Source organism: Elusimicrobia bacterium HGW-Elusimicrobia-1 (assembly GCA_002841695.1).
GTDB lineage: Bacteria > Elusimicrobiota > Endomicrobiia > PHAN01 > PHAN01 > PHAN01.
The window spans coordinates 1-44,745 of record PHAN01000013.1 but is presented as its reverse complement, the minus strand read 5'-3'; the positions used below and the strand labels follow the sequence as shown (position 1 = coordinate 44,745).

The window sequence follows — 44,745 nt, the reverse complement described above, 5'->3', positions numbered from 1 at the left end:
AAAACCCCGAAGTTTCGGGCGGCTTCGGGTGTTGGGGTTCGGGGCGTTTTTTGGGGTTAGGGACAGGTCGCGACCTGTCTCTACGGACTATCTCATAAAGACAGCAGATAGATAGATAGATAGATAGATAGATAGATAAGGAGCGCGTTTCATTTTAGGGCCTCTTTGGTGTCTGTCATTGCCGTAGGGGCAGGCCCCCGTGCCTGCCCTGTTTTTGGGCGACCACGGGGGGTCGCCCCTACACAATTCCGCGCGATTGCTTCGTTGAGGGCGGGCAAGCCCGCCCCTACGCGACTCGCAATGACAAGGGGTGATGATGGGCTCGCAATGACATCGGTTTTTCGTCAAACTTCTTTTATCTTTTTCGCGGCTTATTTTATCTTTTCAGTGGACTTCTTCATATATTCAAGCGCTTTTTGGTTTGTGGGGTCTGATTCAAGCGCTCTGTTGAACTCTATGACGGCCTCCGGATAACGCCCCTCTTCGTATAATTTAACGGCTCTCTGGTATATCGCGTCGACCGTGTATCCCGATGACATCGTCGGCGGAAGTCCCACCGCCATCGGCAGCGCCTGCCGCCCGAATCTTACGGTTATGCCGGCTCTGTGCGAAATCCCGAGTTCCCCCGCGTGCGCCGAAGCGTAGTCGAACTCGACACCCATAAGATTCAGCCCGAAACCGAACCTCATACCCACGGCATCTTTTATTTCGCCGCCAGTGGTGTATCCGCCTCTTATGGCAAGAAGACCTCTTATGATATATTCCAGGCCGAGGCCCACGGCTGCCTTGTCGCCCTGAGGCGTTGTTATCTCAATCATTGTATTGAGAGGATTTTGCGCCACGTTTACCGAGTAGAGCGCCCCGAATCTTACAGTCGTGGGAGTAGGAAATCCCGCGGACTCCGGATTATATTTAAGAGAGCCGCCCATATTAAGAAAACTCAAGCCCAGAGCCAGCGGGCGATCCGCCACCATCATAGAGTAAATCATTCCTATGTCGAACGCGATGGTATTGGCGGATTTTTTGTCGAGAGTTTCAGACACGCTTTTGATGGTGAGGCCGCCGCCGAGTTTTGAAAGCGCCCGCGCGTCGCCGTAAAGAAAGTTGGCGTAACTTAATCCTATTACGGACGCTCCGGCGGTTACTTCGCGCGTGGCCTCGCCGAAGACGTTGTAGCCCTGGAATTTTCCGACTCCCAGCGAGCCGAAGGACGCCGCGAAAGTTCCCTGCGACGTGGGATAAGCCGCCGCGACGTAGGAATACGATACATCCTGATAATGAGCCACGTGCATAAATGACGCTTCGCCCTGAATTATGCCCGATAGAGCGCCCGGATTGTAATGAGCGGCGGAAACGTCCAGAGATGTTACGCCCGCGTCTCCCAATGCCGCGGCCCTTGCCGAGGGGCTGAGTTTAAGAAATTCGGCGGCGGTTTCTCCGGCAGCCCAAAGAGAGTGGTTAGTGGTTAGTGGATAGTGAATAGTAAAGGCAAGGACAAGGGCAATCCGCCGCAGGAGTCGTCCCCGCCCGCTTATAGCCGCCGGAACACTAGTCAAAAGACACAATTTTCTCATATATTATCCGTTTTATTTACTCGCCACTAACCACTAACCACTAACCACTTTATCTAATCACCATCAACTTACCGATTTTCTTGACTCCGTCGGAATTCTCGACGATGTAGATATAAACTCCGGGCGCGACGGGCTGCTTAGATTCGGTTTTTACGTCCCACGACCATATGCCGGTTCCGTCGTCGACTTCTTTTTCTTTTACCAGAGAGCCGGTTATCGTGTATATTCTTATTGTGCAGACCGACGGTATGGGCGAGGCCGGGACTTTGCCGAAGCGGATTTGCGTATGACCTTCGGCGGTGTCGAACGGCACAGGGTAGGCGTACGCGGCCGATACGTCCGTGGACGGCGAACCTTTAAGAGCGTATACGCTGAAGTGCATAGTGCGGGCGGTCACGATTCTGCGGGAGGTGTCGACTGCGCTTTCAAGTTCTTCCCACTCCTTGGTCGCCTCGTTGAGGTAAACTATCTTGAGCATTTTTGAGAGTATTCCCGGCGACGTTCCGTCGACCACGCCGTCGCGGTCGGAGTCGTCGTAAGGCATTGTCAGTGTTACGGGCGCGTCGAACTTGCTGAGGCGGTTACCCGCGGCGGTGTAGGCGGTAAACTCTCTTGCGCTGCCTGAAATGATTTTCGTAAAACCTCTGGCGTCCGACGATGCGACCTTGGCCGATGCTTCGGTTATGTCCGACGGCGTTACGTGAATGGGAGACGCCACAGGGTCGATATTTATGACGACGTAGACGGGCTCCGACGTCGCGCCGCGTTCCATCTCCACTTTTGTTTTTTCGTCGGCGGCGACTATCGTGTTGGAAATATTTTCGTCGAGCATAGTGTGGAATACGGCTTCGGACGCTTCGGCAAGGTTGTTGCCCATGGAGTCCTTGGCCGCCACGGTGACGACGATACGATAAGTGTAATTCGTAAGAAGCGGCGCCCCCGGCGTAAACACCGCTTTATAGTTTTGCGTGTTGTATACGGTTGCGCCCGATATGTTGGCAAAGATAGTGTTGCCGTTTTTATCTCTTACGGCGTAGAGCGCCACCGACGCCTCGGTGGATTCCTTGTCCATAGATCTGTCGAAAGTCACGGTTATGTGGCTTGAAACGCTGACTCCGTGCCAGCCGCCGTTTATGAATTGTCCCAGCGGCGTTATGGCCGTCACCGACGGACGATCCTCGCCGGAGTTGAACTTGTAGGTGAACGACACGGCGCTTGACCAGTTGCCGGCGGTGTCTTTTGCGCGCGCTCTGAAATACCAGACGCCGCCGGCGGCGATGGGAGCCGATACGTCGTAGAACGCGTCGGTCGTGTCTATAACCGTGTCCGGCGCGGCTTCCGCGTTCGTCGAGAAAGTTATGCTGTAACCGGCTATGGGGCTCTCGTTGACGCCGCCGGAATATGGCTCCGTCCAGTAGAAATACGGCGTTTCTTCGCGTGTCCACGCATTGGTTTCTATGGGAGTCGCATCCGAGGCCGACATCTGAGAGGATACGGCTCCCATCGACGGAGCGGTGTTGTCGTATCTTACCGGCCCGAAAGTCGTCTGTCCGGTCTTGGACGCAGGGTCTCCCGAGAAGCCCGCCACGTGGAAGTACCACGATCCCTCGGAGTCGATGGAGCCGGTGATTTCAGAGATGCCGTCCCAGAGGTCGCTCGACGAAGCGGATACGACGGAATCGAATATTTTGTTCCAGAGCCAGCGGTAAGAATCAGAGTTTGACGCCCTGAACTTCCATGTCGAAGCGTTCGTCCAGACGGGCGAAGCGGCGCCGGGCGAGGTATTCTCGATGATGGGCTGTCCGCCGAGGGTATAGGCGGTGAGAGTCGGGCTCCAAGCCGTAAGAATGCTCAGGGAATTTTGAGCGCGGCTCTTTACTTTGTACTCGGCCGATTTTACAAGTCCGCCTACGATGATGCCAGCCGCGCCGTTCCAGTCCGAGTAAGTGCGCCACACGGGTGTCGCCGATACCGCGTTGCCGGAGGCGTCCACATAACGCTCCACGGGAACGTCGAAGTAAATCGCGTAAAGCGTATGCGTCGGATTGCCGTTGACGGAGACCGCGATTCTGAGCGTGTCGGACGTGGCCACGACGAGGGCGGGCGCGGACGGAGAGTTGGCCCACGTGACCGTCGAGTCGGCGACGGATGAAACCGCCATAACTTCAGCCAAAGCATTTCTGGATTGCGCCTTGAAGTAATATGTCGTGTTGGGGGTAAGGGAACCGGGAAGCTGGAAGTAGGAAGTGGTCTGCGTCCAACTCACCGACGACGAGAATACCGTCGGGCTGACGGAAGGCGAGGTGGAGCACCAGTAGGATATGGCCGATGACCCTTCCTGAATCCGGCTGAATCCGGCGGGGATGTCGTTTACTATCGAGCGGGCGCGCATCGCTATTTGCGTGGATGATGTAACGTTGAGTTCCACCATTTGGGCGCGTTCTATCTGGGTGTATGTCCATGTGGAAGGAGACCATCCGCCGTAGCCGCTTAAGCCCGCTTGTTTGCCCCTGGCCTTCGCCCAGAATTTTTTATTCGGTTTATCGGGATAGTGACCGGTGTAGTAAGACGTAGTCAATTCCGTCGTTATGCCGGCCATTTGTTCGTAGTAGGCGCCGTCCGTGGAAATCCAGAGTTCGTAATAATTCGCGCCGCCTACGTCGGCCCAATCCCACTTTATCCTGTATAGTTCGCCTTCGGCCACCACGCTTCTTTCCGCCGCCGTTATCCAATCTGCGGCTCCCGGCCCGGTCGTGACCGAGCCCGTTGACGACAGCACGGTCTCGATGGCGGCGATGTTGCGCGCTTTCACGCGATACCGGTAGAGAGTGTTGGCGTTAAGGTTGTAATGGTACCACACCGTCGAGGTTGACCATTGGACGGATGCCTGAATTCCGCCAAGTCCGTTGAGCCACTGGCCATCGTTGATGCTCCATACGGCGAAATCCGTTTTGCCCGATCCGACGGGATTGTCGCCTTCGACTATTACTCTCGTAAAGTGGGTTCCGGATGGCGGCGTGTGGTCCCCGGGATTATCCTGAACCGTCGGAGTCGAGGGCAGGACACAGTGCGTATAGGTCGAAAATCCCGTTACCCAGTCGTTGAGTGTGCCTTGGCGGTTTTTGGTTCTTATCTGGAAGTTATAAAGTTTGTTGGGGCTCAGATCGCTCCACAGACGCCAGGTCGACGTTGATTGTATGTACTCTATGTTGTCGTCCGGGCTCAAACTCATCGTGTTTATGCCCCAGTGTTTTATGCCCGATTGACCAAGCCCAAGATTAGCAGGTCCCGATGCGAAAACAGGCCGCGACTGTATCGTCATTGAAGATACGATGAACTCGACTCCCGTCGGATTTTCTATGCGAGTGGCTGTTGTGGAGGTGTAGGGGAGCCAGTCGTTGGCTATATTATCCCAGTTTTTTGATATCGTGCTGAATGTGTAAGTAGTGTTGGGCGTGAGTCCCGAAATATCCCAATAACTTTGCTGCCCGTAGCCCCTGGCGACTCCCGTAACGGCGTTCGAACTATACATTAAGTTTATCGCGGAGCTGTTGCCGCCGTCGGGATTGTTGAGGTTGTAAAATTCTCCGTCGGCGATTGCTCTTAACGCCGTGGTGGTCACAAATTCCGGCGGAACGGTTATACCCGTCGGAGATTCTATCAAGGTTGCGCGGCCGTCGGCGGGTTGGTTGAGGGCGGAATATTGTGTCCACACGGGTATGTCGGCGTTGTTCCTGGCCGCGACGCGGAAGAAATATCTGCGGTTCGGGGCAAGCGCTCCGTCGTAATAATAATAGGTGTTCTGGACGCTGAGTTCGCTTATATTGCCGCCGAAATCCGACGACGTGGCGCGTTGTATTTTATAGTAGGTGCCCGAAGGATTCGCCGGAGAACCCGCCGTCCAGTTTATCTGCATGGAATCCTGAGAGACGCTCGCCGGTGAGTAGAACGGATTGTATGAAACGGGCGGGCTGGCCTGAGTCCACCCATTGGCTTCGTCGGAGAACTCGCTTTCGACGAACCCGACGTTGCGTGATTTTAGCCAGTAATGGTATTTCTTGTTGGGGCTTAATCCTTCGTGCAGCGTCGAAGTGGATATTGCCCAGTCGGAAAGAAGGTTGCGGTTGGCTTCCGTCGCGGAATAAGTCGCGTACCAGAGTTTATATTGATATGCCGCGCCGGAATAATTGACGAGGAGTTTGGACGAGGGGCCGCCTGAGTCCGGCTCGACGGAGACGATTTGAGGCGTCGCCGCGCGCGTGGCTTTGGAACTCGACGGGCCGAAGGCCGTGACTATTCCGTCGCCGTTTCTGGCGACGGCGCTGAAGTAATAGGTCGTATTGGGCGCAAGACCGTTGACGTTTTTGCCGCCCCATCCCGAAGATATCCAGTCAGGCTCCGGCACGATCGCGCCGCCCGCGTCGACGTAATATGTGGTGGGCCATATCGAGGACGTGGCCACCGCGATGGCGAAATCAGTAAACTCAGTGGGACCGTTGGGGTTGGTGTTCGTGTTCAGAGAGTTTATGACAAGCTGCGATGAAAGCGTAGTCGTGGAAACACTCACGGCGCCGGGCGTGGCCGCCAAAGTATATCTGGTAACCCACGATGTCGACGACGGGCTTGCGCCGAACTGGTTGCGGGAGTTAGCGCGGAAAGTATAAGCGGTGTTCGTGGAAAGTCCCACGAACGTGTGCGTATTCTCAGACGGCACCCACACGTGCGACGAGTAGTCGAGGTCGGCGTTGCGGATTTCGGCGGCTACGGCCGAAAGTCCCGCGCCCAGGTTCGACGGGAAGTTCCCCGCTCCGCGGACATCTACGGTCGTGGCCGAGAAGTTTCCGAACGCGACGCCGGTCGCGGGATTTATCAGTGTGCACGACAGCGGCAGGTTGTAGGCGGTATTCGATACGCCGTCGCCGTTTTTGGTGTTCACGCGGAACTGGTAAGTCGTGTTCTGCGTCAGCGAGCCGAATACGTAACTGATATTGGTTATCCAGGTGGAGTTTACGCCCGTGGTGAGGTTCGTGAATATTATTCCGGAACTCCCTTCGTCGAGATTGGACGGCTGGGGCGAGGCGGTTATGCTTATGCTCGACGGATACACGGCGTAGTTCGCCGAGGTTACCTGCTCTATCAGGGTATACTTCATTCCAAGATCCACCCACTCGGACTCGGCGGCGGCGAAGTTGCGCGATTTGACGCGGAAATAATATTTTACGTTCGGCGAAAGATTGTCGAAGTCGCGGTAAATGCTTGTCTGCCATCCGTTGTGATAATTGTACGGGCCGGCGGGCGATACCGACGACGCTTCGACGTAATATTCGGTATTCTCCGGATTCGCGGGCAGCCCGGCCGTCCAACTCGCTCTTACCGTAGTTGTCGTGATTCCGGTGAATACCGACGCCAGAGGCGAACTTGCCAGTGTGTACGTCGATACGTTGAGTGTTTCCCCGCTTGCGACGCCCGCGCGGTTTCTGGAATCGGCCTTGAATGTGTAAACGGTGTTGGGCGAAAGGCCGGAAATTGTGAAGTACGATGTTGTGCCGCGCCATCCGGAATTGGTGGAAGCGCTCAGCGAATAAGTTATCACGCCCGAACCCGTCGACGAAAGATTGGTGAAATTACCGTCGGGAGCGGCCTGTATCGAGGTGTTGGTTATCGCGCCGAACTTGACTCCGGCGGGGCGTTCGATGAGAGTTATCTTGCTTATCGGAGAACTCAGCGTGCCGACGGATTCGTTTTCATCGCCGTCGCCGGAGCGTGAGTTGGCGGTGAAGTAGTATGTGGTGTTGGCGACAAGATTGACGGGTGTATGAGCGGCGCTCGCGTCGTATGGTTTGGAACTGCGCAATTCGGTGTAATATTCGTCTCTGTATACGCCTATGGAAACTCCGGAGAGGCCCGCGCCGGCCCTGGTGAAAGGGCCGCCCAAAGCGCTCAGCGTGGCGCTTGTGCGGAAAACTCCGTCGAAAGAAATGCCGGTGACGAATTCTATATTGGTCCACGCCGCGCCGAGTTGGGTCCAGGCGGTTTCAATGTTTGAAGCGTTCCTGGCTTTGACTCTGAGGTAATAAGATGTGTTGGGCACAAGATTAAGAAGATAGTAGGTGGTATTGGGCAGCCAGCCGCTGGCGTTGGTGGGCTCGCCGCCGTATGACACCGACGAACCCTCGACGTAATAATAGGTATAAGTGGAATTGTTGTTTTCGTACCAGTTGATTTCTATGAAATTCACGCCTCTGCCCGGAATCGAGGGCGACCCGGGGGCGGGAGGATTGGCTCTTGTGTAAGTCGAGAATGCGTTCGACCAGTCGTTGGCAAGGCCGTCGCGGTTTTTGGATCTGGCGCGATAGTAGTAAATGCGCGAAGCGTCGAGCCCGTTGTTCGTCCACGCCGAGGTGGAGTTCTGATAGCCGCTTGAATCCGCCGAGCCGGTTCTCTGTATCTCGACGCCGGAAAGCCCGACATTAAGAGAGCTGAACTCGTTACGGGGAGCGACCTTCACATACCACGTCGAGGTTTCGATAAACTCAAGACCCGTCGGATTTTCTATGCGCGTGGCTTTGAGAGTCACGGCGCTTTCGGCGTTGGCGAGGCCGTCGCCGTTGAAGGATTGCACGGTGAATCCGTAGGTCGTGTTGGGCGCAAGCGTGCCGTCGCAGGTCCAATTTAAATTCCCGCTCGATGTGTGAGTCGAGGACTGGACGGTTCTGGTTTCGCGTAAAATAATTCTGCTTTCGCCGTCGCCTAAGGAAGTGAAACTGTCCGCCGCGGTCGCGGTGATCGACGTCCAGTGAACTGCGAAACTCATATTTGACGCGGTCTCGATACGGGTGTATTTGGCGCCTAAGGAAGCGTGGTCGCTCCAGATATTGTCGCCGTTTTTCGCTCTCGCCCAGAACCATTGACGGTTGTTGGGGTTAAGCGACGCGAAGGTCCCCGACGTTATATCTACGCCGTCGGCATTTTCGACGGAACCCGTGATCTGCGAATGTGTGGCGCGACGCACCTGATAAAACGTGTTTTGCGGGTTTCCCGCGAAAGCGAAGTTCGCCGTTATCGAGGTCGTCCATACTGCAAACGAGCCCGCCTGAGGAACCGCCGCGTAGGTGAATTTCGCCGACCCTGCGGAGAAAGTCGTAGCGATGCCGTTGTTATTGAGAGCGCTCACATCAACGAAATACGACGTATTCGTCAGAAGGCCGACGACGGTCGAACCGGACACCAACCAATCCGATTTTGTTTTCCAGAAAGGTGTATCACCGAGAGCGCCGTCATTCTGAGCGTAGCGAAGAATCCCGTTCGGCGAACTTATTCTCAGGGCATATTTGCTTGACGGCGGATTTCCCGCGTCGTTTATGCCGACCCAAACAGTGTGCGTCGAAGCCGCTACCATCGACGGGGCGGCGGGAGCGGCGCACAGCGTGGAAGTCGAGCCGAGGACGCGGTCGGTGGACTCTATGTTGTTGCCGTTTCTGGCGCGGGCCCAGAAGTAATAGGTCGTGTTCAAGTCAAGGAATTGGAATAGTTGCGACGCGAGGTCGGGCGTATAACCGTAGGATGTTATCGTCGAGACGCCGACGCCTGCCGACGAGACGAAAACTTTGTACTCGGTAAGATCGGGGTTGCCGCCCGAAGTCCAGCCGGCGCGGATTTCCGACGATGAAACGTCGGCGAATGCCGCCGCCGCCGGAAGCGCGGCAAGCGTGTAGCGGTTGACGTTATTGCCGGCCCAGTTGCTCACGCCGACGTCCCCGTCGTTGCCGGCTCGCGCGCGGTACCAGCGGCGCACGTTGGCGCTCAGGCCTTCGTGGTCGAAAGAAGCGCCCGCGCTCCAATCGGAAATTCTTGTCCAGCCGTTCGTCTGGGGCGCGACCGCCGAGGGCGCGTTCCATGTCGCGCGCTCCACTTGATACTTGGGCCCCGTGCCCGTCCATGTTATTCTTATCGTCGATGAAGACAGCGCCGCGGCCGCAAGATTCTCGGGAGCGCTTGAATTGGTAGAGCGCTGGCCGACGGCGGACCACGGGGATATCGTGTTCTGCGGATTTTTCGCTCTTACTTTGAAGTTGTACATCGTGTTGCCGGAAAGTTCCGCCACATTTTTGCCGCCGCCGTCATTGCGCCATACGTCGTGTATGTTCCATGTCGTATTCGGATTCGTTACAAGTATTCCCAGCGTGGCATCGACGTAATAAGTCGTACCCGACGCGAAGCCCTCGACCGTAGAGACGGCAACTTGATAAAGGGTTTCAATGCCGTTGGTGCCGGACGAAATCATAAGGTGTATGGCCGTATCGGTCGGGTCGCCGGTGGAAAGAGAATTTATTGAGACGGCTTCGGGAGCCGTGTAGAAAGTGGAGCCGTCGGCCAGCGGATTGGATTCGATGAGACCGTCGCGGTTGCGGGTTTTTACGTTGAAGCCGTATTTTGTCGACGGAGAAAGACCCGTCAGAGTCCACGTGGTCTGTTGTATCCAGCCGGAATTCGTGGAGATGTTTATTCCCCAGAAGTATATGCCGGAATCGCCGGACGTAAGATTCGAGAACGCATTTCCGCCCTGGGCGTTTTTGACCTTAAGAGTGATGGACGTTTCCAGAGTTTCAATGGTTTCTATGGAACCCGGCGATTCGATTCTGGTGGCTCTGGGCAGAATATCGCTTGACTCATTGAGAGCGCCGTCGCCGTTTTTGGTGGTTATTGTGTAGTTATAAAGAGTGTTGGTCGAAAGTCCCGAGTTGGGCCACGAATTGGTGGTTAGCCATCCTGAATTGGCGGATGTCGTCTGGTTCTCAAAGAAAATCGCTCCCGTAGTAAGACGGCTCGGCGTCGGCGTTCCGGCCAGCGTTATGGCGGTTTCCGTTACGGGACTGAACACAGCGTTAGTGGAACGCTCGATGAGAGTGAACTTGGACGAGACCAAAGAATACTGCGTTTCGATTCCCGACTGGTTGCGGGCTTTCGTCTTGAAGCGATACTGCCTGTTGGCCTCCAACCCGCCGCTGACAATACCCGATCCGCCGCCCCACTCGGAGCGCGTGCGCCAAGTTTCCGTATCCGCAAAAATTCCGTTCGAGGCGATGAACTTTGTGGTGGCCCAGTTGTCGGAGCTGGCTGCTATGGCGAATATGGTCGCGGCCGGATTCGAGTTTTCGTTTACGACGATATTTATGGATGATACGCTCATTGCCGCAAGCCCCGGCGTCAGAGGAACGTTGGCCAGAGTGTATGTGGAAATCGTCGGCGTCGGAGTGTTGGCCAGCCCCGCTCTGTTTCTGGAGTTGGCGTAAAACGAATACTGCGTGTTGGGCGACAGCGCCGATAGCGTCCAGTAGTCGGTCGTCTTGCGCCATCCGCTCGTCGTCGACAGCGATGTCTCATAGAACGCTATGCCCGAAACGCCCGTTTCTATTTCGGAATAATTCGACGGAGACGGCGCCACCTGTATGGCGTTGGCGCTTTCCACCCTGAATATGGGATAGGCCACGGACTCGATTCTTTGGGCGGTCGCCCCGACTTTATTTGCGGTGTTGAGCGACCCGTCGGGGTTTCGGGTTACTATGCGCCACCAGTAAGTGGTGTTGCCGGCGAGGCCTTCTATCGTCCAGAGATTGTCCTTTATGAAGTTGCTGCTCGATATCAAGGTTGCGTAACTGTCGACGAAAACCTCAAAATTGATGCCGCTCGCATCGCCGGCTTCAAATCCCGATATTTCCGGATTCGCGCCTTTTACCGTAGAACTCGTTACTCCCAGAGACACGAACTCTACCGACGACGGAGTGGTTATCTTGGTGCGGGTGCTGACGACAGAGGAGTAAGCCGTTTCCATCGCGTCGGGATTGCGGGCTTTTACCGCTATGTAGTAAGTCGTGTTCGACGACAGAGAGCCGAGCGTAAAGCCGAGCACCCCGCCCCAGTCGTCGTAACTGCGCCACTGCGGGGCGGTTGCCGTGACGTATCCGGTGCCGGTGTATGAAGCGAACTTGACGGTGTTGAAATTCGCGGCCGTCGATACGCCGACGGCATAAGCGACGTTGGGACTTCCGGCGTTTGCGCCCTCGTTGATTTCAAGCGATAACTGACTTGCGTTTACTCCGGTAAGATTCGGAGCGGGAGGCGCCGCCGGCAGGGTGTAGCGCGTAATCCATCCCGTCGAAGAATTGGCTATGCCGTAACGGTTGCGGGAGTTGGCGCGGAAATTGTAGGCCGTGGCGGGGTCGAGGCCGTCGAAAGTCCATTGGTAATTCGTGGTGTTTTGCCAAAGCTGCGTGCCGTCGCCTTGTCTTACCGCGATTATTCCCGCGTCGCCGGCGGCAAGATTCGTAAACGTTCCCGACGGGCGGGCGTAAATCGAGGACGAATAAATCTCGAACGACATCGACGAGGGCAGCTCTATAAGCGTGGCGTTGTCGACGGGCCCGACCATCGAGTTTTCAAGATTTTCCTTGTTTCTTGTCTGCGCGTAAAAACCGTAAGTGGTATTAGGCGTAAGGCCTGTCCAGTCGTAGACGGCGGCGTCCGTCCAGTTGGCGTAAGTGGAGTTTCTTCTGTATCTTATCCACTGCTCTCCGGGCTCTTTGGTGAAATCGCCCACCGGAGCCACGCTTGCCGAGGTTGTCCCCACCTGGAAATTTATGCCTTCCGGAGTTTCTATTTTTGTGTATTTCTGATTGGCCAAAGACCACGCCGTCATTATTCCGTCTTTATTGCGCGCTATGACTTTGTACGAGAAACCGGTATTGGGACGCCTTGCGCCCAGAGCCCTGCCGGATACTCCGCCCCAGCCGGTTTTGGTTGTCCAATTTTCGTAAGTGATAGTTTCGTAAGTCGACGAAGAAACATAGGCCGAAGTCGCCCACTCGTCGGAGCTTACGGCTATGGCAAACTCCGTCTCCGGAGAATTAAGACCTTCGCTTACGACGACGTTTATCGAATGAGTCGAGAGCACCACCAGTCCCGGCTGACCCGGCACGTCGGCCAGTGTAGACGACGTCGCGTACGCGGAGTATGAAGTAAGGGTACCCTCGGAGTTTTTGGCCCTTACGAATACCGTGTACTGAGTGTTGCCGGTAAGCCCCGTGATGTCAAACGGTGAGTTCCATCCCGCGGTCGTGGCCCATTGCGTTTCGCCTTCGGGGGCGAGTTGTTTGGAAGCGTTGACGTAGTAAGTCGTGTTGCCGGTTACGGTCTTTATGGAATAAAGCGTGTGCGCGGAGTTAGCTCCGGTGTTGATGGTTACGCGCAGAGACGAGCCGGACAGATTGGATATTACGGGTTGAGGCGGCGCCTGAGCAAGCGTGGATTTGGCCCACGACGCGGATTCGGATCCTTCCTGCGCGTCGCCGTTTCTTGTTATGAATCTGAAATAGTAGGTGGTGTTCGGGGTAAGAGACGCAATAGCAGTGGAAGTTTGTTGTATGAAAGTCGTCGACGTAACATTTCCGACGAAGTCGTCGGTCGACCATTTGAATACCATTCCGCTTGCGCCCGCCGTAATATTCGACGGCGCCGAGGCCTGAACCGTTATGGAAGTTACGCCCACCGACGGAAACGCCGCCGATGTTATATTCTGTATGAGGGTGTAGCTCGACGGCAGATAAGTCCAGTCCGTGTCCGACCCGCCGACGTTGGTATTTCTGGATTTTGCGCGGGAATAATATCTTTCGTTGGGATTGAGTCCCGTAAACAGATAATTTATGGCCGCGCCCCAGTTGCGCGTGGCGAAGGCCACCGAGTAATTGTCTTTGGTGGAACACTCGACATAATACTGGGCGTTTTCGTTTTCGTTGACGGTCCAGTTGGCGCGGATTGTTCCCGCGGCTATCTGGCTCAAATTGTCGTATCCCGGCGCCCGCGCGCGCGTCCACGTGGAAACCTGAACGTAGGGAGTGGCTTCCGCCGCGCGGTTTCTGGTGTGCGCGCGGAAGGTGTATTGCTTGGAGGCCTTTAAGTTTTCCGTAAGGTCGCTGTTCGGATCGGCAGCCGAAAGCCAGAAAGCGGGCTCCGTGTTCTGCCACTGGGAACTCGTGCCCGCGATGATGTTTTCGATGAGCCATCCGGAATCGCCCGAAGTAATATAGGTAAAGGAGCCCTCCGCCTTGCCGCGTATGCTTCCCGTCGTAACGTCAACAAACTCTATTCCGGCCGCCGTCTCGATTTTTGTTATCACGTAATTTAAGTCCGTCCAGTTCGTCGGCGTGCCGGCGCGGTTGAGCGCGCGTACTCTCGAATAATAAGTGGAGTTGGCCAGAAGTCCCGCCGCCGTGTAGTCATTTGCCGTGGTTATTGTCGAAGCGGTGACGAAATAATCGGGTCTCGTCGAATGCCACAATTCATATCGCGTGCCGCCCGGATTTCCCCCGTCGCCCCATTTGGCGACAAACGAACCCGACGATATGTCGGCGGGGCTTGCCTGAATCGGTTGGGCGCAGAGCGTTACCGTCGAGCCGAAGCCGGACCAGTCGGATTCCGCTCCGAGTTTATTGCGCGATTTGGCGCGGAAATAATAGGTGGTGTTGGCCGCCAGCAAGGAGAATAGCCCTTGAGTGTTCTGGTCTTGTTTCCATCCGCTCGAAGATACGAAAGAAGTATATGCCGCGTTGGCGTGACATTCTATGGCCAGCCCGCTCTCATCGATGGTAGGTTGCGTATAGCTTCCGGTCGGGCTTACTTGCGCAGATATGCTGTGCGAACTCACGGAGAGTATCGTAACGCCGGTCGGACTTTCCATCGCCGTGGCTATATTGCGCCCTCCGTCGGGAAGCCATCCGCCCGCGCCGCCGATGCCGTCGCCGTTTCTTACACGCACCTGGTAAGAGTAAACCCAGTTGGCGCCAAGTCCGGTATTGTTCGTCCACGAGTTGGTCTGTATCCACTGAGACGAAGTTCCCGTCGAGAGATTTTTGAAATCGATGCCGGTCGAATTATAGTCCACGCCCAGATTGACCGGTTCCGGCACACCCTTGACCTGAATGGAATTAACGGAATTTGAGAGCATAACCACGTCGGTGCAATCGGCGATAAGCGTATACTTGTAGGCCGACACATCGCCCCACGCCGTCGAAACGCCGGCGGGATTTCTGGCCTTGACGCGCGAGTAGTACTTGTTGTTTTGAGCGAGAGATTCTATGACGGTGGATGTCGAGGAAATCCATCCCGACGCCGATGCTCCGGAAAATGTCGTGGAATCTATCGAGACCTCGGCGTAATATTGCGCCGAGGCGGGATTGCCCGAAGCGACCCACTCGATTTTAAGAGAATAAGTCGACGGGTACATCAGGTAAGACGCGCCCGGAGCGGCCGCCCACGTGTAAGTTGAAGTCACGTCCGACCAGTCGGTTTCGGACATATCCGTGTTTCTGGCCATAACGCGGTAGAACACCTGGGACGACGGCGTTACCGAGTAGTGTACCGTCGAAGCCGAGGTCAGCGCCCAAGCCGTGAATACGTCGAGCCATCCGCCTGCGGCCGATGTCGCGTGCTGTACTCTGTACTGCGCGGCGTTGGAATCCCACGATATGGCTATGCGGCTCGTCTCATATCCGCCGGCGGGAACCGCCGTAACGTTTGCGGGTTTTCCGGGCAGCGTTTTTCTCTTTGTCTCAGCGCCCGCTGCGGTAAGATGTCCGTAAGCGTTGCGCGCGACGAGCCGCAGGGCGTATTCCACGTTGCTTTCAAGCGAGCGTATTATCGAACCGGCCTCGGCGCCCCAGTCGGAGCGGGTTTTGTACGCGGCGTCAGACACGTTGTCGCTTATGTAGTAAAGCCCTCCGATATCCCGTATGAACTTTTGATTCACATCCCACGAGCCGCCATCGACTTTTCTTATTTCTATGCGGAAAAGTGTGCTTGAAGGATTGCCCGCGTTGGCGAAATCGTCTATTATGATTTTAAGCCGGTCATCGTAACCCGAAACCGCCTGAACGACCGGACTCGACGGAACATTCGCGTAAGTGTACGTAGAATACCACGCCGACCACGGATTGACAAGCCCCAGCCGGTTTCTGGATTGCCCCGACATGTTATACGGCGCGTTGGGCTTAAGTCCGGAAGACGATATCGCCACAGTGTCGTTTCGCCACTCGGAATAGCTGATTTCATCCGTGCCGCCGTCCTGAATGCGCATGCGCCATCCGGATTGTCCGACGGCAAGGTTACTCATCGCTCCCGCGTTAGAGGGCGCTATCGAAAGTTGCGAGGAAGAATTTACCGTCGCAAGACAAGCCGCCACGCTCTCTATGCGGGTGGCCGTCGCGTTGTCGACGACATAATCGTTGACGGCGTCTAACATCGCGTTTTTCGTGCGGATGCGGAACTGATAAGTCGTGTTGGCCGCCAGATCCGTCCACGCGTACGTCTGAACGCCCGTGCCGTTTAAGTCCGACGTGTCCGTCCACGAAAGGCCGTTGGCCGTGCGGCCGAACTGAATCCATCCGAGCGATTCTACGTTTGTAAGATCGCCGGTGGCAGTCACGGATACCGACGTGCGCCATATTTCGTAGTCGAATCCCTCGGGCATCTGAATCTTGGTGTAGCGCGACGACTCCGAAGAATCCGCCGTCACGGCGCCCTGATAATTTCTCGCGGTAACTTTGAATCTATACTGAGTGTTGGGAGTAAGGCCGGTCACGTCGATGCCGTTGTCGCCGCCCCAGTTGGCTTTTGTGCGCCAGATGGCCGCGTCTCCGACGGAGCCGTTGGCCTGGATGTATTTGGTAATCGCCCAGTTGGTCGAAGATATCAGTATCCGGAACTCGGTGGCGGGCGGGTTGGAGTTTTCGTTGATGAGAACATTCAAAGAATCGGTTGATACTATCGAGACCGTCGGCGCGCTCGGCGCGTTGGCGCGGGTGATGGTGGAAATTATGACTGTTTCGGTGTTGGGCAGTCCGTAGATGTTGCGGGAGTTGGCCTTGAAGTAATAAGTAGTATTCGGCTGAAGTCCCGAAAATTGCCAGAAGTTTGTATTTCTCTGCCAGCCCGAATCCTCGGCGGGCGCGGGAGACGTCTTGTAAACTATAAGGCCGCTGGTGGAAGCCGTTACGTTGGAGAAATCCCCCGCCGCGCGCGCCTCTATAGAGGCGTTGGTTACGGCGCCGAATGCCACGCCCGACGCGGGTTGTATTCTTGTGGCGGTTGAGAGGGATACTCCGCCGGACGCTCCCGATCCGACATCCTCGCCGTTATAGGATTTGGCGTAAAAATTATGCTCGGCGTTGGCCGCCAGAGCGGTGAACTCAAAAACATTCGTGGAGACCACCGTCTCGTAGGGCACTTCGGGGAATGCTCCGACATTGGCGGCCATTCTCAAATGGGACGAGCCGCTTCCGAGATTGGTATATCCCGCCGCGCCCGTCGGATACGCCTGAATTTTTACCGTAGAGGAACCTATTTCTATGGCGGCCGCCGACGAGACGGCTTCTATCAAAGTCCACTTCGCCGAAACGCCTCCGTAATTCGTAATCGACCCTGCCTGATTTTTGGCGGCCACGCTTATGAAATAGGAAGTGTTGGGCGTAAGGCCTTGTGCGGTTTTGTAACCGTCGGCGCCTTCCCATTGGGATTCGGTCTGCCAGAGGGGCGATGCCGCTATGTTTCCGGCGGAGTTAAGCCATCTGTCCGCTCCGCCGGAGGTGGTGATTTTTACGGCGTAAAGTGTGACGCCGGGGTTTTCGGCGGTGAGGATGTTGACGCGCAGGGATCCGGTGGTCATTCCGGATAGTGTCGGAGCGGGCGGAATTTCGGCCAATGTGTAGTACGTCGCAGCCGTCGGGGCGCTCGATGTGCCCCAATAAGACGGCACCGCAAATTTATTTCTGGCCTTGGCGTAAAAAATTATCTCGGCGTTGGGGTTGGCGTCGAATTGACGATAGTCGTCGGTGTTCGTCTTCCAGAGCGCGCCGGCGGCGGCTTCGTCGTCGGGATCCGACTCGCCGGTTTTCCATACTGCGACGGCCGAGGCGGTTGTCCCCGCGCCCAGATTGGAGAAAGTTCCGGCGGGTTTGGCTCTTACATACCAGGTTGTGGCTTCAACGAGCGTAACGCCCGTGGGGTTTTGTATTTTGCTGCACATAACGCTCGACGTTATCCACGGCGTTTCGACTTTGTCTTTATTTCTGACTTTTACCCGGAACTGGTTGGTGGTATTGGCTTGTAATGTCCCGTTGCTTGCGCCGAATATGTCCTGAACTGTCCACGATTGGCCGTCGCGCCAGTAGTCGTCCTGTTCGGTGGGATATTTGATGGAATCGTAAGTGTTTGAATCACTTTCTTTATTGAGTAACCAGCGGCTTCCGTCGCCGCCGGCATCGGATAAATCAAAAGAGTTCTCCCAGTTTATGGTAAGCGTGGCGTTGGTTTGCGCTATGTTCGAGGCGATTACGGAAAGGGGCGTTTCTATGAGGGTGCACGACGAACCCGTCGCGACCCACGCGCCCGGATTTCCGCCGTCATAATTTTTGGCGCGAACGCGGGCGGTATACACGGTGTTTTTCGATAAACCGATAAACTTTTTCTCCGGAATAGTTTCGGAGAAATTCGCTTCCGAATCGGTTATCCATTGGAACGACGCGCTTGAACTTATTTCTACGGAATACTTCGTCGCCGTGCCCGGAGGATTGGAACCTTCCGACCATACTATCGCGGCCGAAGTGTATCCGATGTCGTATTTTATGTTAACGCCGACGGGGATGTCGGGAAGCGTGAAAGCGTATTTGTCGCCGTCGGTGGTCCAGTTGGCTGCAGTGCCGGTGGAACGGTTCACGCCGTCGCGGTTGCGGGATATCGCCCTGACGAAATATTTTTTGTTGACGCCGAGACCCGTGAAAGTGTGGCTGCTTAAACCCATCCAGCCGGAATCGCCGGAAACATAGTCGAAGTTGCCGAAGGTATCGCCGACCGCCGCGCTTACTATCTGAACGCGGTAATTTGCCGCCGCGTCCGCCGGAGACCAGTATGCGTCGAGCCGTCCGCTTACGCCCGATGCCGTCGAAAGAGCGATGGCATAAGGCATTCCGGCGTAGGTCGTCTTGTGCGTCGCCGCGCCCAAAGAAGTTTGCTCTTCCGAAGAATTGCGGGCTTTGACACGCACATAATAACTCGTATTCCACAAAAGATCTTTTACGCCCACTCCCGCGCCGGCGCCCCACAAATCGGTGTTCCAGCCGGATTTCGTCCGCCAAACTGCGGCGACGCCGGTGGAGCGGTCTGTCTGCACCCAATATACGGGAACTCCGGAAGGCATTGTGGAAAGAGCCACCGCATACTGCGTTTCGGCGGGATTCAAAGGCGTCTCATCCGGTATTTCGACGCCGAGACGGTTCAGCGGGTCTCCCGCCGGCATACCTACCGTCGGGGCAAGCGGCGTTGCGGGAAGTGTCACCTTGGTTATGTGGGTTATTGTGGAATTGAGAACACCGTCGTAGTTGCGCGAATTCGATATGAAATAAAAAGTTGTGTTGGACGTTATTGCGTCGTTGGCGCCCGTGTATGCGGTGAAATAAAAATAGTCGCCGCTTTGTATCCACGCGGAACTCGAAACACCGGTATTAGTCCATTGATAAGTGTTTACACATATAGTGTAGTTTATCGCCGAAAGGCCGGATGAGATGTTGCTGAAACTTCCTCCGCCCGACGGAAGCGCGCGCACGCCTATGCTCGATGAGCCGATTATCCATTCCATAGTAAAAACGGGCTCTATCTTCGTGGCCGCGACGATGGTATCCGTATAATCATTTCCCAGCGCGGCGATATTTTGGGAGCGCGCGCGGAATGAGTAGGTGGTGTTGGCAAGAAGCGCCGGCGCGGATGTGGGGTTGTCGGCGCGGCGGGTCCAGATTTTGTTCTTTTCCCACCCGCTCGTCCACGGACCGCCTTCGGAGCCCGACTCCTCGAACTGTATGCCGCTGGAACCGTCGGAGAGTTTTGTGAAACTCTGCGCGCCGAAGTTTACGACCGTCGATGAAACGTACATTGACAGTTGCGAAGAAGTAAGAACAGGGCTTTCTATGCGCGTATATTTGGGGCCGACCGACGTGAGATTCTCGAAAGCCGTCGGCTCGCTTTCAAGGTTAAGGGCGCACACGCGGAAGTAGTAGCCGCTGTTGGCCGAAAGACCGTCGAAGTCCAGATATATGCCCGCGCTGGTGGTCTTTGTGGCGTTTATCACCGAAAAATCGTTGGCCGTCGACATCTGAACGCGGTAAGTCGTGCCGCCGCCGTTGCCGTTGGCGTCCCAGTAACATCTTACCGAATGTGTCGTGATGAAGTTGTCGTTGAACGACTGCGCGACGGGTTTGTTGGCGAGTGTGGATTTTGAATTACCTTCGCCTTCGTTTATTGAACCCGCGTGATTTCTCGCCACGACGCTGAAGTTATAAAGCGTGTTGCCCGAAAGTCCGGAGACGTCCCTTGGGACTCCCCACGCGGCAAGTGTCTGGTAATCCGGCGAGCCGGTCAGTTGAGAGTTGGCCGAGTTTACATAATAGGTCAATTCTCCGACAACGGCTTTTATCGCGTAAAGCGTGCCCGACGGATTGTCGCCGCCGGCAAAGTTTACTCTTATCTGCGAGCCGGACAGCGCCGTAAGAGAATCAACCGGACGCGCCTGCGCGAGTGTGACGCCCGAGATTATTCCCGTATCGCTTGAACCCACCACGTTCCACGCACGGATTAAGCGAAAGTAGGTAGTGTTTGGGCTAAGGCCGGGTTCGTCCCAATAAGTGGCATTGGCCGCCTTCGTGGTTTTGAGCGCGCCCGTCGAAGAATATATCCGGAATTCTTCTTCCTGTTTCTTGCCCGAAGAATTATCCGACCAGTTCCATTGAAGCGCCGTGGATGATATTGCGGTTGCGAAAGAGCCGGTCGAGGCCGTCGGCGTTTCATAATATTTCTGGAAAATAGCGGAGGCGGGATAAGAGGATTCAAAGATGAAAAAGTCGCCGCTGCCGGTGTAAAGGCGCGGTTCTTCGAGAGCATTATAGAGGGTTTTTATTGGCTCCTCGTCGGCTTCGTCGGTCGAGGCGGTAAAGAAATCGCCTCCGCCGGTGTAGGCCTCGGTCGAAATGGCCACGATTTCGTCGAAATAAACTTTTGAGCCGCCGGCTGACGAGAATGATTTTACCGTAAGGTTTATTACGCCCTGTCCGGTCGGTGTTCCGGATACGGTGAGCATTTCCCAGGCGTCGAGAGCGTTGGCGGTGGCCGTGGAAAAGTGGCTTACTCCCAGACCTTCCAGAGACACCACGGGATACCCCGAGCCGGTGTTGTACGATGCGTTGTAGCGGAGCCAGAGAGTGACTGTTACGGGGACGTTGGTGGTGGCCGCAATTTGAAAGACGGCGGCGGTATCGAGTTCCAGACGAAATGCGCCGGAACCTCTTTGGACTATGGAAGTTTCCCGTATGACGTGGGTGTTTACGGCGACGGCCGCCGTCGGCGCGAAGACGGACAGAACCGCCGCAAATACGACGGACGCCGCGCTTGCGCGAAGGATGGATAAGATAGATAACCTTGTAAACACCTTTTCCACGCTCATATTCTTAACAAAAAGATGTTACGAAGTTGTTACGAATGTTATATAATTTCTGCAAATGCCCTCACTGTTCTCAAAACTCGCCGTTTCATCGCCGCGTTCCGACGACGTTCAATATATCGCCCTGACACTTTCCGTTCCTCACCTTTCAAAGCGCAAACGAAAAATACTCGAGAATTATCAAAAAGCGTTCACGAAATGCGTGACTTTCTTTTTGGATAAATCCAGGGAACTCAACACTTCAAGCCCCTACAAGCTTCATATGATGTGCAACGCCGAGGCGCGCGAAAAATTCGACCTCGGTAGCGCCGCGATTCAATCCGCCCGAGACAAAGCCGTTTCTATGCAGCGGATATTCTGGTCGCGCGTGAGACACCGCAAACACACTACCCGTCCTGAAACCGCCGGGCTTGTCCCGATTGTATTAAGGCAGGACGCCTACGTCTGGGGCAGAACGCATCGCGGCAACCGCGTGATAAGATTTCTTATCGAAGCGGGTCGAAAAAAATATCTTGTCGTTCCCGTCTCTCCGCGGCCTTACGCGCTGAAATACCTCGACGCGGATTTTAAGTCCGGCCCCGCAGAGCTTTACCGCAAACCCGATGGCCGGTGGTGTTTGTCCGTATCGCTGAGAATTCTCATACACTATGATAAATTTTCGTCGGTGACGGGTGTCGACCTCGGCGTGCGGCACCCCGCCGTGACTTCGGGCGGAAAATTTTTTCGTTCGGGGGTTTTAAGCGGGATTTTTCACGGATTGACGGCCGGAAAATTCCAAAGCAGATCCGAAAGGCGAAAAAACATGAGGCGGGCCGACAATGTCAACCATCACATAAGCAGGAACCTCGTAAATCTGGTCATTTCGCAGGGAGCGGCCATTGCGCTTGAAAATCTCAACGGTCTCAAAGAGCGTTTGCTCGGACGAGGCGGCCACGACAGGAGCTTGCCGCCTCAGGTCGTATGGCGATGGTCTTACAGGCGACTGGCCGCGATGATAATCTACAAGGCCCGTCTCGCGGGCATAAAGTCGGTTACCGTCGATCCGGGCGGGACGTCGATAACCTGCGCCGTGTGCGGATGGCGAGCCGGCAAAAACAGGCCGTCGCCGGAAAAATTCAGCTGCGTCAACTGCGGCCACACCGTCAGCGCCGACCTAAACGCGGCCAGAAACATAGCATCAAGGGGCGCGGCTATGCTCGGCATTGCGCCGTCGCCGGCCGTCGCGGAGCCAAAAAAATCTTCGCAGGCGTCGCCGAACCCGGCGGATAAAGAAATAAATGAACCACGGGCGGAGGAATACCAAGTGTGAGCATGCTCATACTTGAAGGGCTCAAAAGGACAGAGCCCTATGGCGGCTAAGCGCGCACCGCAAACCTCAAAACCCGCAGAGCGGGAGCTCCGACGTTTGCCGTCCGGTGACAAGGCCGGACGACAGTCGCGGTTTTTTTGGACCGAGGCGCCGGAACTGGATGTCCCCTATCTATACCTCTGAAGTAATCAACCGGTCCGTGGTTCATTTATTTCTTTTCCTTTTTGACGGTGTGTTTGAATTTCAGCACGGCGAAGTTTACCTCGACGGTGAAAATTTCAATGGGCGGAGGCGGTCAAATTTTTTTACCACCTCGGCATTCTCTTCTTTTGTGAGTTCAAAAATATAGCCGTCAGGGAACTTAGCGGGATTGTTTTTGAGGGCTTTGTCATCCCGAGCACTTTTGTGTCACTGAGCTCTTTTATGTCATCCGGAGCACTATTTTTGTCATCCTGAGCGTAGCGAAGGATCCCATTTTTCCGTTACCGTGGATGCTTCGTTTCACTCAGCATGACAAAAGAATAAGCCCTCAGAACGACAACTGTTCGGGCGGCTCAGAATGACGCGTCCTTCAGGGGGTCAGAATGACACGGCAAGAAAGGCGTGTTAATGCAACTTACGGCGTTAACTCCCTCCAGTCCGGATTGACACTTTCAATCAGGGCGACTTTTTTTGCTCTTAACCATCCCTTGATCTTTTTCTCGGCGGATATGGCATCCATCGCCGAACCAAATGCCTCGTAGAAAACTAATTTATCGGCGTTGTACTTCTTGGTGAATCCTTCCACAAGTTTGTTTTTATGTTCGTAAATTCGCCGTTTTAAATCTCCGGTTACGCCCGTGTAGAGAACCTTATTTCTTTTGTTGGTCACTATATACACGTAGTATCGTTTATTCACAAACCGAGGCCTTCAGATTGTCATTCTGAGCAAAGTATTACAGTCATCCTGAGCGTAAAATAGTCATCATGAGCATTAATACGGTCGTCATGAATTTACCTGTCATCCTGAGCGATTTGTCATCCTGAGCGTAGCGAAGGATCTCATTTTTCCGTTACCGGGGATGCTTCGTTTCACTCAGCATGACAAAGAAATAGGCACTCATAAGACACCGCGAAGATATTAGACACCATTCATTAGATTCAAGCTGTTTTTCTTCCCCTCACTGACTCACACTTATATCATCCGCGTAAACGCGCGCTCCGGGAGCCGTGCTTTCGCCCTCGATTTTAAGAAGGAGCGAGCCGTCTCTTGAGGGTGTTCCCGAGAGCGTTAATTCTTCCCAGGTATTTGAACCTACCGTCATTTGCTGGCTTGAACTTACGCCGAGATTGGAAAGTGTGGCACGGGGTTTTTGGGCCGCGCCGTATTCGGCGTTGTAGCGAACCCAAACTTTGACTGTCGCAAGTTGTCCTGATTTTGCGGGGATGTCGTATGTCCAGTTGCCGTCGCCCACAAACCCAAACGATTTTGAGCCGGCGCGGATGGTGACTGACTCGGGATAACTTCCGGGTTTGGTGCGCCAGGATATTGTTGCGGAGTTGGATGAACCGGCGGTGTTATAGGACTGAATGTATCGGGAGTATTCTTTGTTGCGCTTGAGTCCGGTTTCTATCCAAAAAGTCGTGTCGGCGGTGCGCGTTGTGAGCAACCCGCCCGTCGAAGAATAAACTCTGAACTCGTCTTCCTGATAGTTGCCCGACGAGTTGTCCTGCCAAGACCAAGTAATTTTATCGGATGAGTTCGACGATGCGGATGTTATAACCGACGCATTCGGCACGATGGCGGGCGCAAAAAGATTATCAATATAAAAAGTGTTTGAGGCGGCGGCGTTTACTATCTCGATTATTATTCTGTCTATCGCGTCTTTGTTTGCGTTGCTCACGGCGGATATATCCCAATCTACCGTCTGATAATTATTCGCCGAGGTTACATTTGGCGTGATGTAAGTCGTCGTGCCACCGGAATCTCTGATGCCGATTTTGATATTGCTTCCGGTTCTTGTGGAACGGATGTCGAATTTGATTTGTGTGTAATTGGAGAGGTTTATCGTCGGAGAAACTGTTCTGGTGAGGGTTTTGTTGAGGCATATGTTTACTGGTGCTGAGGACTTTATCGCGTAAGAACCTTGAGTTCTAATGGTGGGTTCGGAGTATGCTATGAATGGCGCATATCTCACTATGACGATGCCGGAGCCGCCGTTACCTGAAGTGCCACTACCACCTGCGGAACCACCTCCGCCTCCTCCTGTATTTGCTACTGCGTGAGAAGCAGCTTGTTCAAGAGTGTTACCATTACCCCCTCCCCCTAATCCGCCAGAACCTGCTGGTGCACCAGATTGGCGACCACCACCTCCACCACCGGCGTAATAGATAGAGGTTCCCGAAATTGAATAGGCAAGACCGTTACCACCATTCATTCCTGAAGCAGCAACACCAGCACCTCCACCACCACCGTAATTACCACTTGCACCAGCGGTTGCTGCCGCCCCATTATTACCCTGCCCAGATATACCTGCCCCCCCAGCATAGTCTGAGTATCCACCACCACCACCAGAGCCACCATTTTGACCAACCCCCTGACTACCGCCACGACCACCACCTGTTGAGGTAATTAAGCCAAACACAGAATTTCCACCATTTGTACCTGCGGTTGGATATAAACCACCAGTACCACCAGCTCCAACCGTTACAGTAATCGCTCCTGTGGTAACAGCATAAGAAGAGTTGTAAGTCAAACCGCCAGCACCACTTCCACCGCCGTTTGTACCGCCAGAACCACCACCCGCAACCACAAGAACTTCAATATTACCACTACCGTTGGTAACTGTAAAGGTTCCATTCGAGGTAAAAGTATGAATCGTATATCCTCCTGAATAAGTTATAGTTCCGCCCGTCGCTGTAACGGAAGAATTGCTGACGTAGGCGGCTTGCGCGGCGGCGGTGGTAGTGTATTCCATATAGTCGAGTTCGAGGGGGGCAGCGGAAAGAGAGTGTTTAGTAAATAGTGAATAGAGAATAGTCAAAGCAAGTGCGGCGGCGAGGCGGCGGGCGAAACCATTATTGTCATTGCGGTCACCCGCAGGGTGGCGTGGCAATCTCTCCATACGCGAGATTGCTTCGTCATCAAGGGCAAGCCCTTGACTCCTCGCAATGACAATGGGCGAGAGCAGGGCTATGTGATTAAGAGTGGGTTCTTCACAATGACAATGGGTGAGGGCGGGGGCAGCAAGAAATCCCCCTGTATCTCCACATTTGTCATTCCCGAATGTTTTTATCGGGAATCCATTATTTTCTCTGGATTCCCGCTTCCGCGGGAATGACAGAACGTTTCTGTCACCCCGAGGGAGGATGTTGTGGATTTCGGAAAACAAAAACCCCGAAGCTTCGGGTTTCCTCGAACTTTCAGGTTTGCGGCTCAGGGGGCGTATCATAATTTGCTCCGGTGTGCGGAAGTGTCTCATCAAAGGGCGTATCATTAATGATTTCGAGAGCGCTATTTAACGGCGAATCCTATTTTCTTTCCGGGCACACGCGGCGCGGTCAAAAGTTTTTTAATGGCGTCAAACAGATATTTTATCTGCCCGTCGTGCTCTTCGACTTTTTTTTGAATATCTTTGTGCGTAGCGAGTATTTCTCTTAACTTAACGAAAACCCGAACTATCCGTATGTTTACTTGAACGGCTCTTTTGCTTCTCAATACTGACGAAAGCATTGCCACGCCTTGTTCGGTGAAAGCGAATGGCAACTTACGTGTGCCACCCCAACTTGATGTGCCATTTTGGCATATCAAGTTTTGCAGTTCTTCTTTCGTTAACTGAAACATAAAATCAATCGGAAACCTTTCAATATTTCGTCTTACCTGCCTGGTTAACTGACCGGTATCTACTTCATAAAGCTTTGCAAGATCTCTGTCAAGCATTACCTTTTGTCCGCGGATGATGAATACTTGCTCAACAATAACTTCTATCGGCGCCAAATCGCTCATAAATCCCCCCTTTTTCAAGAGCGCTCAATTTGTCATCCTGAGCGAAGCGAAGGATCCCGCCTTTCCGTCATCGGAGATGCTTCGTTTCACTCAGCATGACAGAAAACTACTCAGCATAACAAAAGAATAAGCCCTCAGAATGACGACTGCTCGGGGGGCAGAATGACACGTCCTTCGGGCGGCTCAGAATGACTTGGTCGGCGCCAAAGCTGGCATAAAACACCGGCAATCTATCCGGTCAACATGAAAATTGTAACGAAAACTTGTTACGAAGTTGTTACGAAATCTTTTTTGTTGTATTGTCCTTGCCACAATACCCAAAGAAAACACGACAAAAAAATAGGCCCCGCAAGGCGGGGCGGCTGCAAAGAACGAAAAAATTGTATCTATAAATTACCGACGGCAGGAAGCCGGAATCTCGGCGCGGGATGTTTCGACGCGGCGGCCGGCCCGGGAGCCGCTCTCTCTTCCGAGCCGCGTGCGCCGACGCTCGGAAGAGTTGCAGCGTCCGGATGGCTTCCCCGCTGCGAAGCCACGATGTCCTCGTCGCGCGACGGCGCCGCGCCGACTACGCCGGCGGATATCAGAACGTCGCGGAGCGATTCTCTTGCCCGCCAGAGGCGCGACATTACCGTGCCTCTGGAGACGTCGAGAATCACGGCGATTTCCTCGTAGGAGTAGTCCATCAAATCCCTCAAAATCACTATGCGGCGGTATTTTTTTGGAAGGGATAGTATCGCGCGTCTTACGGTTTTGCGCACCCGCGACACTTCTATACCGCGGAAAAAATCTTTCCGGGCGGAATCGGCGATGACGAACCGCGCGAGGTCTTTTGAGGCGCCCTCGTCGCCGTCGGCCGTCATTTCGTCGATGGAAAACGCCGCCACGCGCTTTTTATGAAGATGGTGCCAGCAGATGTTGAAGCATATCCGCCAGAGCCACGTATAGACGCTCGATGCCCCGCGGAATTTGGCGCGTTCTTTGTAGGCCGCGGCAAAAGCGGCCGCTACGGCGTCCTCGGCGTCTTCCTTGCATCTGAGCATTTTAAGCGCCGAGAAAAACAGCCGGTCTTTATGCTCGTCGACGAGACGCCCGAAGGCCGATTCCTCGCCGCGCCGGAACGCGTCCGGAAAATTATCGGCCTTAATTTCCCCGCCCGTATTGTTGGGGCCGTTTCCGGCGGATAATCCGGCCGCGCCGTTTATTTTATTCATCGCCGTTGTCCATTGAATAGCCCACGCCGAAAACGGACTTTATCAGGCCGCCGTACTTGCCGAGTTTTTTGCGTATGCCGACAATGTGCTTGTCTATGACGCGCGACATTATGTCCTCGGAAGGCGCGCCGATGTAGTCGTAAATCTCGTCGCGCGTGCAGGGCTTTCCGCACCTTTTCATCAGATAGAACAATATGTTGAATTCCGTCTGAGTAAGATCCACTTTGCTGCCGCCGTTGACGAAAACCTCGGAACTTTCGGTATTTATCCGGATTCCGGCGAATTTGAGCTCGCTTTCGGGCGAGGATTTTTTGACGGCTCTGTCGGATAACAGTCGTCTCCGGAGCAGCGCCTTTATCCGGGCCAGAAGGACATTCGGAGAAAAGGGTTTGAGCACGTAATCGTCGGCGCAGAAGTCGCCGAGACCGTTTACGATATCCTGCGTCGCGCGATAATGACCGGTTATCATTATCACCGGAATATTCCCGAAAGTTTTGTCCTGACGGAGAATTTTTATGACGTCCCAGCCGGAGACGGAAGGCAGGTTGAGATCCAGAATGATGAGGTCGGGCTTATGTTCGCGGATTTTTTCAAGAGGCCTGTCGGAATCGTCATAGTCCACCAGTTCAAAAGAGGCGTCCTGCTCAAGTATGGCGGCGATAAGATGCGTAATACCCGCGTCGTCCTCGAAGAGAAGAATTTTCTTTGCGGGTTCTTTCATCTTGCAGGGTGGTTCCAATTTCATGGCCATGTTATGACGAGTCCGTTTGCGTCGCGGTGTTGTACGGGGATGAGATTTTTTGCGCCCGCAACGAACGCGCCTCCTATTTGGATTTTTTCCCGCGAGAGTTTGATTCTCGACGGACGGAAGCCCATCTGTGTTATATGCTCGCCTTCGGGAGACGTCATAAGTTCAATGTCCAGGCATTCTTCGGCGGCAAGCATATAAAATCCTTCGCGCCCGCCTCCGCCTGCGCGCCTGTTAAAATCGCCACGGTCTATCTCTATCATCGCCCCGCCGGAAGAGATGTTGCGTATAAGACCGTCGAGTCCGCGTTTTTGGCCGAACCCTCCCATAATAGCGCCCGCAAGACGTCTCCACCCGCCTCTGGTCGAGCCGAAAACATCTTCGGCGTTTGCGATGCGGCATGAAACGCTCATTTCCGTGCGGTCGTGTGTTCTCTTGTTCATTGCCATATGCTCCCGTAATGTTTCGCGGTGGATTCGCGCGGCGCGCGCGCGACATACAACTGATTATGGCGGGAATTATACAGGCGCGACAATTACGGGCGCAATAGGCCGTGGGGACAATTGATTACCTATGGCCGATAGGAATAGGCAATAGGAAAGCAGACCGCCTCAAAGGAAAAAATTGAAACCGGTTATACGTTTATATCAGTTTGGAATCACTGCGAGTTTGCGACGGAAAGTCCCCCCGATGGACATCCCCCGTTTTAGATATGCGGCATCCCCCCGTTATTTGCTATATGAGACCTTTTTTGGACGCTTCGTTGACCGCGGCCGAACGACTTTGGACTTTGAGTTTGGCAAAGATTGAGCTAATCTGGTTCTTTACGGTGCTTGCGCTCGACAAAAGTTTTTTGGCTATGGCTTTGTTTGAAAGACCCTGCGCTATGAATTTTATGACTTCGGTTTCTTTGGGAGAGAGGAGTTTCGGCTGGTTCTTGTGGACAGCGCTCACGAGTTTGGCGGTAAGTTCTCTGGGCAGAACGACTTCGCCGTCCTGTACGAGACGAACGGATTTAATGAGCGATTCCGACGGAGCCGATTTCACCAGATATCCGGAGCATCCCGCGCGAACCGCCTCCATGACGTGTTCTTCGTCGTCGAGCATGGAGAGCATTATGATGTTCGTTCCGCCGAGCGCGTCGTCGGATTTGACAGCCGCGCACACTTTGTGTCCCGTCATGTCGGGCAGGTTAATGTCAAGAAGAATGACGTCGGGCATAAGCCGGCGGGCCAGGCATATCGCTTCGGCCCCCGTGCCGGTTTCTCCGACGACCTTGAAATCTTTTTCGAGCGAAAGTATTTTTCTTAATCCCTCTCTTACGAGTTCGTGGTCTTCGACTATGAGTATTTTTATAATAGCGGGTTTCATTTATTCAGTTCGCCGGTATTTCAAGAAAAATCGACGTTCCTTCCCCCTCGGCGCTTGTTATGATAAGTTTCCAGTTGTTGGCTTCTGCGCGGCTGGTCATATTTTTTATACCATATTTATCAAGGCGCTTCAAAGCGGTGTCCACATCGAAGCCCTTGCCGTTGTCGGAAATATTAAGCGTCAGCCCTGATCGCGCGCGGTTGAAATCCACTTTAAATTTTGACGCCGCGCTGTTGAATTTTATGTTATTGAGCGCTTCAAGATATATTTTTATGAGTTCTTCTTCGACGGGGGACGAGAAATCGTCCGGCAGATTGGTTTCAAATGCATAATCCATTCCGCCACCCTCTTTGACTTTTTGAGCGTAATGCCGCATAGCCGGTATCAGACCTTTTTCTATGAGTTTGGCCGGTGTGAGTTCCAGTATGATTTTGCGAATTTCTTCGATGGCAGTGTCCAGATATTTCTTGAGTTTAGGCAGTTCCTCGTGGCAGGAATCGGGTTTTTTGGCTATATACTCCGCCTGGAATATCGCGGCTCTTATTATCTGGATAAGACCGTCGTGAAGGTCTCTGGCTATTCGCTCGCGGTCGGTAAAAACCTTGTTGCGCATATTGTTGAAACTTTTTACGAGTATGCCGAGTTCGGCGGGGCCGGTCATTTTGATTTCGCGGGAGTAATTGCCCTCCGCGATGCGCCGCGCGGTAAGTTCCATTTCTTTTAGAGGACGTGTCACGAAAACGGCCAAAGCCAGAGCGAAAAGAAATCCCCCTACTCCCGCCGCGGCGAAGGATGCGCTCAATATTAATCTGGTGGCTTGTTTCCGCTGGGCGGTAAACTCGCCCACGGCGACATCGGCGGCCAGGATGGCCTCGACTTTTCCGTCGGGGCCGTGCAGAGGCGCGGCGGCCGAGATCCACTCGCCCCATTTATCCCGCACAAAATTTAAATTTACGGCCGCATGGCCGCCCATGGCCGACATGCACTCCGCGTATTTTTCCGGCGGCTCGTCGTAAAGAGATCCTATGGGCTGTCTCATTTCTTCCGGAGATATTTTTCCGTCGCCGTCGATATCTCTGTTTTCTTCGGGGTCGACGATAAAATACATTCTGTTGTCTTTTGCTATGCGCGCGGTATAGATATACCGCACGAACGGCGTGCGCGCTCCCAACCGATGCAGAATTTCGATTATATTTTTGTATTCGGGCAGAGCGGTGTCGGAAGGATTTTTTATTTTGTGATGTCCGAGCCGCTCTATATGGATGGACGCCGTGTTGACGACGGCAAGCGCCTTGTTGCCGAGTTGTTTTTTTACCAGACCGTTGGTGAACAAAGCCCACGACCCTATGCCCGCAAGAAATACCGTCCACAGCGCGAGCGTGGCGAAAAGCACTATGCGGAATTTCAGCCCGATTTGTTCTTTGTAACGAAGAATTCTTGCTATCGCGTTGGTCATTGTGTGCGGGATTTTTCGACGGGAGTTATGATTATCTCGACTTCGTCGGCTTCGTCAAAATACTTGCGCGCGGCGGCTTGTATGGAATCTTTGCCCAATGCGTCTATGTCGGACGAAAGTTTTTCATCGTAAGAAGGGTCCTTGCCCATTATTGTCCAGAATCCGTCGTAGAAAGCCCTGCGCGCGGCAGTTTGTCTCTGCAGTTTCCGGATGCCCGCCAGATAACGCTTCGTTTCGGCGATTTCATCGTCGAACAAACCGTTTTCTTTGACTTCGGAGATTATACGGCGCAGTTGCCGTCGGGCGGTTTCAACGTTGGCCGCATCAAGGCCTATGTAGAACGTGAACTTAGCGTCGGAAGCGCGGGTCGGATAAAGCGCGTTGACTTCATAGGCCAGAGATAATTTTTCGCGCAGTTCCCTGAAAAGTCGTCCGCTCATGCGCGATCCCAGGGCGCCCGCGATAAGCTTGAGCTCGGCGTAGCCCGCCTCTCCCACGCGCGGGGCCGGATAGGACAGCATAAGGAATGCCTGACGGAAGTCGTGTTTTTCCGATAACGCGGACTTCTTTTTGGCCGCCGCGGATTTCGAGGGCTTCATAACCCTTCCCGACGGCGCTCCGCCGAAACTGCGCTCCATCGCGGCACGGGCGTCGTCGGCCGATATATCGCCCGCCACGGTTATTACCATATTGTCCGAGGTATAAGTGCGCGCGTGCCACTTTATCACGTCGCCGCGCGATATTTTGACGATGGATTTTTCCGTGCCGGTTTCCGGCGCCGAGTACGGGTGGGCGTCTCCGTAGAATATTTCGTCCGAGAGATCGTCGGCTACGGTAAAAATACGGTCTTTGCGCGATCGCGCGGCCGCGATGGCGGCGGTTTTTTCTTTATCGAACTCTTCTTTCGGAAAAATCGGATTTATTATGACATCGGCCATAAGCGCGGCGGTTTCGGCGGCCTGCTCCGAGGACGACGCCGAGTCGACCATGGCATAGTCCTTGTCGGCGGAGGCCGATATGCTTATCCCTATTTTTTCGCAATCGTCGGCGATTTGCGCGGCGGTCCTGTTTTTTGTGCCTTTTGTGACGAGAGATTGCGTAAGATACGTTATTCCACTCTTGCCTTTCGGCTCATAGAGCGCGCCGCTTCGGGCGAAAACCGAAATGGCGACCACGGGGTGTCTTGGAATTTGGCGGTGGATTACTTTGAGTCCGTTCTTAAGTTGAAAGGTGTTCACTTCGCCTCCGTGGGATGCCGTGGTGTGTATAACAACGGACGCAAACGCCGCGATTGCGACCGTAGATATTTTTAATTTTGCGGATTTTGTTTCGCGTCCGGTCATTTTTTGGGTTCCGGCTCGACGGCCGACCAAACTTCCGCGCCGTCGGCAAGGTATTCGTTCATAAAATTCCTGACATCGTCCGCCGTTACGGCGTCTATTCCGGCCAGATATCTCTCGAGTATGGCGACATTGTCCGCTATACTCCAGTATCCGAGCATAGACGCTCTGTCGTGGGCCTTTTCGGCGCCGAACAGCCATCCGTTTTTTATGACGGCGCGCGCGCGTTTGAGTTCCTCATCCGACGGCCCTTCGGCGCGAAGGCGCGATATCTCGGAGGCCGCGGCCTCGCGCACGGCATCGAAGTTTTCCTTGTCGAATATCGCAGACACCTCGAAAATGCCGTCGCCTTTCTGGGCGTAGAAGTCGGCGCCGACGGCATAGACCAGGCGCATCTGTTCGCGGAGTTTTCTGTAGAGACGCGAACTCTGTCCGCCGCCGAGTATATGCGCGGCCACATCGGCCGCAAACTGCCTGTCGCTCGACGTATCGGGCGCAAGATATCCGGACGCGGCGTAAGTGTGCGCCACGCTTTTCGAGACCTTGCGGAGTTTTACTTCCGGCTTGACGGTTTCTTTAAGATTGACTGCCGGCGGTTTAACCTCTGAGGCCTGCGCGCCGAAGTATTTCTCTACGGCGGCCCGCATAGCCGCGGCGTCAAAATCTCCGGCGATAGAAACAGTCATATTCGACGGAGTATAGTATTTTTTGTAGTAGGCGATTATCTCGCCGCGGGACACGCCGGCTATGACTTTTTCGTCGCCGATTATGCGGCCGCGATAGGGCGAGGCGGAATACAGCGTTTCGGAAAGCAATTCGTAAAGTACGGATGTGGGACTGTCGTCGTGGCGCTTTATTTCCTCGATGACGACGGGACGCTCTTTTTCTATCTCGTCGGGCGGGAACGCCGCGTTGCTTACCGCGTCGGCCAGAATTTCTACGGCCTTGGCGGCGGCTTCCGACGGTGTGTCGATGTAATATACCGTGTATTCTTTGGATGTCCCGGCGTTTATCGCCCCGCCGGACGTTTCGACGAGACGGGATATCTCGTCTCCGGGAAATTTCTTTGTGCCTTTGAATATCAGATGCTCCAGAAAATGCGAAAGCCCCGCGGTTTTTTCATTCTCGTAAACGGAGCCCGCCGCCACCCACACCTGCACGCTTGTCACTCCGCTGCCGGACTCGGGACACAGCAGCGCGTTAAACCCGTTGGGAAGAGTGAAATTTTGAGTTTTAGACAGAAACCCGGGACTTGCCGACAAAATATTTGCGCTCATCGCCGCTCCGATAATGGCCGCAAGGGCGGTTCGCGCCCGACGGAGGGCGCGTTGGCGCCCGGCGGCCGATTTTTTACTGTTTTGAATTGCTTTCTTTTGTTTCATAAGCGCTCATGCGCCAGACATCGACTATGGCATAGGCGAGTATGGCTGCTATGGCCGCGTCGTGCCATACCATTTTGTTAGAGTAAGTCATCATAAATTCCCTTACGGCTTCCATGGGACTCATCCCGTCGAAGGACGTGTCGCCGGAGGCGCGCAGAACGAGGGATATCGCCAGCGCGAAATTCGCCCCCACGAGCAACGCGCCTTTTAAGAATTCTCTGAGATATATGTGCCCGGCTCCGGCGCCAAGAAAAACCGTCAGAACAAGAGCTATTATTCTTCGTTTCACGGATACTGTCCTACTTCTTTCGTTTGGCGGGCGCGCTTGATTTGGCGGGCGCCGCCTGCGGACGGGTATTCTTCCAGAGTTTGTCGAAATATTCCCGCAGTTGGCGTATGGCCTCGCGGTCTTTTACTACGACGTTGGCTTCCTGATAAAATCTGAAACCGCTCAGGGCGAAGTTCGCGGAACCCACGCCCGCCGCTTCGTTGTCGACTATAATCAGTTTGGCGTGAGTAATTTTTCCCGGCGACTCGAACCTGGCGTCTATGCCGCGCGCGACCAGATATTCCACGGCGTCCTTGTTTCCTTCGTTGAGACGCTCGTCGTAGCCGCTTTTTTCTATGAGTACGCGCACATTCACGCCGCGCTTGGCGGCGGCTTCAAGTTCGTCGACAAAATCCATCACTTCATTCTGCCCGCCCGTGTAGACCCTCATTCCGTATACGACTATGGAGATGTCTTTCTGCGCCCATTCGACGTATTCCCGCATCAGAGGATGATATGTTCTGTTCGGGGCGGCTATCGCATATGGGGTTTCCACCGGAGAGAGTTTTATTTCTTTGGTGGTATCGCGCCAGATGGCCTCGAAGAATTTTTCGTAGAGTTTGGCGATTTCGGGCGAGTCCACCAGGACGTTGGCCTCGTTATTTTCATTTATTGATTTGTAACTCAGATTTGTCGAGCCCAGCAAAGTTTTTTGGGAATCCACGACGACAAGCTTGCAGTGCAGAAACCATTCGCGCTTGGATACTTTCACGCCCACGCCGAGTTGAGTGAATTCTTTTACGGCATATTCGTTTTGCTGCAGAGAGCCCTCAAGAAGCACCCTGACTTTGACTCCCCGCTCGACGGCATTGTAAACGGCGTTTTTAATGAGGCGGGTGGTGGTGTCGGGATTCCACGAAAAATGACAAATGAGCACGGTTTTTTTCGACGAATTGATGAGGTCAAGAATTTCCTGCAGGTATTTGTCGTTTAAGACCGGTCTCACTTTTGCGGAGGTTTCAGATTCCGCCGCCGCGGGGCCGGCGCCGAACGACGCGACCGGCGCGGCGCAGGCCAGCGCGACCGCAAAGAGTGCGGCCGACGGGATATTTATTTTATTGAAGATACTGAATGTACGCATTGGCGAATCCCAGTTTGTCGGCGTGATCCACGACATCGGCATATTCCCGCCGCGAGAGTTTTGTTGAGAGCTCCGGATAATCGGACGCCTTGTGAGCGGGATGGTACTGCGACATTATGCTTATTTGAGTTTCCGTCGAGTGATCTTCGGCTATGTTGTCGAGCACCCGCTTGCTGTCCCGCGTATGCCCGGGCAGCACCAGATGCCTTATTAAAACGCCCTTCACGGCGATGCCGTCGGCCGAGAGTTTCAGATGGCCGGTTTGTCTGAACATTTCTTTGATTGCGGCGCGGTTTACGTCCGGATAGTCCGCCGCGCCGGAATACTTAAGCGCCGTTTCGCCGGACGCATATTTTGCGTCGGGCATATAGACGTCGACGAGGCCGTCGAACATTCGCAAAGCATCGGGACCGTCGTATCCTCCGGTATTGTACACCACGGGAATTGCAAGGCCGTTTTTCCGCGCCAGAATTATGGCTTTGGCGACCGGCGCGGCATAATGAGTGGGCGACACAAGATTTATGTTGTGCGCGCCGAGAGCGGCAAGCCCCGTCATTTCGGCGGCCAGACGCTCGACGGAAAAAATCCTGCCGTTGCCGAAAGCGCTTATCGGATAATTCTGGCAGAACACGCAGGAAAGCGAGCAATGCGCAAAAAATATCGTTCCCGACCCGCGAGTGCCCGAGATGGGCGGCTCTTCCCCGAAATGCAGATTTACGCAGGACACTTCGATATCCGGGCCCGCTCCGCAGAATGTTCCCTTTGTGTGAGACGACCGGTCGGCGCCGCAGGAATGTCCGCAGAAGCGGCAGGTCTCTATCATCGGAACATCTGCCATAATTTTATGATTGCCGAAATTGTCGCCGCGAGTGTCCAGAACACCAAAACCATTCCGGGCGAGGCGACCAGAGCCAGAGATTTGAGGCGTTCCGTGGAATAAATTTTCATTACCGCGGTGGACAGACGCCAGATAAAAAACAGGCGCAGCAGAATATCGGCGATTGAGGCGGCGGCCGGCGCGGAAACGGCGCGGGTTATCAGTCCGACGGGAAGGTATAACGCCAGAGCGGCGGCCGCTATGTTGGTTTCTCTGAGCAATAGCCGGGCTCCGGACGTGGTTTTCTCGCCCAGAAGATGTATAACCGGCGTCCAGAACACCAGAAAACCGGCGTAAATAATCATAGCACAAACAAAATCCGCGATGAAAAGCGACGCCCGCGACGATGATGCCATCGCAAGGCCGAGCCGCCAGCTGAAAACCGCCGCCGCGGCCACCGCGCACGATATGCCGAGGGTTGTCTCACTTTTTTGAAAGACGACGCCGTATATTCTGTCGAGAATATTTTCGTTTTCAGTCATAGAACGGCTCACTCCATCATATATTCAAATCTTACGCCCATACTCAGACGCGCTGCGGCCGCCTGCGCTGACGCCGGAAGGTCAAGCCGCGAAAACTGGCTCATCTCAAGATACTGCAAAAACTCTTCCCACGGCTCGCGCTCGGTGATTATGCGCGGCTTGCCTTCTATTTGCGATAATTTTGCGGCCATATCCACGGCGTCGTTGCGGTTGCCAAGTGCGTCGATTATTCCGGCATTTTTGGCCTGGGCTCCGGTGAATATCCTGCCGTCGGCGAACTCAAGGACTTTTTCGCGCGGCATACCGCGTCCGCGGACTATCGCCGAGACGAACTGGTCGTAGGCGTCGTTTATGATTCCCTGCAGCAGCGCGCGTTCCTCCGGAGTAATCTCCCTCGTAAGAGAGCCGGTGTCCTTGTACTTGCCCGATTTTACGGTTTCTATTTTCACTCCGATTTTTTTGAAAAGTTCCTGCGCCTGCATAAGCTCGAATATTACGCCCACCGAACCGGTCAGTGTGCCCGGATTGGCCATGATTTTGTCGGCTCCGGCGGCTATGTAGTATCCGCCCGACGCCGCTATGTCGCCCATGGATGCGACCACGATTTTGCCGGCTTTGCGGGCGTTCATTACCTCGTCGAAGATTTCCTGCGTGGCGGCGACGGTTCCTCCGGGCGAATCGATTCTCAGCACTATGGCTTTTACGTCGCCTCTGCCCGAGGCGTCCCGCAGGCGTTTTACTATGCGCTCCGGAGTTGCCGCGCGTCTGGAACCCCCTCGCGCGGATCTTATGGGGCCGTAAATGTCGATGATGTAGACGGCATCGAGAGTTTCGCGGAATTTCGGCAGGCCTGCAAACGCCTGTAAGGCGGTCTCGGAGGCCGGAGCGGGCGCGGGAGTTCTTACCAGAATGACCAGCGCGGCGATCAGCGACGCCGCGTAAAGGCCGGCTAAAACGGCAGTTATTTTTTTATCGATATTCAATGTGTCCTCCGACGGCGCCTTCGCGGACGCTCGGCGCGGCGCATTTACCGCGGGCTCAACAATCCGCAATCAGCGTTTTCCCCAGTTTAATTTTTCGCGGAGAGTGCCGAAGAATTTTTTCGACGGGTTTACCGCCAGAATAAATTTTTTCCGCGACGGGCGTATTTCAAATCCTCCGGCGAGTCCCTCGGCCACGAGACGTCCGTCGGCAAAGACCGAAAGCATTCCGCTTTTCGGCGGGCGTCTGATCTCGACGGAATGTTCCGTGGATATAATAAGAGGCCGCTGTGTGAGCGTGTGCGGGGAGACCGGCGTGATTATAATTGCTTCAAGATGCGGATGAATTATGGGGCCGCCGGCCGAAAGCGAATACGCCGTGGAGCCGGTCGGTGTGGCTATGATGATGCCGTCGCCGACGTAGTCGGCCAGAAATTCGCCGTTTACCCAAACTGAGAGCGCCGCGGGTTTGCCGGTTTCGACGCGTTTGACGACGCATTCGTTGAGCGCGAGTTCCACCCGGCCGGACGGCAGCATAATATCGAGCATGGTGCGTTTTTCCACGTCGAAGCCGCGACGGCTGAAATCATCGAGCAATTTGGTGAGTTCTTCGGGAGGTGTGTCGGCCAGAAAACCCATGCGGCCCATATTGACGCCCAGCACGGGCGTACCCGACGAAGCGGCGGCGCGCGCCACAGACAGCAGTGTGCCGTCGCCGCCCATGGATACTATCAGGTCGGAGGGCTTGACGGGGGAGCCGGTTTCTACGGTAAAGCAAGCTATTCTTCTGGCGAAGCACCATTTTTTAAGGCGTTTTACCGTCGATAACGCCTTCGGATGCGATATGCTGTGGTATACGGCTATTTTTTTTATTTTTTTCTTCATCATTGATATTCCCGATTTTTCCCGCCCTTGGCGGCGACGATAATTTCAGTATCATCCCGCCGTCACAGGCGATTCCGGCTTCAGCGGCGCCGGTATCGTCCAAAAAAATCATACCGCCGCGTTGTAATTGCGCCGCCGGCGATTTCGCGTTGATTATAGCATAATCGGGACGAAGCATTTCAAACAGCGAATCCACCCCCCGTCGGGCGCTTCTTGGAATTTTTATTATAAGCCCGCCGCCCGGATTGATTCGTTCGGACATCCGCCGCTCGAAAACCTCGTCGGCGCCCGACGTGAAGTATATCTTCATTCTTCCCGATACAAACAAAAGCGCCAGCGCGTTGCGGGACGTATCGGAGCGTCTGATTGCGGGATTCAGCGCGATTATCGAGGCGTCGCCCGCCGACATGCGCCAGGGAGCCCATATCTCGGACACCGGTATCTTTTTTTCTTCCAGCATTTCCATTAAAGAAAAGTATTCCGGCCACAGAGAAATTCCGGGATTGACGTAAACGCGTTTTACGCGCACCGCGCGTATTATTTCTTCAAGCGAGCCGTATCTTGAAAATTCAGGAGATGTCAGAAAAACCGCGTCGAGTTCGCGGATATTTTTTTTGCGAAGAAAAGGGATGTAGGAATCTTTTGCCGCGGAGCGCGAGGGATCCCAGAAGCCGCCCGCGTCGATAAGAATATTTCTTGCGTCCCGTGTCTCTATCAGCGCGCATTCCCCCTCGGAACTCAAAAAAGTCACTCTTGCTCCGCCGCGCGTATTCCAAAAATCCGACGGGGTTGCCGCAAGCGCGACGGCAAGAATCCCAATCGCCGCGGCGGCTGAGAGTTTCTTCATCTTCAGAAATACCGGAACAAAAACCGAACCCGAATACCACGCGATGCTCGATACCATTCCGGGAGAGGCGACGGGTATGGAGGCATTGGGGATGTGCGAGAGAAAATTGACCGCCGCCGATGCCGAAGTCAGGGCGACAGACGCGATGAGACCGCAGAATGCCGCCGCCGGACGGAATATAAAATCAAAAATTACCGCGGCTATTCCCGCGCCCAGGGCAATGCCTGCAGCCGGAATGACCGCGAGATTCGATATAAATGCCACCGTCGAGAATCGGCCGAAATACGACGAAACAAGGGGCGTGGTGAAAAGTTGGGCGGAGAACGACATCCAGATAATGCCCGCGACCCACGCGGCCGCGCGGTTGGAGATTTTAACGAAGGATGGTGTGTATTTTGAGAAGTGAATTATTCCGAAAGTCGCCGCGTAGGAGAGTTGAAATCCGGCCGAGAACAAGTCCGCGGGATTTGCGCTCAGCGTGACGATAGACGCCAAACCCAGCGCCTGATACGAGTCGTATCCGCGCCCGATGCCGGCCGAAAGCATAAGCGATGTGGCCATTACTGCGGCTCTTATGACGGGGGTGGTGCCGCCGGCCGCCAGAGCGTAAATCCATATAAATGGCAGCGCCAGCGCTCCGGCGTTTGTTTTCGACAGGCCGCTCAGCCGGAAAATAAACCAGAATATCGCCGCCACGTAACCGACGTGCAGTCCCGATATTACAAGAACATGCGCGACGCCGGCCAGGGCGAAGTTTTCCCTTAATGACGCGAAGCGTTCCAGGTCTTCGTCTCCGTCGGTGCCGTCGGAGGATTCGCCTATGAGCATTCTTGAAAGCAGCGCGGCCGAATCTTCGTCGGGGACGTGTTCGGCGACGGCGCGCAAAGTCGCGCCGCGCACGGCGTCGGCAAGGGAATTGATTGCGCCCGCGGGCGAAGTTATTTTTACGGGGGGCTCCGCATCCTGAGCCGACGGGTCGTCGCGCCCGCGGGCGGCGCGGAAAGTCCGGCGAATTCCGCGCGTAAGAAGATATGCGCGATAGTCGAACTCTCCGGGGTTGCGGGCGCTCCGCGGTTGGCGGAAATATCCGCGCAACTTTACGCGCGCGCCTTTCGCAAGCGGTATTCCGGACGCGGTTTCGGCGCGTTTGCCGTCGGCGGATTCGATGAACGCGGCGATTTTTTCGCCGTCGGCGGTCACGACGGTAAACCTTTTAATTCCTCTGGGCCTTTTTTGCGGCCAGTCGGCTATTGCGCCGGTGATTTCGCGGATAGCTTGGTTATTGTCCTTATTATTTTCGGTTTTCCCTGCGACGGAGAGTTCTTGTTGAGGCGGGTTTTCAGGCGGGAGCGGCACTATCCGTTCGGCGCCCCGAAGAAGAATGAAAGTTATCTGAACGACGGCCGCCCAAAATAACGGCCTTGCGCGGAACGCGCGGTAAACTCCGTCGACCATCCGCCGGAAGTCCCGAAGGTTTTCCGCCGGCGGCCTCACGGCGCGCTCAGTCCTGCGCGACGGCGATGTCGTCAGTGTAAAATCGGGCGCCTTCGTTTCTTGAAAAACCCTCTGTCGCAAGTATGAGCGAAGAATCCGCCGAGGGAGTTCCGCCGACGGTAAGTTTTTCCCACTGCGTAAAAGCCGCAGCCGTCGCGGTCGCGGAGGCGTTTACGCCGGGACCTTTGAGCGTGACTGACGGCTTTTGCGCCGCAGAGCCGTATTCGTCGCCAAGGCGGATGTAGACATCGACCGTGGCGGCCCGTCCCGTGACCGCGGGGACTTCCCAATTCCATACGGCATCCTCGTTAAATCCGAAGGCGAAATCCCCGCCTCGCTTGATAGCGACGGAACGGAAGTATTCCGGCCCGAAGTCATAATGTTCGAATCCCGCCTGAAGTTCGTAGCCGCCGCCTGTTATTTCGGAGACGTGAGTCGCGCCTGCCGAATGCATCGCGCCATATCCGCGTATGACGGAATCTCTCAGATGTCTTGACGCCGCCGCGCTGTCGGTCTGCGAAACGTCGACGGAAAAGTCACCGCCGGCCATCGGCGCGGCGCGTACGGACGTTGCCGTGACGCTAAAAATCGCCGCGGCCGCAAAAAATAACGCGGCCCACGATTTTTGGACGCCGAAGTTGACAAAATTGTCGATTTTCATTGCGGTGCGCTCCTCAATTTTGAGAGTTTCTTTAGCACAAACACCTTTTGTCCCACCATAAAAGGACAAAATGTCTGAACCGCGAAATAAAGCCACGGAAGCCGCGCCGACAAAAACCTGCCTATGGGCGGCACAAGCGGCCCGTTAAAAATTCCCGTCAAAACGGTTTTTTCGCCTACGCCGAAAAGTTTTTTCAGGCGGCGTTTCGTGAAAGCCCTGTATTCTTTGTTAAAAGGTTTGCCGACTACCCAATCTATAAGTATCAGACAGCCGCCGGTCTTAAGGGTTCTTATCATTTCCGAAGCGATGGCGGCGGCAAGATTTTCGTCGGTTAATTAAATAAACATCGTGGATTCGGATACTACGTCGAACGTGTTTGCGTCGAACGGGATTTTTGAGGCGTCCGCCCGGATGAATTTCGCGCACGGAAATACACGGAGGCATCCTTCTATTCTCTCGTCGAGTATGTCTATGCCCGCGATATTCTCCGGAAGAAAACCGAGTTTTACGAAATTGATTATGCTTGAGCCGGTTCCGCAACCCACGTCTAAAAGTGTCGACTCGGCCGGATTTATTTCCGTCGAAGCCATGGCGCGAATAAATGCTCTCTCCTGCGCCAGCAACTGAAAAATCCCGCTTTTGTCTTTGAGCGGATTGTTTCTGTCCGGGCCTTTTTTAGCGTAGTAGTTTTTGTACCACTCGCGAGTGGAAGTTTGTATGTCGTTGTTTTTCATCAGTGTTTGATTATGTAATTGACATATGCGTTTACGGGGCGGGTTTCGTTGCCGCCGGTACCTTCTATCCAGCCAGTCTGGAAAGTTCCGCCGCTCCGACTATTCGCGCTTATTGACAGGTATTTTCGGAGAGAGGCCGTAACTCAGATAGTCGGTGAGTCCCGGAACATCGTATTCGGAACCCGCCGGTATTTCCTTATGCGGACGACCTGCAACTATGTCGCCCTCGTCCATTCTCTTGATGATTTCCGCCTGTGCCTGAGCTATGCGCTTCATCCCTTTCCATCCGAGCGTAAAAAAACTGTCTTTTTTTTCTATCGGTATGGTTTCCTGAAATATCAAATCGCCTGTATCCACTCCCGCATCCAAGTAAAAAACCGAATAGCCGACGTGGTTGCTTAGTCCTTTATAAAGAGCCCAAAAAGTGGAATGGCTGCCGCGATATTGAGGTGTGATGCCGGGATGGCCGCCTATTGTCAGTTTGGTGGAAGGAATTTCGCGGACTTGTTTACCGACCCAGTATCCGGTGTGTGCGACAAAAACGTCGGGATTGAGTTCTCTCAGCCATTTAATAGTGGCGGCGGAGGAATAGTCGGTCGTGAGGTGTATCGGGCATCCACATTCGGCGATGATTTTTTCCGCTTGACTCTCGTTGAAAATGTTTCGGAGCGCCACGCGATCTTTTCCTGCATTCAGAGCGAGATAATACAAGCGTCCGAGTATTTGATTGAGGGTTTTCAGCAGTCCCCGACGGCGCACGTTGCGTATGGTATGCGTCAGTGGCACGCCCATCGTTAGTTTATCCGCCGTGCAAATGCCGACCACATTTGCTCCGCTCGCAATCAATGTGGCGCACGTCGCCTTATGCCACACCCGCGGACCTACCAGCAATACCACTCGCAGGCCGTTCAAACGTTTTGCTTTGTGTTTGGCGCCCGCCGCGCCGGCGGACTCTATGGGAACGGCGTGTTTCTCCGTAATATATTTATACGCGGGATAAAGCAATGTCTTTGTTACTTTTTTCAATCGCCGGACGGCCATTTCCGAAGCGAAACCGTATCCTTGCGCCAGGCGTTTAACTTTTTTTGCCGGAGTTCCCGCTTTCGGACACACCCTGCCTATACACGTTAAATTGCCTATTCGCCAAGAATACATAGTCGGCTCGGAAGTAAACAGATACAAAAAACCTTCCGATGCGACGACCTTTTCGGCCGAATTGTTCAAATCTCCCCCTGGAATCGAGGCGCATATTATTCTCTCTCCGATTATATCTTCCAGGATCGCCCTGCTTTTCCGCCATTCGGCGAGCATACTTTCGGGTGGTAAATCTTTGAAAATATCCGGATGAGTATGCGAATGCGACCCGATTACGTGACCGCGCCGGTTCAGTTCTTTTATATCGGCGCGTGACACGAAATGGCGCGAGCCAATCATCCCCGTGGTTATAAAAAAGTGGCCCTTCCATTCGCGTTTATCAAGTGTATCGGCGATAAACATGGCCGATTTTCCTCCATCATCAAAGGTCAACGCTATGTCCAAATCGGCGCGCTTGAATTCCGTGGATACGAGCGCCGGCGCGCGACCGGCGGCGGCTATGGCGTCAAGATGGTTCATAAATTCCATTGACGTATGTTTATACGGCAGGGCGGAGGGTCTTTGGAAGCCGCTTAGAGCGGGGTCGTCGGTTACTTCGTGGTAAAGAAACGTGATTAATCGAGTCGCGGATGTAAACATATTATTTACAGTCACCTTCAGAGCTTTATTTGCGCCGTCCTTTTTTTAGTTCATCTATTTCTTTTTGCTGTTTTTGAACGAGAGCGGACAACTCGCGGATCGCCGCCGTAAGCACCGCTTCGTAGCCGCTGGGATTATAGGTGTAATATCCGTTTGTGTCCTGTCCGATAAATTCAGGAAAAATCTCTTTCATTTCCTGAGCGACGAAGCCGTATTTAACGCCGGGGTCGTCGCCGAATTTCTTTTTACGCAAGTCATTCCATTCGTATTTAACGGGACGCAGGGAATTTATTTTGTCGAGAATATTTTCGACGTTTCCTTTGATATTTTTTAATCTTGCGTCGGATAAATCCGCCCAGGAGGTGCCTCCTGCCGTCTTGCCGGCAGAACCGTTCACTTGGAATTTATTGCCGCTTAACTTAACATCACTTCCCACAACAACATATCCGTCGGTTGAAACCATTAGTGTGAATCCGCCGATTGTGTGGCTTGCGACAAATATATAAGGTTTGTCAACGGCGCTGCCGATAATATGCAGGTTACCTTGCGGCGACGCGACCCCGATACCCACATTCCCCGAAAACGTCGCGCTCGAAAATGACACCGACGACTGAAAAACCGACGGTGCGGTGAAAGTTTTCACTCCTCCCACCGTCTGATTCTCCGCTCTTGTCGAGACGAAAGCGTCGAACGCGCGCGTTCCAAGCGCGGCGGAGTTCTGCGCGTAAG

At 54.3% G+C, this 44,745-nt stretch carries 26 protein-coding genes; 2 read left to right on the top strand and 24 right to left on the bottom strand.

Annotated elements, in window-relative coordinates; all coding sequences use genetic code 11:
- Window positions 1-371: 371 nt before the first annotated feature.
- Entirely contained in the window at window positions 372-1,385 is a 1,014-nt protein-coding gene (locus tag CVU77_07240; protein ID PKN01054.1) for a hypothetical protein, read from the bottom strand.
- A gap of 238 nt (window positions 1,386-1,623) precedes the next feature.
- A complete protein-coding gene (locus tag CVU77_07235) occupies window positions 1,624-21,111 on the bottom strand; it encodes a hypothetical protein (GenBank protein PKN01053.1) in 19,488 nt (6,495 codons plus the stop codon).
- 55 nt (window positions 21,112-21,166) lie between these two features.
- Here CVU77_07235 and CVU77_07230 point away from each other — a divergent pair, with 55 nt between their 5' ends.
- Complete coding sequence (locus CVU77_07230; protein ID PKN01052.1) at window positions 21,167-22,417, top strand: hypothetical protein; 1,251 nt, start codon at window positions 21,167-21,169, stop codon at window positions 22,415-22,417.
- Window positions 22,418-22,577: 160 nt separating this feature from the next.
- Window positions 22,578-22,766: a hypothetical protein gene (locus tag CVU77_07225; GenBank protein ID PKN01051.1), complete on the top strand. Its 189-nt coding sequence runs from the start codon at window positions 22,578-22,580 to the stop codon at window positions 22,764-22,766.
- 267 nt (window positions 22,767-23,033) lie between these two features.
- Here CVU77_07225 and CVU77_07220 read toward each other — a convergent pair whose 3' ends face one another.
- From CVU77_07220 to CVU77_07115, 22 genes are all read right to left on the bottom strand, one after another.
- Window positions 23,034-23,315, bottom strand: a complete 282-nt coding sequence (locus CVU77_07220) for an excinuclease ABC subunit C (protein ID PKN01050.1) — start codon at window positions 23,313-23,315, stop codon at window positions 23,034-23,036.
- Between the two features lie 262 nt (window positions 23,316-23,577).
- A complete protein-coding gene (locus CVU77_07215) occupies window positions 23,578-24,594 on the bottom strand; it encodes a hypothetical protein (GenBank protein ID PKN01049.1) in 1,017 nt (338 codons plus the stop codon).
- A gap of 1,316 nt (window positions 24,595-25,910) precedes the next feature.
- Window positions 25,911-26,402, bottom strand: a complete 492-nt coding sequence (locus CVU77_07210) for a DNA-binding protein (protein ID PKN01048.1) — start codon at window positions 26,400-26,402, stop codon at window positions 25,911-25,913.
- Between the two features lie 386 nt (window positions 26,403-26,788).
- Window positions 26,789-27,616: a hypothetical protein gene (locus tag CVU77_07205; GenBank protein PKN01047.1), complete on the bottom strand. Its 828-nt coding sequence runs from the start codon at window positions 27,614-27,616 to the stop codon at window positions 26,789-26,791.
- Entirely contained in the window at window positions 27,609-28,367 is a 759-nt protein-coding gene (locus CVU77_07200; GenBank protein PKN01046.1) for a DNA-binding response regulator, read from the bottom strand. Before CVU77_07200 ends, CVU77_07205 begins: the two co-directional genes overlap by 8 nt.
- The gene (locus tag CVU77_07195; GenBank protein ID PKN01045.1) at window positions 28,358-28,807 is read right to left on the bottom strand and encodes a hypothetical protein; all 450 of its coding nucleotides are present in this window, start codon (window positions 28,805-28,807) and stop codon (window positions 28,358-28,360) included. Before CVU77_07195 ends, CVU77_07200 begins: the two co-directional genes overlap by 10 nt.
- A gap of 292 nt (window positions 28,808-29,099) precedes the next feature.
- The gene (locus CVU77_07190; protein ID PKN01044.1) at window positions 29,100-29,735 is read right to left on the bottom strand and encodes a DNA-binding response regulator; all 636 of its coding nucleotides are present in this window, start codon (window positions 29,733-29,735) and stop codon (window positions 29,100-29,102) included.
- Between the two features lie 4 nt (window positions 29,736-29,739).
- The gene (locus CVU77_07185) at window positions 29,740-31,191 is read right to left on the bottom strand and encodes a hypothetical protein (protein PKN01043.1); all 1,452 of its coding nucleotides are present in this window, start codon (window positions 31,189-31,191) and stop codon (window positions 29,740-29,742) included.
- Window positions 31,188-32,732, bottom strand: coding sequence for a hypothetical protein (locus CVU77_07180; GenBank protein PKN01042.1), 1,545 nt, complete (start codon window positions 32,730-32,732; stop codon window positions 31,188-31,190). The genes CVU77_07185 and CVU77_07180 overlap by 4 nt, the downstream gene beginning before the upstream one ends.
- On the bottom strand, window positions 32,531-33,913 hold the full coding sequence (locus CVU77_07175; GenBank protein ID PKN01041.1) for a hypothetical protein: 1,383 nt from the start codon (window positions 33,911-33,913) through the stop codon (window positions 32,531-32,533). Before CVU77_07175 ends, CVU77_07180 begins: the two co-directional genes overlap by 202 nt.
- Entirely contained in the window at window positions 33,882-34,202 is a 321-nt protein-coding gene (locus CVU77_07170; protein ID PKN01040.1) for a hypothetical protein, read from the bottom strand. Before CVU77_07170 ends, CVU77_07175 begins: the two co-directional genes overlap by 32 nt.
- A 10-nt stretch (window positions 34,203-34,212) precedes the next feature.
- Complete coding sequence (locus CVU77_07165) at window positions 34,213-35,364, bottom strand: hypothetical protein (GenBank protein ID PKN01039.1); 1,152 nt, start codon at window positions 35,362-35,364, stop codon at window positions 34,213-34,215.
- Window positions 35,297-36,145 (bottom strand): radical SAM protein, encoded by an 849-nt coding sequence (locus tag CVU77_07160; protein ID PKN01038.1) that lies wholly within the window; start codon window positions 36,143-36,145, stop codon window positions 35,297-35,299. Before CVU77_07160 ends, CVU77_07165 begins: the two co-directional genes overlap by 68 nt.
- Window positions 36,142-36,681 (bottom strand): hypothetical protein, encoded by a 540-nt coding sequence (locus CVU77_07155; GenBank protein ID PKN01037.1) that lies wholly within the window; start codon window positions 36,679-36,681, stop codon window positions 36,142-36,144. The genes CVU77_07160 and CVU77_07155 overlap by 4 nt, the downstream gene beginning before the upstream one ends.
- An 8-nt stretch (window positions 36,682-36,689) precedes the next feature.
- Window positions 36,690-37,733 (bottom strand): signal peptide peptidase SppA, encoded by a 1,044-nt coding sequence (sppA, locus tag CVU77_07150; GenBank protein ID PKN01036.1) that lies wholly within the window; start codon window positions 37,731-37,733, stop codon window positions 36,690-36,692.
- Window positions 37,734-38,549: an NAD(+) kinase gene (locus CVU77_07145; GenBank protein PKN01035.1), complete on the bottom strand. Its 816-nt coding sequence runs from the start codon at window positions 38,547-38,549 to the stop codon at window positions 37,734-37,736.
- Entirely contained in the window at window positions 38,467-40,848 is a 2,382-nt protein-coding gene (locus CVU77_07140; GenBank protein ID PKN01034.1) for a hypothetical protein, read from the bottom strand. The genes CVU77_07145 and CVU77_07140 overlap by 83 nt, the downstream gene beginning before the upstream one ends.
- A gap of 46 nt (window positions 40,849-40,894) precedes the next feature.
- Window positions 40,895-41,548: a hypothetical protein gene (locus CVU77_07135; protein PKN01033.1), complete on the bottom strand. Its 654-nt coding sequence runs from the start codon at window positions 41,546-41,548 to the stop codon at window positions 40,895-40,897.
- On the bottom strand, window positions 41,545-41,844 hold the full coding sequence (locus CVU77_07130) for a hypothetical protein (GenBank protein ID PKN01032.1): 300 nt from the start codon (window positions 41,842-41,844) through the stop codon (window positions 41,545-41,547). The genes CVU77_07135 and CVU77_07130 overlap by 4 nt, the downstream gene beginning before the upstream one ends.
- Before the next feature lie 39 nt (window positions 41,845-41,883).
- On the bottom strand, window positions 41,884-42,282 hold the full coding sequence (locus tag CVU77_07125; GenBank protein ID PKN01031.1) for a hypothetical protein: 399 nt from the start codon (window positions 42,280-42,282) through the stop codon (window positions 41,884-41,886).
- A gap of 99 nt (window positions 42,283-42,381) precedes the next feature.
- A complete protein-coding gene (locus tag CVU77_07120; GenBank protein ID PKN01030.1) occupies window positions 42,382-44,016 on the bottom strand; it encodes a hypothetical protein in 1,635 nt (544 codons plus the stop codon).
- 25 nt (window positions 44,017-44,041) lie between these two features.
- Window positions 44,042-44,745 (bottom strand): hypothetical protein (locus tag CVU77_07115; protein ID PKN01029.1); only part of this gene is annotated, 704 nt, incomplete at its 5' end.

Bases quoted from the DNA above. Each gene is read 5' to 3' on its own strand.
- CVU77_07160 (PKN01038.1), bottom strand. From the start codon at position 36,145: ATGATAGAGACCTGCCGCTTCTGCGGACATTCCTGCGGCGCCGACCGG.
- CVU77_07180 (PKN01042.1), bottom strand. From the start codon at position 32,732: ATGGCTGTTCGGCGCCGAAAAGGCCCACGACAGAGCGTCTATGCTCGG.
- CVU77_07130 (PKN01032.1), bottom strand. From the start codon at position 41,844: ATGATAAGAACCCTTAAGACCGGCGGCTGTCTGATACTTATAGATTGG.
- CVU77_07210 (PKN01048.1), bottom strand. From the start codon at position 26,402: ATGAGCGATTTGGCGCCGATAGAAGTTATTGTTGAGCAAGTATTCATC.
- CVU77_07175 (PKN01041.1), bottom strand. From the start codon at position 33,913: ATGAAACAAAAGAAAGCAATTCAAAACAGTAAAAAATCGGCCGCCGGG.
- CVU77_07200 (PKN01046.1), bottom strand. From the start codon at position 28,367: ATGGCCATGAAATTGGAACCACCCTGCAAGATGAAAGAACCCGCAAAG.
- CVU77_07230 (PKN01052.1), top strand. From the start codon at position 21,167: ATGCCCTCACTGTTCTCAAAACTCGCCGTTTCATCGCCGCGTTCCGAC.
- CVU77_07205 (PKN01047.1), bottom strand. From the start codon at position 27,616: ATGAATAAAATAAACGGCGCGGCCGGATTATCCGCCGGAAACGGCCCC.
- CVU77_07125 (PKN01031.1), bottom strand. From the start codon at position 42,282: ATGAAAAACAACGACATACAAACTTCCACTCGCGAGTGGTACAAAAAC.
- CVU77_07145 (PKN01035.1), bottom strand. From the start codon at position 38,549: ATGATGAAGAAAAAAATAAAAAAAATAGCCGTATACCACAGCATATCG.
- CVU77_07165 (PKN01039.1), bottom strand. From the start codon at position 35,364: ATGCCGATGTCGTGGATCACGCCGACAAACTGGGATTCGCCAATGCGT.
- CVU77_07195 (PKN01045.1), bottom strand. From the start codon at position 28,807: ATGAACAAGAGAACACACGACCGCACGGAAATGAGCGTTTCATGCCGC.
- CVU77_07140 (PKN01034.1), bottom strand. From the start codon at position 40,848: ATGGTCGACGGAGTTTACCGCGCGTTCCGCGCAAGGCCGTTATTTTGG.
- CVU77_07185 (PKN01043.1), bottom strand. From the start codon at position 31,191: ATGACCAACGCGATAGCAAGAATTCTTCGTTACAAAGAACAAATCGGG.
- CVU77_07120 (PKN01030.1), bottom strand. From the start codon at position 44,016: ATGTTTACATCCGCGACTCGATTAATCACGTTTCTTTACCACGAAGTA.
- CVU77_07225 (PKN01051.1), top strand. From the start codon at position 22,578: ATGTCCCCTATCTATACCTCTGAAGTAATCAACCGGTCCGTGGTTCAT.
- CVU77_07235 (PKN01053.1), bottom strand. From the start codon at position 21,111: ATGAGCGTGGAAAAGGTGTTTACAAGGTTATCTATCTTATCCATCCTT.
- CVU77_07190 (PKN01044.1), bottom strand. From the start codon at position 29,735: ATGAAACCCGCTATTATAAAAATACTCATAGTCGAAGACCACGAACTC.
- CVU77_07155 (PKN01037.1), bottom strand. From the start codon at position 36,681: ATGACTGAAAACGAAAATATTCTCGACAGAATATACGGCGTCGTCTTT.
- CVU77_07135 (PKN01033.1), bottom strand. From the start codon at position 41,548: ATGAAAATCGACAATTTTGTCAACTTCGGCGTCCAAAAATCGTGGGCC.